Source organism: Campylobacter novaezeelandiae (genome assembly GCF_004323845.1).
Lineage (GTDB): Bacteria > Campylobacterota > Campylobacteria > Campylobacterales > Campylobacteraceae > Campylobacter_D > Campylobacter_D novaezeelandiae.
In genome coordinates this window covers 1-53,046 of sequence record NZ_QPGR01000012.1, presented here as the reverse complement: position 1 = coordinate 53,046, position 53,046 = coordinate 1, and the positions used below count along the sequence as shown (strand labels likewise).

47 protein-coding genes and 1 tRNA gene are annotated in these 53,046 nt (G+C 27.2%); 31 read left to right on the top strand and 17 right to left on the bottom strand.

Features of this window, described 5'->3' with window-relative positions:
* The coding region (locus DU473_RS06440; RefSeq protein WP_131186765.1) for a DUF2972 domain-containing protein at positions 1-1,197 on the top strand (1,197 nt) is incomplete at its 5' end.
* Between the two features lie 191 nt (positions 1,198-1,388).
* On the opposite strand, the gene DU473_RS06435 is transcribed toward DU473_RS06440, so the two are convergent.
* On the bottom strand, positions 1,389-3,962 hold the full coding sequence (locus DU473_RS06435) for an ATP-dependent Clp protease ATP-binding subunit (RefSeq protein ID WP_131163497.1): 2,574 nt from the start codon (positions 3,960-3,962) through the stop codon (positions 1,389-1,391).
* 203 nt (positions 3,963-4,165) lie between these two features.
* Here DU473_RS06435 and DU473_RS06430 point away from each other — a divergent pair, with 203 nt between their 5' ends.
* From DU473_RS06430 to DU473_RS06385, 10 genes are all read left to right on the top strand, one after another.
* The gene (locus DU473_RS06430) at positions 4,166-5,494 is read left to right on the top strand and encodes a S41 family peptidase (protein WP_243830444.1); all 1,329 of its coding nucleotides are present in this window, start codon (positions 4,166-4,168) and stop codon (positions 5,492-5,494) included.
* Entirely contained in the window at positions 5,491-6,198 is a 708-nt protein-coding gene (gene purC, locus DU473_RS06425; protein WP_131166191.1) for a phosphoribosylaminoimidazolesuccinocarboxamide synthase, read from the top strand. The genes DU473_RS06430 and purC overlap by 4 nt, the downstream gene beginning before the upstream one ends.
* Positions 6,199-6,202: 4 nt before the next feature.
* The gene (gene purS / locus DU473_RS06420; RefSeq protein WP_131186764.1) at positions 6,203-6,439 is read left to right on the top strand and encodes a phosphoribosylformylglycinamidine synthase subunit PurS; all 237 of its coding nucleotides are present in this window, start codon (positions 6,203-6,205) and stop codon (positions 6,437-6,439) included.
* Positions 6,436-7,083, top strand: a complete 648-nt coding sequence (gene purQ, locus DU473_RS06415; RefSeq protein ID WP_131186763.1) for a phosphoribosylformylglycinamidine synthase subunit PurQ — start codon at positions 6,436-6,438, stop codon at positions 7,081-7,083. The genes purS and purQ overlap by 4 nt, the downstream gene beginning before the upstream one ends.
* On the top strand, positions 7,080-8,273 hold the full coding sequence (locus DU473_RS06410) for an SH3 domain-containing protein (protein ID WP_424944985.1): 1,194 nt from the start codon (positions 7,080-7,082) through the stop codon (positions 8,271-8,273). Before purQ ends, DU473_RS06410 begins: the two co-directional genes overlap by 4 nt.
* Positions 8,251-8,943, top strand: coding sequence for a lysophospholipid acyltransferase family protein (locus tag DU473_RS06405; protein WP_131166192.1), 693 nt, complete (start codon positions 8,251-8,253; stop codon positions 8,941-8,943). The genes DU473_RS06410 and DU473_RS06405 overlap by 23 nt, the downstream gene beginning before the upstream one ends.
* A complete protein-coding gene (gene crcB / locus DU473_RS06400; RefSeq protein ID WP_131163491.1) occupies positions 8,937-9,305 on the top strand; it encodes a fluoride efflux transporter CrcB in 369 nt (122 codons plus the stop codon). Before DU473_RS06405 ends, crcB begins: the two co-directional genes overlap by 7 nt.
* A gap of 195 nt (positions 9,306-9,500) precedes the next feature.
* A complete protein-coding gene (htpG, locus tag DU473_RS06395) occupies positions 9,501-11,330 on the top strand; it encodes a molecular chaperone HtpG (protein WP_131163490.1) in 1,830 nt (609 codons plus the stop codon).
* Positions 11,327-11,635 carry a rhodanese-like domain-containing protein gene (locus DU473_RS06390; RefSeq protein WP_131163489.1) on the top strand — a complete coding sequence of 103 codons (309 nt, stop codon included), beginning with the start codon at positions 11,327-11,329 and terminating at the stop codon, positions 11,633-11,635. The genes htpG and DU473_RS06390 overlap by 4 nt, the downstream gene beginning before the upstream one ends.
* 1 nt (position 11,636) lies before the next feature.
* Positions 11,637-12,074: a hypothetical protein gene (locus DU473_RS06385; RefSeq protein WP_131163488.1), complete on the top strand. Its 438-nt coding sequence runs from the start codon at positions 11,637-11,639 to the stop codon at positions 12,072-12,074.
* On the opposite strand, the gene DU473_RS06380 is transcribed toward DU473_RS06385, so the two are convergent.
* From DU473_RS06380 to DU473_RS06345, 8 genes are all read right to left on the bottom strand, one after another.
* Positions 12,071-13,243 carry an amidohydrolase family protein gene (locus DU473_RS06380; protein ID WP_131163487.1) on the bottom strand — a complete coding sequence of 391 codons (1,173 nt, stop codon included), beginning with the start codon at positions 13,241-13,243 and terminating at the stop codon, positions 12,071-12,073. The genes DU473_RS06385 and DU473_RS06380 overlap by 4 nt on opposite strands.
* 12 nt (positions 13,244-13,255) lie before the next feature.
* Positions 13,256-14,152 carry an NAD(P)H-dependent glycerol-3-phosphate dehydrogenase gene (locus tag DU473_RS06375; protein ID WP_131186762.1) on the bottom strand — a complete coding sequence of 299 codons (897 nt, stop codon included), beginning with the start codon at positions 14,150-14,152 and terminating at the stop codon, positions 13,256-13,258.
* A complete protein-coding gene (gene gatB, locus DU473_RS06370) occupies positions 14,152-15,570 on the bottom strand; it encodes an Asp-tRNA(Asn)/Glu-tRNA(Gln) amidotransferase subunit GatB (RefSeq protein ID WP_131186761.1) in 1,419 nt (472 codons plus the stop codon). Before gatB ends, DU473_RS06375 begins: the two co-directional genes overlap by 1 nt.
* A gap of 261 nt (positions 15,571-15,831) precedes the next feature.
* Positions 15,832-16,512: a F0F1 ATP synthase subunit A gene (locus tag DU473_RS06365; RefSeq protein WP_131186760.1), complete on the bottom strand. Its 681-nt coding sequence runs from the start codon at positions 16,510-16,512 to the stop codon at positions 15,832-15,834.
* A 64-nt stretch (positions 16,513-16,576) separates the two neighbouring features.
* On the bottom strand, positions 16,577-17,917 hold the full coding sequence (radA, locus tag DU473_RS06360; protein WP_131166200.1) for a DNA repair protein RadA: 1,341 nt from the start codon (positions 17,915-17,917) through the stop codon (positions 16,577-16,579).
* A gap of 42 nt (positions 17,918-17,959) precedes the next feature.
* Entirely contained in the window at positions 17,960-19,870 is a 1,911-nt protein-coding gene (locus DU473_RS06355) for a motility associated factor glycosyltransferase family protein (RefSeq protein ID WP_131186759.1), read from the bottom strand.
* 10 nt (positions 19,871-19,880) lie between these two features.
* Positions 19,881-20,747, bottom strand: coding sequence for a signal recognition particle-docking protein FtsY (gene ftsY / locus DU473_RS06350; RefSeq protein WP_131166202.1), 867 nt, complete (start codon positions 20,745-20,747; stop codon positions 19,881-19,883).
* A complete protein-coding gene (locus tag DU473_RS06345) occupies positions 20,747-21,313 on the bottom strand; it encodes a TlpA family protein disulfide reductase (RefSeq protein ID WP_131163480.1) in 567 nt (188 codons plus the stop codon). Before DU473_RS06345 ends, ftsY begins: the two co-directional genes overlap by 1 nt.
* Before the next feature lie 71 nt (positions 21,314-21,384).
* Between DU473_RS06345 and DU473_RS06340 the strand changes: the two genes are divergently transcribed.
* From DU473_RS06340 to DU473_RS06325, 4 genes are read left to right on the top strand one after another with little or no spacing between them, the layout of a single operon-like run.
* Positions 21,385-21,999 (top strand): 5-formyltetrahydrofolate cyclo-ligase, encoded by a 615-nt coding sequence (locus DU473_RS06340; RefSeq protein ID WP_131163479.1) that lies wholly within the window; start codon positions 21,385-21,387, stop codon positions 21,997-21,999.
* Positions 21,935-23,485: a ribonuclease Y gene (gene rny, locus DU473_RS06335; protein WP_131186758.1), complete on the top strand. Its 1,551-nt coding sequence runs from the start codon at positions 21,935-21,937 to the stop codon at positions 23,483-23,485. Before DU473_RS06340 ends, rny begins: the two co-directional genes overlap by 65 nt.
* Before the next feature lie 5 nt (positions 23,486-23,490).
* On the top strand, positions 23,491-24,048 hold the full coding sequence (locus tag DU473_RS06330; RefSeq protein ID WP_131163477.1) for a DedA family protein: 558 nt from the start codon (positions 23,491-23,493) through the stop codon (positions 24,046-24,048).
* On the top strand, positions 24,048-25,298 hold the full coding sequence (locus DU473_RS06325) for a ComEC/Rec2 family competence protein (RefSeq protein WP_131186757.1): 1,251 nt from the start codon (positions 24,048-24,050) through the stop codon (positions 25,296-25,298). The genes DU473_RS06330 and DU473_RS06325 overlap by 1 nt, the downstream gene beginning before the upstream one ends.
* Here DU473_RS06325 and DU473_RS06320 read toward each other — a convergent pair.
* From DU473_RS06320 to DU473_RS06310, 3 genes are read right to left on the bottom strand one after another with little or no spacing between them, the layout of a single operon-like run.
* On the bottom strand, positions 25,248-26,051 hold the full coding sequence (locus DU473_RS06320) for a YhjD/YihY/BrkB family envelope integrity protein (protein WP_131163475.1): 804 nt from the start codon (positions 26,049-26,051) through the stop codon (positions 25,248-25,250). The genes DU473_RS06325 and DU473_RS06320 overlap by 51 nt on opposite strands.
* 2 nt (positions 26,052-26,053) lie before the next feature.
* Positions 26,054-27,430 (bottom strand): FAD-linked oxidase C-terminal domain-containing protein, encoded by a 1,377-nt coding sequence (locus DU473_RS06315; RefSeq protein ID WP_131186756.1) that lies wholly within the window; start codon positions 27,428-27,430, stop codon positions 26,054-26,056.
* A 4-nt stretch (positions 27,431-27,434) separates the two neighbouring features.
* Entirely contained in the window at positions 27,435-28,160 is a 726-nt protein-coding gene (locus DU473_RS06310; RefSeq protein WP_424944999.1) for a plasminogen-binding N-terminal domain-containing protein, read from the bottom strand.
* A gap of 106 nt (positions 28,161-28,266) precedes the next feature.
* On the opposite strand from DU473_RS06310, the gene pgp5 reads away from it, so the two are divergent.
* The gene (gene pgp5, locus DU473_RS06305) at positions 28,267-29,436 is read left to right on the top strand and encodes a peptidoglycan metallopeptidase Pgp5 (RefSeq protein ID WP_131186755.1); all 1,170 of its coding nucleotides are present in this window, start codon (positions 28,267-28,269) and stop codon (positions 29,434-29,436) included.
* Between the two features lie 10 nt (positions 29,437-29,446).
* Here pgp5 and dnaJ read toward each other — a convergent pair whose 3' ends face one another.
* Positions 29,447-30,562 carry a molecular chaperone DnaJ gene (gene dnaJ, locus DU473_RS06300; RefSeq protein WP_131166207.1) on the bottom strand — a complete coding sequence of 372 codons (1,116 nt, stop codon included), beginning with the start codon at positions 30,560-30,562 and terminating at the stop codon, positions 29,447-29,449.
* 104 nt (positions 30,563-30,666) lie between these two features.
* Between dnaJ and DU473_RS06295 the strand changes: the two genes are divergently transcribed.
* From DU473_RS06295 to recR, 3 genes are read left to right on the top strand one after another with little or no spacing between them, the layout of a single operon-like run.
* Complete coding sequence (locus DU473_RS06295; protein ID WP_131163471.1) at positions 30,667-31,341, top strand: response regulator transcription factor; 675 nt, start codon at positions 30,667-30,669, stop codon at positions 31,339-31,341.
* The gene (locus tag DU473_RS06290) at positions 31,338-32,585 is read left to right on the top strand and encodes an ArsS family sensor histidine kinase (RefSeq protein ID WP_131166208.1); all 1,248 of its coding nucleotides are present in this window, start codon (positions 31,338-31,340) and stop codon (positions 32,583-32,585) included. Before DU473_RS06295 ends, DU473_RS06290 begins: the two co-directional genes overlap by 4 nt.
* Complete coding sequence (gene recR, locus DU473_RS06285; protein ID WP_131163499.1) at positions 32,575-33,156, top strand: recombination mediator RecR; 582 nt, start codon at positions 32,575-32,577, stop codon at positions 33,154-33,156. The genes DU473_RS06290 and recR overlap by 11 nt, the downstream gene beginning before the upstream one ends.
* Here recR and uvrC read toward each other — a convergent pair.
* Positions 33,153-34,940 carry an excinuclease ABC subunit UvrC gene (gene uvrC / locus DU473_RS06280; protein ID WP_131166209.1) on the bottom strand — a complete coding sequence of 596 codons (1,788 nt, stop codon included), beginning with the start codon at positions 34,938-34,940 and terminating at the stop codon, positions 33,153-33,155. The two genes, recR and uvrC, sit on opposite strands and share 4 nt — an antisense overlap.
* Positions 34,930-35,385: a hypothetical protein gene (locus DU473_RS06275; protein ID WP_131163468.1), complete on the bottom strand. Its 456-nt coding sequence runs from the start codon at positions 35,383-35,385 to the stop codon at positions 34,930-34,932. The genes uvrC and DU473_RS06275 overlap by 11 nt, the downstream gene beginning before the upstream one ends.
* 136 nt (positions 35,386-35,521) lie before the next feature.
* On the opposite strand from DU473_RS06275, the gene guaA reads away from it, so the two are divergent.
* The 8 genes from guaA (at position 35,522) to DU473_RS06230 (ending at position 46,139) form a co-directional block, all read left to right on the top strand.
* Entirely contained in the window at positions 35,522-37,057 is a 1,536-nt protein-coding gene (guaA, locus tag DU473_RS06265; protein ID WP_131166210.1) for a glutamine-hydrolyzing GMP synthase, read from the top strand.
* Between the two features lie 571 nt (positions 37,058-37,628).
* The gene (locus DU473_RS06260) at positions 37,629-39,041 is read left to right on the top strand and encodes a hypothetical protein (RefSeq protein ID WP_131166211.1); all 1,413 of its coding nucleotides are present in this window, start codon (positions 37,629-37,631) and stop codon (positions 39,039-39,041) included.
* A gap of 228 nt (positions 39,042-39,269) precedes the next feature.
* Complete coding sequence (purD, locus tag DU473_RS06255; RefSeq protein WP_131163464.1) at positions 39,270-40,523, top strand: phosphoribosylamine--glycine ligase; 1,254 nt, start codon at positions 39,270-39,272, stop codon at positions 40,521-40,523.
* The gene (locus tag DU473_RS06250) at positions 40,520-40,972 is read left to right on the top strand and encodes an RDD family protein (protein ID WP_131163463.1); all 453 of its coding nucleotides are present in this window, start codon (positions 40,520-40,522) and stop codon (positions 40,970-40,972) included. The genes purD and DU473_RS06250 overlap by 4 nt, the downstream gene beginning before the upstream one ends.
* Positions 40,962-43,007 carry an LPS-assembly protein LptD gene (locus tag DU473_RS06245; protein WP_131186754.1) on the top strand — a complete coding sequence of 682 codons (2,046 nt, stop codon included), beginning with the start codon at positions 40,962-40,964 and terminating at the stop codon, positions 43,005-43,007. Before DU473_RS06250 ends, DU473_RS06245 begins: the two co-directional genes overlap by 11 nt.
* 69 nt (positions 43,008-43,076) lie before the next feature.
* Positions 43,077-45,176: a polyribonucleotide nucleotidyltransferase gene (locus DU473_RS06240; protein WP_131186753.1), complete on the top strand. Its 2,100-nt coding sequence runs from the start codon at positions 43,077-43,079 to the stop codon at positions 45,174-45,176.
* Positions 45,169-45,669 carry a DNA-deoxyinosine glycosylase gene (locus DU473_RS06235; RefSeq protein ID WP_131186752.1) on the top strand — a complete coding sequence of 167 codons (501 nt, stop codon included), beginning with the start codon at positions 45,169-45,171 and terminating at the stop codon, positions 45,667-45,669. The genes DU473_RS06240 and DU473_RS06235 overlap by 8 nt, the downstream gene beginning before the upstream one ends.
* Before the next feature lie 17 nt (positions 45,670-45,686).
* Complete coding sequence (locus DU473_RS06230) at positions 45,687-46,139, top strand: low molecular weight protein-tyrosine-phosphatase (RefSeq protein WP_131186751.1); 453 nt, start codon at positions 45,687-45,689, stop codon at positions 46,137-46,139.
* Here the strand turns inward: DU473_RS06230 and DU473_RS06225 are convergent.
* Positions 46,136-48,226 carry an RNA degradosome polyphosphate kinase gene (locus DU473_RS06225; RefSeq protein WP_131166215.1) on the bottom strand — a complete coding sequence of 697 codons (2,091 nt, stop codon included), beginning with the start codon at positions 48,224-48,226 and terminating at the stop codon, positions 46,136-46,138. The two genes, DU473_RS06230 and DU473_RS06225, sit on opposite strands and share 4 nt — an antisense overlap.
* Before the next feature lie 201 nt (positions 48,227-48,427).
* Between DU473_RS06225 and nrfH the strand changes: the two genes are divergently transcribed.
* From nrfH to DU473_RS06205, 4 genes are all read left to right on the top strand, one after another.
* Positions 48,428-48,928 carry a cytochrome c nitrite reductase small subunit gene (gene nrfH, locus DU473_RS06220; protein ID WP_131166216.1) on the top strand — a complete coding sequence of 167 codons (501 nt, stop codon included), beginning with the start codon at positions 48,428-48,430 and terminating at the stop codon, positions 48,926-48,928.
* Between the two features lie 19 nt (positions 48,929-48,947).
* Positions 48,948-50,756 carry an ammonia-forming cytochrome c nitrite reductase subunit c552 gene (locus DU473_RS06215; protein ID WP_131163456.1) on the top strand — a complete coding sequence of 603 codons (1,809 nt, stop codon included), beginning with the start codon at positions 48,948-48,950 and terminating at the stop codon, positions 50,754-50,756.
* A 101-nt stretch (positions 50,757-50,857) separates the two neighbouring features.
* A complete protein-coding gene (locus tag DU473_RS06210; protein WP_131163455.1) occupies positions 50,858-51,412 on the top strand; it encodes a hypothetical protein in 555 nt (184 codons plus the stop codon).
* 45 nt (positions 51,413-51,457) lie between these two features.
* A tRNA-Ser gene (locus DU473_RS06205) sits at positions 51,458-51,547 on the top strand.
* Between the two features lie 1,094 nt (positions 51,548-52,641).
* Here the strand turns inward: DU473_RS06205 and DU473_RS06200 are convergent.
* Positions 52,642-52,848 (bottom strand): hypothetical protein, encoded by a 207-nt coding sequence (locus tag DU473_RS06200; RefSeq protein WP_131186750.1) that lies wholly within the window; start codon positions 52,846-52,848, stop codon positions 52,642-52,644.
* Between the last annotated feature and the right edge of the window lie 198 nt (positions 52,849-53,046).

The window sequence follows — 53,046 nt, the reverse complement described above, 5'->3', positions numbered from 1 at the left end:
CCCTATCCTTCTTTACTTGATCCAAATAAATTAAAGGATATAAATGAAGAATTAAATTATCATAGTATTGATGCTAATCTTGCATGGGAGTTAAACTTACCTTTACCTGATAATTATGAGTTTGTATTTTGGGGAGGACATGGAGTTGGAAATTCTGGTTTTCATAATTTTATGAGAAAAAATGGACTTATTGCTATTCCTTGTACTGAAAACTATGACGGTAAAATTAACTATTTTTCCTTCTTTAATAAAATTTTAGAAAACAAAAACCAAAAAATATATATTGTATTGATTAACTACATGCAAACCAATAGAAAGAAATTATGTACTTTAATATTCCCTGGAAAAAAAATTTCTATTAATCTTGTTAGAGATCCTATAGGCGTAATAAGAAATGGCATCTCTTTAACCCTTAAAGGAAAAGGTTTTTTAGATTCTATTCCATTTGGCATGAATCCTGAAATTATTTTTAAAAATAGAGTTGTTTATAGTGGAGGTGGCAATTTTCCTAATTTAAATTCTATTGATAATATAATTAATTCCCCATTTAAGCCTTTTCATGATTTTATTTTAAAAAAAGAATTAATTAATATTAAAGAAACTCTAATAATTGATATGAAAGAAATTGCTAAAGATAATGCTTTTGAAACTATGAAAAAATTATCCAAAATTTTAGATTTCAATTCGCCAAAAAAAGAAGATGTAAAATTTTATAAAACAACGTTTAATGATTTTAGATATTTAATTCCTATTCATATCAATATGACAAATCATCTAAAATCTAAAAATAATATCGAAATCATATTTATTACAAGTTGCTACGATTCATTATATAAAAATTGCATAAAAATTAATAATATTTTTTCAATTTCAAATTTTTATTCTCTTTTTATAACTAAAAATTCATATACTTTTTTTAAAAAATATATCAATAAAGAAAATATTATTTTAATTAAAAATTATATCGAAAAGCTAATAACTTGTTTTGAAAGAGTAAAAGAAATCGAAATCAAAAAGAAAATTCAAGAAAAAGAGATTCTTAATCACTTTAAACAAAATAAAGAAATGGCATTAAAATTTAAAAAAATTTTAGACGAAGAACATTTGCCTTACATCAAGGAACAACGTCCAGATATAGTTAAGTCTTGGAAATACTATCAAGAATTTGAGAGAATGTGCGAAGAAACTATATTATAAATATTTTACTTCTTGTTTTATTTTTTCATATTTAAATAAGTTATTAACTATGATTAAAATTTTCAAAAAAGTCTAAAATAATAGAAAGAATTTATAAACTTAATATTTTAAAGACAAATAAAAATGCAATTAAAAAATTAATATGGTGTTAATGACCATGCCAAACTGAAAAAGTATAAAAGCAAATGCTTTTATACTTTTTTAATCTTGATTTCATCATTACTTGCATCAATTAAAATACTATCATTTTCATTCAATTCATCAGATAATATCATATCACTTAACTTATCTTCTATCATATCATAAATAGCTCTTTTTAAAGGTCTTGCTCCAAATTCAACATCAAAACCTTCTTTTGCAATTAAAAGCGCACCTTCTTCACTTAGTTCTGCTTTAATACCTTTATTGGCTAAACTTTTTTGCAAATCTTTAAAAAGAAGTTTTACTATCTCATAAGCCTCATCTTTACCTAAAGGATTAAAAGTAATAATATCATCTAAACGATTTAAAAATTCAGGTTTAAAGAAATTTTTTAATTCATTTTTAATTGCATTTTCTCTTTCCTCACCATTTAAGTTCATAATAGCCAAAGAGGCGATATTTGAAGTTAAAATGATAATAGTATTTTTAAAATCAACCACAACCCCTTTGCTATCAGTTGCTCTTGCATCATCTAAAATTCCTAAAAGTATATTAAAAACATCTTTATGAGCTTTTTCAACTTCATCAAACAAAATTACACTATAAGGTTTTCTGCGCACCGCTTCAGTAAGCTCTCCACCCTCTTCGTGTCCTATATATCCAGGAGGTGCTCCTAAAAGTCTTGAAACACTATGTTTTTCCATAAACTCGCTCATATCAAAGCGAATCATGGCTTTTTCATCATCAAACAAAAACTTTGCTAAAGCTTTTGCTGATTCTGTTTTTCCAACTCCTGTTGGACCTAAAAATAAAAAACTTCCTATAGGTTTATTGTCTGCATTAAGTCCTGCTTTATTACGTTTTATTGCTCTTGCTAAAGCATTTAAAGCTTGATCTTGCCCTATAACACTTTCTTTTAAATGCTTTTCTACTTCTAAGAATTTAAGCTTTTCAGAAGTTAGCATTTTTTGCACACTAATGCCTGTCCATTTACTCAAAATTCCAGCTACTAAATCTTCATCTACTTGATTTTTGAGCAAAACTCCATTTTCACTCATCATTTTCCATTTTTCTTCAAGCGCTAAAAGCTCTTTTTCCAAACTTGGAATTTTTCCATATTCAAGTTCAGCAGCCTTTTGAAAATCTCCTTTATTTTTAGCCAAACTAGCCTCATTTTTAAATATATCAATTTCTTTTTTCTTAGAGCTTATCTCATCAAAAACAGCCTTTTCATTCTCAAATTTCGAATTTAAAGCATTTTGTTTTTCTTTTAAATTAGCAAGCTCTTTTGCAATTTCATCAAGTCTTTTTTGATTTTTTTCATTTTTTTCCATTTTTAAGGCTTCATTTTCAACTTCTAAGGTTTCTATATCCTTTCTTACCTTTCTCAAAGAACTTGGCTCACTTTCTATTTGCATTTTAAGCTCAGCCGCAGCTTCATCAATTAAATCAATAGCCTTATCAGGTAAAAATCTATCTGCAATATAACGCTTAGAAAGTTTTACTGCAGCTACTAAAGCACTATCATTTATATTGACATTATGATGAATTTCAAGCTTTTCTTTAATACCTCTCAGCATAGCTAAAGCTTCATTAACGCTAGGTTCAGGAACATTTATAGGTTGAAAACGACGCTGCAAGGCTGCATCTTTTTCAAAATATTTACGATACTCCTTTAAAGTCGTTGCTCCTATAGTATGAAGTTCTCCTCTTGCAAGAGCTGGTTTTAAAATATTTGCGGCATCCATACTTCCCTCGCTTGCCCCTGCTCCAACAATGGTATGAATTTCATCAATAAAAAGTATAATGTTTTCACTTTTTATTACTTCATTTACTACCGCTTTTAATCTATCTTCAAATTCGCCACGATATTTTGCTCCTGCAATCAATGCACTCATATCAAGAGCAATTAGTTTTTTATTTTGTAAAGAAGTTGGAACATCTTTTTTGACAATTCTTTGTGCTAAAGCTTCTACAATTGCAGTTTTTCCAACTCCAGGTTCACCTAATAAAATAGGATTATTTTTAGTTTTACGAATTAAAATTTGCATCAAACGCTCAATTTCTTCTTCTCTACCTATAACTGGATCGAGCTTAGATTCAATAGCTTTTTGAGTTAGATCTATGCCAAATTTATTTAAAGCATCTAAGGTTTCATCACTGGTTTTACTATCTATCCTACGTCCTGATCTTAAATTTTGTAATTCTTTTTGAAATTCTTTAATATCTATAAATTTCGATAATATTGCTTTAATAGGTTCTTTTTCACTCTCACTTATTAGCCAAGTATCTATAGATAAATAACTATCTCCATTAGCACTCATCAAACCTTTAGCATTCTCTAAAGAATTAATCATTTCATTTGAAAATTTAATATTTTCCTTTGTCACATTAGAACTTGTTGCAAGATTTGAAATTTTACTTTTTATTTCAAGTTCTAAAGCTTCTTTGGAAATATTAAATTTATTAATAATTTGATTAAATAAATTGCCATGATCAACACTCAAAGCCCATAAAAGGTGCAAAGGAACAATTTCGCTATTTTTAGAATATATCGCTAAAGATGCTGCACTTTCAAGATTTGAAAGCATAGAATCAGTTAAATAATCATGTATATTTGCCATAATCTATCCTTAATATTTCATTATTTTTGGATTATTATATAACTTTAGTCATATTATGTCAAGTTTATTTATATATTTTTATTAATTTAATTTATATTAATCATATAAATTAAAGAATAAAATAAATTATAAGTTTTTTAATTATGTTTATTTATTTACAATTTTTTAAGTTAAGTTTATTAAAATTAAAATTATAAATAAATTTGGAGTCTAACTTGAAAACTAAAAGAATTTTTGCCCTCGCAAGCGGTTTTATAGGATCTTTAATATTTTGCTTCTTTATGACCAATATTTTAGAAGCCAAAACAAGTAATACAAATGAACAAATACAACAACGTTTTCAATCTTTAGAAAAATTAACAAAAACTTTGGCAATTATCGAACAATATTATATTGATGATGTAAATATCACTGATTTAGTAGATAAATCAATTTCAGGGCTTTTAAATAATCTTGATGCACATTCTTCTTTTCTAAATGAAAAAGACTTTAATGATATGAAAATTCAAACTAATGGCGAATTTGGAGGACTTGGAATTACAGTAGGCATGAAAGATGGAGCTTTAACTGTTGTTTCTCCACTAGAGGGAACTCCGGCCGATAAAGCAGGTATTAAATCAGGAGATATTATTTTAAAAATAAATAATGAAGCTACTTTAGGAATTTCGCTCAATGATGCTGTTGATAAAATGAGAGGAAAACCAAAAACTCAAATTACTTTAACGATTTTTAGAAAAGGAACAAGTGAGCCTTTTAATGTTACTTTAACAAGAGATATTATAAAAGTTGAAAGTGTTTATACTAAAGTGATAGAAAATGAAAATATTTTATATATAAGGGTGACAAATTTTGATAAAAATGTTGTAGAACAAACTGCTAAAGAACTAAAAAAATATCCAAAAATTAATGGAATTATTTTAGACTTAAGAAATAACCCTGGTGGATTATTAAATCAAGCAGTAGGACTTGTTAACCTTTTTGTTGATCAAGGGGTAATAGTTTCTCAAAAAGGTCGCATAAAAGAAGAAAATCAAGAATATAAAGCAGATGCTAAAAATAAAATTTCTAATGCCTCTTTAGTGGTACTTGTAAACGGAGGAAGTGCAAGTGCAAGCGAAATAGTAAGCGGGGCTTTACAAGATTTAAAAAGAGCTATTATTGTTGGAGAAAATACTTTTGGAAAAGGAAGCGTTCAGCAAATCATTCCAATCAACCAAAATGAAGCTTTAAGATTGACTATAGCAAAATACTACTTGCCAAGCGGCAGAACCATTCAAGCCATAGGAGTTAAGCCAGATATTGAAATCTTTCCAGGAAAAGTAAATACCGATAAAAATAATTTTATCATCAAAGAAAGTGAATTAAAACAACACCTTGAAAATGAGCTTGAAAAACTTGATAAACAAAAAACTCAAAAGAATCAAAAGAAAGATAATAAAAATTTAATTACACTAAAACAAATCAATGAAGATTCTCAATTAAAAGCAGCGATTGACACAATCAAAATTCTAAATCTTAAGGTAAAACAATGAAAAAAGAATTATTTTATGAAGGAAAAGGAAAAAAAATTTTTAAAACACAAGATGATGACTTATTTATTGCAGAATTTAAAGATGACTTGACTGCATTTAATGCAGAAAAAAAAGGAAAAGAAGAGGGAAAAGGTAAGTTAAACTGTAAAATTAGCACTATAATTTTTGAAATATTGAAAAAAAATGGCATTAAAACTCATCTTGTAAAAACTATTAGCGACAATGAGCAGCTTATAGAAAGATGTCAAATTATTCCTATAGAAGTTTTAGTTCGAAATATTGCAGCAGGCTCTTTAAGCAAAAGACTTGGGATAAAAGAAGGAGAAAATCTACCTTTTGCTTTGGTAGAATTTTGCTTAAAAGATGATAAACTTGGAGATCCTTTTATTAATGATGAACATTGTCTGCTTCTAAATTTAGTTAAAGATCAAAATCAAATTCAAACCATAAAAGAACTTGCAAGAAAAATTAATACAATTTTATTAGATTTTTTTGATCAAAGAAATTTAAAATTAGTAGATTTTAAAATAGAATTTGGCCTCTCTAAAAACCAAGAAATTATTTTAGCCGATGAAATCAGCCCTGATAGCTGTAGACTCTGGGATAAAAATACCAATGAAAAACTTGATAAAGATAGATTTAGACAAGATTTAGGAAATGTTAAAATAGCTTATGAGGAAATACTTAAAAGGATTATGGGATAATTGCATGAAAGTTATTGTAAATATTTTTTTAAAAGAAGGTGTTTTAGATCCTCAAGGAAAAGCGATACAAAAAGCTTTACATTCTTTAAATTTTAATAATATAGACGATGTAAAAACAGCAAAACAAATTATTCTTGAACTCAATGAAAGCGATAAAATAAAAGCAAATGAAACTGTAAAAAAAATGTGCGAAGAACTTTTAGTTAACGATGTTATAGAAAATTATGAGATTGTTATATGAAAGTAGCTATTATAAGATTTCCTGGTACTAACTGTGACCTAGATACTCAATATGCTTTTAAAAAACTAGCTTCAAAAACGCAAATCATTTGGCACGAAGAAAAAGAGCTTGATGCAGATTTAGTCGTACTACCTGGCGGCTTTTCTTATGGAGATTATCTAAGATGTGGCGCAATTGCAAAATTTGCTCCCATTATACCAGCCATATTAGAACACGCAAAAAAAGGTGGTTATATCTTAGGAATTTGCAATGGTTTTCAAATTCTTTTAGAGTTAAAACTTTTAAAAGGAGCTTTAAAAGCAAATAATAGTCTTAATTTTATTTCAAAAAATCAAAAACTAAAAGTCGCTTCAAACCAAAATGCTTTATTAAATCATTTTAACAAAGATGAAATTATCACTTTACCTATTGCACATGGAGAAGGGAATTACTTTGCCTCTAATAAAGATTTAAAAGAGCTTGAAGATAAAGATTTAATTCTTTTAAAATATATAGATAATCCCAATGGATCATTATATGATATAGCAGGAATATGTGATGAAAATAAAAAAATTTTTGGTCTTATGCCTCATCCTGAAAGATTTTGTGAAAATATACTAGGAAGTGATATAGGGCTTAAAATGCTAAAAGGATTTATAATTTGACTTTCTTCTTAAAATATTTTTTTTTCGTTTCTTTTATAGTCATAAAACTCCTAGCACAAGATAATATAAATAATAACTTACAAATAGGATTTAAAAATCTTCCAAAAGAAGAACAAAAAATTTACGAAAATATCGCTCCTAGTGATGAAAGTGAAGACTATCAAAAAAATATCGAAGATCCTTTTATTCCGCAAAGTTCGCTTGTTTTAATAACTAGTAATTATGCAAATAAAATTTTTGTTGGAGAAGTTTTCCCTATAACAGTTTATGCCAAAACTACGGAAAATACTAATTTTGATTTTCATATTGAACTTATAAAAAACAATGATCTTTTATTTTTAAATCCTGATGCAAAATGGATAAAAAAAGACAATATTTATGAAACAACGCTATGGTTTGAAGCAAAAACTTCTAATGCAAATTTAGAACAAATTATTGTTAAACTAAGTCGCAATGATGTCTTTTTTCAAAAAGCCAATATTGCCCTAAATCCTATAAAATTTGAAAATACACCAAGTAGCAATAACTTTTCTCATCTAGTTGCCAGCTCACTTGAAATTAAAAAAGTCAAAACCAATCATTTTGACAATCAAAATGTTATTATGATCATGGAAATAAATGCTACCAATGCCAATCTTAAAAGTTTTTATTTAAAAGGGATAGAAAAACAAGGTGTTGAAAATTTAAGAGGAGACTTTAACTCTTCTAATGGATATTATTACGCAGTATTTCCTGCAAGTAAAAATATTTTTTCTTTTTCTTATTTTAACAAAGATGAAAAAAAGCTACAAAACTATAATTTAAAAATAAAAATTAGCGAAGATAGTATTAGTACACAAAGTGATTTAAATCCCACTAATAAAGATTTTAATACTTATAAACAATATGGGCTTTGGCTTATTACTCTTTTATTGGCAATCTTTTTTATTTTTAAAAAGAATTATATTATTTTAACCATTGCTTTAATTTGTTTTATTTCTGGATTTTTAGTAGACACTTCAACTCAAACAGGAATTTTAAAAGCCAAGGCTAAGGCTAAAATTTTACCTACTGAGTTATCAACATATTTTTATACTGCTAACACCAATGAAAAAGTTGAAATTTTAGGAGAAAGAAAACCCTATGTCAAAGTTTTATTTAAGGATGGAAAAATAGGATGGGTAAAAAATGAAGATCTTACAAAAAATTAGAGCTTTATATTTTTGGATTTTTTTTATCTTTAGTGTTAGTTTGGTTTTACTCTGTTTTTGTTTTATTTCATCTCAAAAAAAACTTTGGAAAATCCGTAAATTTTGGGCAAAAACTCAAAAATATATTATTCCTTATAAAATCGAATTAAAAGGCACATTTAACCAACAGGCTTCTATGATACTTATGAATCATCAAAGCACTTTAGATATTATTGCTTTAGAGGAACTTTATCCTAAAAATTTAGCTTGGATTGCAAAAAAAGAACTGGCTCAAATTCCTATATTTAAAATTGCAATGAAAAAGCCTAAATTTCTTTGTATAGATAGAAAAAATCCAAGAGATTTAATAAAAATACTAAAAGAAGCAGAGCAGAGATTAAGCGAAGATAGAGTATTAGCGATCTTTCCTGAGGGCACAAGATCAAGAACTCAAAAATTACTTAAATTTCAAAGTGGAGCTAAAATTTTAAGTGATAAATTAAATCTTAAAGTTCAACCTATTTTACTAGTAGATTCGGCCAAAATTTTAGATACTAAAAGCTTTAGTGCAAAAAGCGGGACACTCAAAATCATTTGTATGGATTTAGTTGATACAAGTGATGAAAAATGGCTTGAAAATACACGCAAGAAAATGCAAGAACTTCTTGATAAAGAAAGAAAAATATGTTAAATACAATTTTAATTGTAGGATTTGGTGGATTTTTAGGTGCTGTTTTTAGAATGGTTTTTGTAGATTTGATAAATAAATTTTTGCCTCATTCTATCAATCTTGGAACACTTTTTGTCAATATTTTAGGATCATTTTTTTTGGGAGTTTTGTATTCTTACTTGCAAAATAAGCATTTTTCACCCTTTTTAAATCATTTTATTAACGTTGGATTTTTAGGTGCTTTTACCACTTTTTCTAGTTTCTCATATCAAAGTTTATTACTTTTACAAAATGGATCTTATTTTTATTTTGTGCTTAATTTATTTTTTAGTATAAGCTTTTGCCTACTAGCTGTATGGATTGGTCTTTTAGTTTTTAAATAATATTTAAATTTATTAGAATGCAAAATTATTTAAAATAGTAAATTAAGTAAATAAAGATTAAAAAATAATAAAACAAATATCCTTATTTTAAATTAAATCAATCAGATTTTTAAAATTTTTCAAAATTTAAAATTTACTCTTAATTTTGATTTTTTTGCTAAAATAGCCCTTAAAAATTAATTAAGGAGAAAAGATATGCAATTTCAAACTGAAGTTAATCAGCTTTTACAACTTATGATACATTCTTTATACTCTAATAAAGAAATTTTTTTAAGAGAGTTGATTTCAAATGCAAGCGATGCTCTTGATAAACTAAATTTTTTAAGTGTTAGTGATGATGCATATAAAAACCTTCAATTTAAACCAAAAATAGAAATCAAACTTGATAAAGATAAAAAAACTTTGAGTATTAGCGACAATGGTATTGGTATGAATAAAGATGATTTAATCAATCATTTAGGAACCATAGCAAAAAGTGGAACAAAAAGCTTTTTAGAAAATTTAAGCGGAGATGCAAAAAAAGATTCTCAGCTCATTGGACAATTTGGTGTTGGATTCTACTCAGCTTTTATGGTGGCAGAAAAAATCGAAGTTTTAAGTAAAAAAGCCTTAGATGATAAAGCTTATCTTTGGATTTCTGATGCAAAAGGCTATGAAATAGAAGAAGCAAACAAACAAGAACAAGGCACCATCATAACGCTTTATTTAAAAGATGATGAATTTTTAAATTCATATAAAATTGAAAGTATAATTGAAAAATATTCTAATCATATTCAATTTCCAATCTTTATGGAAAAAGAAGAATATATTCCTGCTAAAGAAGGCGAAAATGAAGGAAAAACAGAACTAAAAATTTCTCAAATTAATAAAGCTAATGCTTTATGGAGACTATCAAAGGCTTCCTTAAAACAAGAAGATTATGAAAAATTTTATGAACAAAATTTCCACGACAATGAAAAGCCTTTGCTTTATCTTCATACAAAAAGTGAAGGAAAATTTGAATATAATTCTTTATTTTTTATTCCAAAAAATGCACCTTTTGATCTTTTTCGTGTTGATTATCAAAGTGGTTTAAAGCTTTATGTAAAAAGAGTATTTATCAGCGATAATGACAAAGAACTTTTGCCAACTTATTTAAGATTTATAAGAGGTATTATTGATGTTGAGGATCTTCCTTTAAATGTAAGCCGTGAAATTCTACAAGAAAACCAAATTTTAAAAGCAGTTAAAGAAGCTAGTGTTAAAAAAATTCTTAGCGAGTTATCCAAACTAAAAGAAAAAGATAAAGAAAAATATATAAATTTTTTCAAGACTTTTGGAAAAGTTTTAAAAGAAGGCTTATATGGTTTTGGCGATAATAAACAAAATTTATTAAAACTTATGATGTATAAAAGCACTAAAAGCGAAAATTTAAGAACCCTTGATGAATATAAAGAAAATATTAAAGCAGAACAAAAAGAAATTTATTATATTACAGGGAATAACGAAAGCTTACTTAAAAATTCTCCATTATTAGAAGAATATAGAAAAAAAGATATTGAAGTTTTATTAATGGATGATGAAATCGACTCCTTAGTTATGCCGATGCTTGATGAGTATGAGGGTCTTAAATTTATAGCAATTAATCAAGTAGAAAATAAAGAAGAAATTAGTGATGAAGATAAACAAAATTTTGCTTCTTTACTTGCCAAATTTAAAGAACTTCTAAAAGAAGAAGTAGATGATGTGCGTCTTACTTCAAGACTTAGCGATAGTCCAAGTTGTATAGTTTATGATAAAAATAAACCTGATTTTGCTATGCAACAAATTCTTAAACAAATGGGACAAGAACAAAATATTAAACCTATTTTAGAATTAAATCCAAAACATCAAATATTTGATAAATTAAAAGATAATGAAACCTTTACTCCAGATATTGCTACTTTGATCTTAAATATGGCAAAATTAAGCGAAGGAATGGGAGTAAATAAACCTGATGAATTCAATAAAGCCCTTAATAAAATTATTATAAAGGCTTTATCTTGATTACAAATATAGCTATCACAAAAGCCAAATTAAATGAATATCAAATTTTTGATGTCAGAACTCCTTTAGAATGGGAAGAAGGAGTTCTAGAAAATGCCGAACTTGTCTATCTTTATGATAATCAAGGATTTATTAACCCAAATTTTTCACAAGAAGTTAAAGAAAAACTTAACGGTAAACCTTTAGCTTTTGTTTGTCGCAGTGGGAACAGAAGTCAAATAGCGGCTCAGATTGTTCAAGATGAACTTGGGCTTTCTAGCACAAATCTTGAAGGTGGTATGATGGCATACTATAAGGAAAAATAAAATGGCCTTTTATTTGCTTATTGCCGCCTTATCTTTTTTAATGCTTTATTTTGCTGTTAAAAAATATACTTTAAAAATTGATGAAAAAACCTTATTAGAACCTATTAAAACTGATATTTATCCCAAATTTTGTGATTATATTGATGAAAAGATTAGAGAGCTAAAATATAAAGTGCAAAATAATGAATTAGAACTTTTAGATATGGATAAAAAAGATAACTTTTTAGAACATCTTGGGGATTTAAGCAGAGAACTTACCTTTATACAGACTATGAATTTAAGCAAAAAAAACGACGAGTTATGGCAGAATGAACTTTTTAATTTTTTAAAAAAATTAGAGCAAATTATTGAAGATTTTTTAAAAGATTCTCAAATGCTTAATGATCAATTAAGAATCGATTTAATGCAGAATTTCAAAATGCTAAAAGGGGAAGATTAAAAAGCCATCTCCCCTTTGATAAAATGATACTTTATTTTTCCATATAATTTATCTTGTGCATACAAAGAGTTAGAAGGAATTTCAAAAGAAGCATTTTCATCAAAAAGAATAAAATTAGCTTCCTTTCCAACTGCAATTTCTCCAGTATTTAAACCTAAAAATTCTGCAGGATGTAAACTTGTTAATTTGCAAAGTTCCTTCCACGATAACAAATCATTTTTAATAAAAAAGGTATAACAAAGACTAACAAATTCTTCTATACTATCTATCCCAAAAACAGCTTCATCAAAAGTTGTATCTTTTAAATGCTTTGTATAAGGACTATGAATAGAACTTAAAAAACTAATTTTTTGCTCCTTTAAAGCCTTTTTTAAAGAAATCAAATTTTCACTTGAACGCAAAGGAGGTATAAGTTTAGCTAAGGTATTAAAATCTCTACAGCTTGTATCATCTTTGATTAAATGATGAATGCTAAGAAGTGTTAAACTATCCTTACTTAACAAGGATAAAGATTTTTCAAGACTTAAAGTATCATAAAGAACTTTAACTTGATAAAATTTTTCAAGCTCTTTCACTTTAGCTACTTCACTTATTTCAGATATCTCGCTAATACCGCTTAATCCTAGCTCAAAATTAACTAAACCTTCATTCATTACCCCATTATCATAATTTTTTTCATAACACTGCATAAATATCGGTAAATTTTTCATTAAAGCGTATTGTATACTTATTTTTAAAATATTTGCATCCATCGCGCTATTAAGCTCTAAAGCACAAGCCCCTTTATCTATAAACATAGCAAGATTTCTTAATTTATTTTGAGAATCTAATACTTTAACACTAGGAAAAATATGTATTTTTCTTTGGGATAAATTTTGAAAATATAGCTCAAATCCTTGTTCATCGAAATTTGTACTATCGCGTAACACAATAGCACAAATTCCATTTTTTAAACATTGCTTTTCTAACGCATCTAAATGTTTTAAAGAAAACACATTATCTTTTAAAGTGATACAAAGATCAACAAAAGAAGGCAAAAGTGTTAGATTTTGCGCATCTATAATCTGATCATCATTTTTAATATTATCTTCAATTTCTACTATTTTACCTTTCTCAATCCTAATGTCCTTAAGAACTTCCCCATAAATCTTAGCATTTTTAATGATCATGATTTTTCCTTATTAAAAATTGTTTTGTTTAAGTAAGTTTTGCACAGACTCGTTTAATTTATTACCCTCTAAAATATTTACAAGTTCATTTACTATAGGAGTATAAATCTCCTTTTTTTGAGCTATTTTTTTAATAGCATACGATGTAGCTATACCTTCTGCCACTTCTTTGAGTTCAATTTGAATGTCTTTTAAACTTTTATTTTGCGCCAGCATAAATCCTACACGATAATTTCTTGAAAGACTACTTGAAGCAGTTAAAAATAAATCTCCTGCTCCACTAAGTCCTAAAAATGTTTCTTCTTTGGCTTCAAAAAATTTTCCAAAACGATGCATTTCAATAAGCCCTCTTGCAATTAAAGAGGCTCTGGCATTATTGCCAAGCTTTAAACCATCACAAATTCCGCTTGCAATAGCTAAAACATTTTTATAAGCACCACAAATTTCAGCACCCTTAACATCATTATCAATATAAGTTTTTATAAAATTTGGAAAAAACTGAGCAAATTCTTTGCAGATTATTTCATTATAACCATTAATCATCAAAGCACAAGGAAGTTTTTGCATAACTTCTGTAGCAAAAGAAGGACCACTTAAAACACAAAGTTGATCTTTACTAACAAATTCTAAGAAAATATCATCTAAAAATTTACAAGTAGAACTTTCTATACCCTTAGACGCAATTAAAATTTTTTGCCCTTCATTGATAAAATTATCTTTAAGCCAAGAAGAAATTCCTTGTGCGCTAAGAGCAAAAATAAGATATTTGCATTTTAAAGCTTCTTTAATGGATACAAAATTTGGTATATTTCTAAAAGTTAAAGAAGTTATATAACATTTATTATTTATGCTTAAAGCATGATATAAAGCACTCCCCCATTTACCTGCACCAATTACAGCAATACTCATTATCCAAGCTTTGATTTTAGAATTTCATTGACTTTTGCCGGATTAAAAGCACCTTTACCTTCTTTCATAACCTGTCCAACAAAAAAACCAAATAATTTATCTTTTCCATTTTTATATTCTTGAACCTTATCTTCATTGGCATTTAAAATTTGATCAATTACTTTTTCAATAACTCCATCATCACTAACTTGTTTAAGTCCTAGTTTTTCTATGCTCTCATCAATTTGCATTTTAGGATTTTCAAAAATGAAAGATAAAACTTCTTTAGCCGCTTTTGCACTAATAACACCTTCTTCAATTTTTGCAATAAGCTCACCAAGTTTTTTTGCATTTACTGGAGAATTTTCTATAGTGCAATCGCCCCTTAAAAGACCCATAAGTTCAGTATTTAACCAAGTTACACAAAGCTTTGGATTTAATTTATAAGAAAGAAGCTCTTCAAAAAAGCGACTTAACTCTAAAGAAGAAATCAAAATTTCAGCATCACTTTCTTTAATCCCAAATTCATTGATATAGCGTATCTTTTTTTCATCAGGTAATTCTGGAATTTTAACATTTAAAAATTCATCTGTTAATACAACCGGCAATAAATCAGGATCTGGAAAATAACGATATTCAGCAGCCACTTCTTTATTTCTCATGCTCTTTGTTATCAAATTTGTTGTATCAAACAACCTTGTTTCTTGTACTACTTCTTTTTCATATACTCCATCTTCCCAAGCTATACTTTGACGCTTAATCTCATACTCTATAGCTTTTTGTATGAAACGAAAAGAATTAAGATTTTTAATTTCAACTCTAGTATAAAGTTTAGTATCTCCTTTTGGACGTATGCTTACATTAGCATCGCAACGAAAACTTCCCTCTTGCATATTGGCATCAGAAATATCCAAAAATCTTATAATAGAATGAAGTTTTTTAAGATAAGCTACAGCTTCGTCACTACTTCTTAACTCTGGTTCGCTTACAATTTCTAAAAGGGGCGTTCCAGCACGATTTAAATCTATTTTGGAAAAAGAGCTCTCATGAATGTTTTTTCCAGCATCCTCTTCTAAATGCGCTCTAGTAATACCTATGCGTTTATTTTTCCCATTAATATTAATAAAAATTTCTCCATTTTCAACTATAGGAATATCAAATTGAGAAATTTGGTATCCCTTAGGGAGATCAGGATAAAAATAATTTTTTCTATTAAAAACACTTTTTTTATTAATCGTAGCATTAACAGCTTTTCCAAAAGAAATAGCTTTTTTCACCGCTTCCTCATTTAAAGTAGGCAAAGCACCGGGCAAAGCTAAACAAGTTGGGCAAACATTAATATTTGGTTTTTCCCCAAAAGAAGTGGCACAAGAGCAAAAAATTTTAGTCTTAGTATTTAATTGAGCATGAACTTCAAGTCCTATAACTACTTCAAACATTTATTTTCCTTAAAAATTTTGTATTCGATTGTATCATCTTTTATTTCAAAAAGACTTTAAAGAACAGTATACAAAATCAAATTTGACTATTTTTAATTTTTTGTTTTAATTCATAATTTTTTATTAAAAGAGTAAATATAAGATACAATAAAATTCCAAATAGAATGAAATTCCAAATAAAATAATTGTTTGAAAATAAAAAAAGTGTTCCAAAAAAGATAAAACCTAAAGAAACACCTTTTAAAAAATCAAAGAGATAAATCAATGACCTTCCTCGATTATAGTAGCTCCTGCTAAATAAACATAAGTTAAAATCATAAAAATAAAAGTCTGCAAAAATGCCATAAAAGTTAAAAGCACATAAGCTGGAAGAGGGGCAATATAAGGAACTAAAGCTAAAATAACCGCTAAAAATAAATCATCACCCTTTACATTACCAAATAAACGAAATGATAAAGAAATTACACGAGAAAGATGTGAAATAATTTCTATAGGAAACATCAAAGGAGCTAAAATTTTTATAGGCCCCATAAAATGAGAAAAATATTTTATAAAGCCTTGAGTCTTTATGCCTTCAAAGTGATAATATACAAAAACAATCAAGGCCAAAGAAAGAGTTAAATTTAAACTTGCTGTTGGCGCTTCAAAACCAGGAATTATTCCTATAATATTGCTTAAAAAAATAATCACACCTAAAGTAGCAACCAAAGGAAGATATTTTCTTGCAGCCTTTTCATTTCCTAAAGTGTCTTTACCCATAGTTAAAACACCTTCTAGATAAGCCTCAATTAAATTCTGCATTCCTCTTGGAACAAGTTGCATAGAAGAAGTTGCTAATTTAGTAATAATCATAGCAATAACAATTACTATACCTAAATGAAAAAAATAAGCAAAAGTATGACTTGAATCAAAAAAAGAGCTAAATAAAAATAAATCTTTCATATTTTCCTCAAACAATATTTTAAAAGGATTATTATATCTAAATCTTACTTATATTTTAATGAAATTACATCCATTCTAAAACTTGAGAAAGTTCTTTAGCAACAAAATATCTTAAGCCTATATCCTCTAAAGGTTTAGAAGGGATAATAGCATTTTTAAACTTTTGCATTTTAGCTTCTTTTAATCTAATATCAAGATGAAACACATCTCTAATTTCTCCATTTAAGCTAAGCTCTCCTATAAAAACACTATCTTTACTTAAAGGACGATTTTTAAAGCTTGAAATAATGGCAGCAACCACAGCTAAATCCGCAGCTGTTTCGCCAATCTTTACACCACCGCTTACATTAACAAAGACATCATAATGCCCTAGTGGTATTTCTAGTTTTCTTTCTAATAAAGCTAAAAGCATATCTAAACGATTTCTTTCATAACCTGTTGCACTTCTTTTTGGATAAGCACTCTCGCAAACAAGAGCTTGAATTTCTAAAACCAATGCTCTGCTTCCCTCCATTACTACACCTAAAGCACTTCCTGAAGTGGCCCTACCTCTAGTAAAAAAACGATTGGCCAAATTTTTGGCACTAATTAAACCCTTAGGACCCATTTCAAAAATTCCCACTTCGCTAATATTGCCAAAGCGATTTTTAAAACCTCTTAATAATCTTATTTCTTTTGTAGCATCACCTTCAAAATAAAGCACCACATCAACCATATGTTCAAGCACTCTAGGACCGGCAATTGCTCCATCTTTTGTAATATGGCCTATAATAAAAATGCTTATATTATAAGCTTTACTTAAACGCATTAATTCAAAAGTAATCTCTCTTACTTGAGTAATACTCCCTGCTGCTGAAGAAACCTTGTCAGAATACAAAGTTTGAATAGAATCTATAACCAAAACAGAATAATCTTTTTTATGCAATTCTTCTATGATATTTTCCAAACACAATTCTGTAAGTAAAAATAAATTTGACCCATTGGCCTCAAGTCTATTGGCACGTAGTTTAATTTGTGTTTTACTTTCTTCTGCGCTTACATAAAGTACTTTTTTGCCACTATTTGCCAAATTAGAAGCAATTTTAAGTAAAAGAGTAGATTTTCCAACCCCAGGACTTCCACCAATTAAAACTAAAGACCCCTCAACCAAACCTCCGCCTAAAACAAGATCAAGCTCATCATCTTGAGTGCTAATTCTACTAAATTTTTCTATTTCTACTTCATCAATACATATAGCTTCACTTGCTTTAGAATTTGCATGCTCTAGCTCTTTTAAAATCTTAATTTGTTCAGCTTTAAGTTCTATAAAACTATCCCAAGAACCGCATTCTGGGCACTTTCCAAGCCATTTTCTTTGTTGATTTCCACAAGATTGACATTCAAATAAAATTTTACTTTTAGCCATTTTTAACCTAAAAAATTTTTAAATATTATAATATTTTTGAAGTTAAAAAAGACTTTTTAAATTTCTTGATAAAAGAATTTGTTTTAAAGGAGCAATATTTTCTCTTATCCCTTGTTTTACAAGTTTAATATTGGCAATTAAAACTTGCATTAAAAAAATATGATCTTTAATCCATGTTAAATTTTTATCAAGCCACTCTTGTTCGTTTTTAGGATTTAACACATAAATCCTTGCTAAATTAAATTCAAATTGCATTAAAAAAGATCGTATAAATTCGTAAAGTACTGATTTACTATAATAGTCTATTCTCAATTTAAGAGAATCTAATTTTTTAATAATTTCTTGAATAACTACTTTATTAATAATATTTTTATCAAATATTTTTTTACTGTCTTCTTCGGTATCTTTTAAGTATTCATTTAATTCTTTTAGAAACTTATCACAATCGATATAAAGCTCATAAAGATTTTCATCTATATTTAATAAAAGTTCATTTTGTTTATCTGTATCTAAAATTTTAGGCTGTGTAAATTTTTTATCATTATCATTTAATAAATTAAGACAACATTCTAAAAAAGGTTTTTCTATAGTTCCTTCTATGCTTGCTCCACCTTCTGTGGCATTATAAAATTTACAATTTTTGGTATTTTTATATATAAAATTTTCTATAGAAAGCCTAAAGGCATTCCACATACAATGGGTCTTAACTTCTCCTTTTCCTCCATAAGCTAAAGCACTTTCTTGTTTTATACTGCTTTCATAATTTGACCCATACATATAATCCTTAGAATGAGAAGTTCCATCTTGAGAATAAGCTAAATCTTGACCTATAAAAATGATACTTTTATGTTCTAAAGTATAAGCAAGCTTTAAGGCATTTAAGGCAACTGTAGAACCTGAAGGAAAATTGCCAAAATCTTCAAGCATGCATTTTTTAACAAATAAAGAAGGATAAGGAATCAAGATGTAATTTCTTTTAGAATCTTCAAGATATTTTATAGCTTTTGGATGAGCTAAAGCTAATAGCACAAAAATAATTCCTTCATCGATATTTTTATAAGAATTTTTAAAAAGATCTGCCGTTTTTTCTGTTCTTTCAGACATTAAAACGTAATCAGGTTTAATGTCATATTTTGCAAGAATTGAATAAGCACTATCAGCACAAAATATCGTAGCTTTATTTTGATATTTTTTTAGAACAAGAAGTTGCTTATCTAAAGAAGGGCCAGTAGAGACGATAATGGCTGTTTTTGATTTTTTCTTGCGTGTTTGATATAAAGAATCAAGCGAAGGATTTAAAATCATTTTAGGACTATTAAAGATAAATTGAGTAAAACCTTGCAAAGCATCTTCTATATCATTGCCTTGATAAAGTATTGTCGTTTTAATAATCTGAGAAATTTTGTTATTAAGTTTGATAATCTTATCTTGAAAAATTTCATAATAAACACTATGCAAATGCAAAAAATAGACCCTTAAAAAATTAAAAAAAGGCGGAGTAGTAAAGATATTTTCCAGATCCTTTGATAGAACATCACTTTGTAAAATAATTAATTTATTATTTCTTAACTCTTCTCTAAAATCAATTAAATGAAAAATTTCATAAAGCAAAGAAATATCATCCTCAAATACAATAAGATGCTTTAAATGAGTGTTTTTAAGTAAAATTTTATATAAAATACCATTTCCAAAACCATAAAAATAAAGAACAGGATAAAACAAATATTGTGTTTGAAAAAGTTTTAATTTTTCCTCTAATTCCTTTTTTGCATCTTGATAAATACTTAATTTATTGTGAATATTGATTAAATTTAAAGAAAATAAATCCCCCCCCCCATTTGGCAAAATTTTAAAATTATTCGAAATAGTGGTAGTTAATTTTTTATAAAGAGAAGTATTTTTTAAAGAAGATACATTTTGAAAAAAAAGATCTTTTTGCTCTGCGCTATACATTTAAAAGACTTTAATTATAAATAGGATCTAAAAGCGTATCAAGATATTTATCAATGTCAAATTCATATAAGTCTTGCATACTCTCTCCTACACCAATATACAATATAGGAAGCTCAAGCTCTCTTGCTATACTAAACAATCCTCCACCTTTAGCTGTGCCATCAAGTTTTGTTATAATGACTCCATCAAGTTTTACAAATTCATTAAATGCTTTTGCTTGTAAAATACCAGCATTACCCTGAGTTCCATCTAAAACTAAAATTTTTCTATGAGGAGCTCCGCTAAATGCTTTATCGCAAATACGTATAATCTTTTCAAGCTCTAATGCTAAATTTTTTTGATTTTGAAGTCTTCCGGCTGTATCAATAATCACTCGATCAAAATCTTTAGCTTTAGCTTTGGAGATAGTATCAAAAGCAACAGCTGAAGGATCATGTCCTTGTGAACTTGCTACAATTTCTATATCTAATTTTTGAGCCCAAAGCTTAAGCTGTTCTATAGCTCCAGCTCTAAATGTATCACAGGCACCTAAAATAATTTTTTGATTTTGTTGTTTATATAAATATGCTAATTTTGCAATGCTTGTTGTTTTGCCTGCTCCATTTACCCCTAAAATGAGCTCTACAAATGGTTTACTATGAGATAATTCTTTTTGATCATATAAAAAATATGTTTTCATTACTCGTCTTAAATCTTCTTTTCTTACCTCATTAGAAGGAGGTAAATAATAAATGATTTCTTCCACTATCTCATAACTTACATCCGCTTCTAATAAAATTTCTTCTAAAAGATCTTTAGTAATTTTCTTATGCCCTGATTTAATTTGAGCAATATTTTCAAGAGTCTTTTTTAATCCTTTTTTTAAAAAATCAAACATTAATCTATAGCCTTTTGTATATCAATTTCTAACATTTCTATAGGAATGAGACCTAAATATTGTCTTATAAGATTATTATTTTTATCAAATAAAAATAAAGTCGGCATTCCATTTATACCTCCTAAACTTTTAGCAAAAAGATAATTATTATCTCCTATGGCAACATCAAATTTTATTTTATTTTTTTGCATAAAAGCTTCTATATTTTGCCTATCTTGCTCTTCAATTAAAATACCTATAATTTGTAAATTTTGTTTATATTTTTCTTCAAACCTATTAAGATCTAAAATTTGAGCAATGCAAGGTTTACACCAAGTTGTAAAAAACATAAATAAACTAATTTTGTTATTGTTATTAAAAGTAATTTTATCATTTTGAGTTTTAATTGATAACGAATTCCCATTTAACATTGTTAAAGCAAAAGAATTTTTTGTATTTTCAATTTTGTTTGATGATATATTCTTTTGTGTTAGCCCTTGCTCATCTTTCTCTTTTGAATTTTTATCACAAGCTGTAAAAAATAAAGAAAAAATTACAAAAAGAAAGAAAATTTTTTTAAAAGTCATTAAATTTTTCCTTATTGAGTTAAGAATAAAAGATAAAATTATAACATAAATTAATACTCTAGGTAAATTATATGTTAAAAAATAATTTAAGAAAAAAATCAAAAAAAATTTTAAAAGAATATTTAAAATTTAAATTCAAAAAAGATTTTCAAGTTTTTAAAGAATGTCTAAAAATAATTAAAAAAAATAAAGCAAAAAGAATATTGCTCTTTATTCCCTTAAAATCTGAACCTAATTTATTTAAATTTAGAAGATTATTAAATAAAAATTGTGAACTTTTTGTTCCATTTATGCAAGATAAAAGTTTGAAAATAGTAAAATTGAGATTACCTTTAAAAAAGAAAAATTTTGGAGTATTTGAACCAAATAATTCTTTTTTAAAAGTAAAAAAAATTGATCTAGCTATTATCCCTGTTGTAGCTGTAGATAAAAATTTAAAAAGAATTGGATATGGAAAAGGTTTTTATGATAGATTTTTTTATGATCTAGGATATAAACCTTTAACTATTTTTGTTCAAAGTATTAATATGCTTGATAATAATAATATCACTGATTTTTATGATATTAAAGGAGATTTTTATATAAATCCTTATAAAAAATACTATAGGAAAGAAATTATAAATGATAACAATAATTGTAGTTTTTACAACCTTAATAGGACTTGGATTAGGATATTTAGTTGCTAAAAAAATAAATGAAGCCAAACACGAAATTTTTATAGAACAAGCAAAAGCAAAAGCAAAAGCTATTGAATATGAAGCTGAGCTTATATTAAAAGATGCCAAAAATTCTATACTAAATGCTGAATTAGAAATCAAAAAAAAATATGAAGATAAAGCTCATAAATTACAACAAGAATTACAATGTAAGTTTGAAGAAATTCACAAAAAAGAACAGCAAATTAAATTAGAAGCTGAAAAAATAAAAAAAGATGAAGAAGAATTAAATAAAAATCAAAAAATTATAGAAGAACTTCATCATGATAGCATAAGATTAAAAAACCAATATCAACATAAAATCGATGAAGTGATTAATATTTTAGAAAATTCATCTGGCCTTACAAAAGATGAAGCTAAAAAAATTATTTTAGAAAAAGTTGAAGAAAAATCACGCAACGAAATAGCTCATATAGTAAGAAAATATGAAGAAGAGGCTAAAAATGAAGCTAAAAGAAAAGCAAATTACATCATAGCCCAAGCCACTTCACGTTTTGCTGGAGAATTTGCTGCAGAAAGGCTTATTAATGTAGTCAATATTAAAAATGATGAACTTAAAGGGCGCATTATAGGCAAAGAAGGACGCAATGTTAAAAGCTTAGAAATGGTTTTAGGTGTTGATATTATTATAGATGATACCCCAGGTGCTATTATAATTAGTTGTTTTAATCTTTATCGTCGTGCCATTGCTACAAAAGTCATAGAGCTTTTGGTTGAGGATGGGAGAATTCAACCAGCTCGTATTGAAGAAATTCATGAAAAAGTTTGTAAAGAATTTGAAAATTCCATTTTAGAAGAAGGACAAATCATAGCTATGGATTTAGGTCTTGATAAACTTCACCCTGAAATCATAAAACTCATTGGTAAGTTAAAATATCGCGCTAGTTATGGTCAAAATGCCCTAGCACATTCTTTAGAAGTTGCACATCTTGCAGGAATTATTGCAGCTGAGTGTGGTGGAGACGAAAAACTAGCCAAACGTGCAGGAATTTTACACGATATAGGAAAAGCACTTACGCATGATTTTGAAGGATCTCATGTTGATTTGGGAGCTGAACTTTGTAAACGCTACAAAGAGCATCCTGTTGTAATTAATGCCATTTATGCACATCATGGTCACGAAGAAGCCACGAGTATAGAAGCGGCTGCAGTTTGTACTGCTGATACTTTAAGTGCTGCAAGACCTGGTGCAAGAAGAGAAGTTTTAGAGGCCTTTTTAAAAAGAGTAAGGGAACTTGAAGAAATAGCAAAAAACAAAGAAGGAATTAAAAATGCCTATGCTATCAATGCAGGAAGAGAAATTAGGGTTATAGCTAATGCAAAATTAATTAACGATGATCAAGCTGTACTTTTAGCTAAAGAAATTGCTAATGAAATTAAAGACAAACTCCAATATCCTGGCGAAATCAAAGTCAATGTTATACGCGAACTAAGAGCAATTGAATATGCGAGGTAAGATTTATGCAAGATATGATTGATACTTTACTTCGTTATGGTTATATTGTTTTATTCTTTTATTCTTTAGGTGGCGGAATGGTAGGAATTCTTGCCGCTGGAGTTTTGTGTTCTCAAGGAAAGTTAGATTTGTATTTATGTATAAGCATTGCCTTCGTTGCCAATGCAATTGGCTCTACTTTGCTTTTTGTTTTAGGAAAGTATTACAAAAAAGATATTTTACCTTATTTTAAAAAGCATAAACGAAAATTAGCTTTAGCTATCATTAAAGTGAAACAATACGGGATATTTTTACTTTTTATACAAAAGTATATCTATGGAATTAAAACTTTTATTCCTATAGCAGCAGGAATTGCAAAATATAGTTTTGTGAAATTTCTTATAATCAATACAATTTCAAGTTTTATTTGGGCATTATTGCTTGGATTTTTAGCTTATCTCTTTGGACAAAGCATCACCTTTATCTTTAATAATCTTAGTAATTACCCTTATCTAGCACCTTTATTTTTACTTTGTTTAGTTGCAGCAATTTGGTTTTATCTTCATAGTTTTTCTAAGAAATAATGTTTTTTTATAATTCTTTATTACAAAAAAATAAAGAATTATTTATTGTATTTTTTATTTTTATTAGTATTTTTATATTTAATATTTTATTAGAATATAAAAATTATTTAAATTTTAAAGAAAACAAACACCCATCAATTCAAGCTACAATTATTCAAATTTATCAAAAAAAGAATAAAAAAAATAAAAATTATTTTGTTCTAAAATTAAAAAATAAAAATTTTACATTTTATACCACAAGTTTTAAAGATTTAAATCTTAGCAAAAATGAAAATATAGAGCTTAGAATAATTACAACAAATCTTAATTTTAAAGATTATCTGTCAAAAAATTTTTATGCACCAAGCTATAATATAAAAAGTTTAGGATTTAGTAAAAATCCTAAAATTATTGATTATTTTTTAAATCAACATGAAAACGAAAAAATTAAAGAATTATATGGAGCTTTATTTTTTGCTCTGCCCATATCTTTAGAACTAAGAACGGATATTAATTATTACGGTATTGCCCATTTAATAGCAATTAGTGGTTATCATATAGGACTTATATTTTCTTTTTTATTCTTTTTATTGAGTCCTATTTATAGCTTTTTTCAAAAAAAATATTTTCCTTATAGAAATTTAAAATTCGATTTAAGTATAGTAATTTTTACTTTTTTAATCATTTATGCTTATTTAATAGGTTTTGTCCCCTCTTATATACGCTCTTTGATTATGCTTTTATGGGGATTTTATTTAATTAGTAAAAATATCAAACTTATTAGTTTTGTAAATTTATTTCTTAGTGTATGTATTTGTATAGCTTTATTTCCTAAACTTTTATTTAGTGTTGGATTTTTATTTTCTATTCTTGGAGTTTTTTATATTTTTTTATACCTGCATCATTTTTCAAAATATTTCAAACCTTTTATAAATATTTTATTGCTTAATGTATGGACATTTTTTGCTATGATTTTGCCAGTGATATACTTCTTTCCACTCCTTTCTTATCAGCAAATTTTGGCCATTTTTATTAGCATTATTTTTGCAATCTTTTATCCTTTGGTTTTATTTTTGCATTTTATCAACGAAGGAGGATTATTAGATGATTATTTAATCTTATTTTTTAATTTTAAACTTTATGCTATTAATTTTAAAATTCCATTTTTCATTTTTTTAGCTTATATTTTACTTTCTTTACTCAGTATGCGTTTTAAAATACTAGCGCTTTTTTGTATTTCTCTTAACTTTTTGCCCTTCATTTTCATTTAGGTTATAACAGATTTTTATCCCAAAAAGATAAATTATCCAAGAAATATAAATCCAGATAAAGAAAAATAAAATAGCAGAAAAAGATCCATAAACACTCTGATAGGTCTTGCTATAAATCACATAATAAACAAATAAATTTTTAATAACATACCAAATCATAGAGGTCAAAAAGGAAACTATGCTTAGAATTTTAGTTCTTACATTATGCAAAGAACTTGAAAAAGCAATAAAAAACAAAGTCCAAATAATAATAAAAGGCAAAAATTCAAAAAAATTAAATCCTATTTTCCACTTATCTAAAAATCCTTGTATATAACCTGATATATAAAAACTAAAACCTAGACCTAGAGGTATTAAAGTAAGTAAAGTCCAATAAGAACTTATACTTTGCCAAAGACCTTTTGGTTCATTTTTGGTAATACGATTAATTACAAAATCATATCCAGAAAAAAAAGCCAAAGAAGTAAAAATCATTGCCACAAAACCAAATATCCCTAAATTTACACTATTTTTTAAAAAAGTATCCAAATAAGAAAAAACTATATCTTGCTGAGCTGGGATTAAAAAAGCAAAAATAACTTGTTTAGCCTTTTCATAATAAGTATTAAAACTAGAAATTCGAGTAAAAACTGAAAAACAAATAAACAAAATAGGTATTAAAGATAAAATCGTATAAAAACTCAAAGCCGCTGAATAATTTAATACTTCTTTATCTCTAAGTGCAAATAAAATTTTGAAAATTCTACTGAACATTTTTAAATTCCCATTTTAAAAGGATTTAGTATATTATTTGGATCAAAAGCTTTTTTAATATTTCTCATCAAATTCATTTCAGCCTCACTAAAAGCAAGTTGCATAAAAGCTGCTTTAGAAATTCCTATACCATGCTCCCCGCTTAATGTTCCATCTAATTCAATAGCAAGTTTAAAAATTTCTTCTATAGCTTTATACCCTTGTTCAATTTGATATGAATCATTTTTTTCAAGCATAACATTAACATGCACATTACCATCTCCAATATGACCAAAACAAGGAATTTTAAAATTATATTTTAAAGAAATTTTTCTTATTCCTTCTAAAAGTTCAGCAAGCTTTGATCTAGGCACTGTTATATCTTCATTAAGCTTTAAACTTCCATATATAGTAACAGCTTGAGAACAATTTCTTCTTGCAAACCAAATATCAGAAGCTTCTTTTTCATTATTTGCTATCTTAAAGTCTTTTGCTCCCATCTGCAAAAAGAAATCTCTCATATAATTAATATTTTTAAGCAAATTTTCTTCTTCATTATCATCCATTTCTATGATCAAGGCTGTATTAGCAGTCAAATAACTAAGTTTAAATTTTTGTTTTAATGCTTCTATAGTTAAAAGATCTAAAAATTCTATACAAACAGGATTTAAACCTTTTGATAAAGCTTTACATACAGAATCAATAGCTTGTTTTATATCATCAAAAAGTGCAATAGCCGTTTTGTTAAATTTAGGCAAAGGAAGCAATTTTAAAGTAATCTCGCTTAATACCGCTAAAGTTCCCTCACTCGCAATTAAGGTTCCAACTAAATTATATCCTGCTACATCTTTGATCGTTCTTTTTCCTGCTCTTATAACTTCACCATTTGGCAAAACCGCTCTTAAGGCCATTACATAATCTTTTGTTGTTCCATATTTAACAGCTCTCATTCCACCTGCATTTTCGCTCACATTTCCACCCAAAGAACAAAAATGCATACTAGCAGGATCGGGCGGATAAAAAAGACCATGCTTTTGCGCTTCTTCTTGTAAATTAAAATTAATAACTCCAGGTTCCACAACAGCGACTAAATTTTCAAGATCAATTTCTAAAATTTTATTCATATGTTTTTCAAAAGATAAAACTATCCCCCCATTAACCGCTAAAGCTCCCCCGCTAAAACCAGTTCCAGCCCCCCTTGGAACTACAATAATATGATTTTCATTGCAAAATCTTAAAATTTGAACAATATCATTTTCATTTCTTGGAAAAAGCACTCCATCTGGAAAGTAATGTTTTTTTGTTGCATCATAACTATAAACTCTTTGATGCAAAACATCAAAACAAGCATTATCATTTCCTAAAAGTTCTTTAAAATATTGTTTAAATTCTTGCTTCATTGATTTATTTATAAATCCCTAATAAAGCTTTATAATACCCATAAAAATTTGTTATATCTTGATCAGAGGTTAAAAAACCTAAGAATTTATTTTTATAACTCCCCACTCTAGAATAAAAAGGTGTTTGAATTTTTGTAGCTTTTGAAATAGAATTTTCAGCTAAAATATTAAAATCTTGACAATCCACAAAAACAGCCTTTTGATCAAGAGCAAAAATTAAAATTCCCACAGCATTATTAGAACAAAATTTTCTAAAATCAGATCTTTTAGGACTGCTTACAGAGTCTCTAATCAATTGTGCTCCAAAAATATCTATATGAGTAAAATAAATTTGAGGAAAACTTTGCTCAATCTCATTATAAATACTTTCATTAGGCGCTATGATTAAAGCTCTATTATAAAGAAAATTTAAAATAACCTCATCATTTACCTCTGGCAAAATATTTGGCAAAGGAAGAGCCTTTTGTTCTAAAGAATCAAAAACTTTAAATTCTAATTTAGCTAAACCATTTTCTTTAGAAATCACACTTGCTCTAGCAACTATACTTTTAGAATCTGCAAAATTATGCATTACAATACCTGATGAGTAAAGCGAAATTTCTGAACTATCTTTAACATATCCATAGTTCCCATCAACTTTTATAAGATTTGTTTTTACAGGATTTAAATTAAAATCTGCATAAAGGTTCGCAAAAAATAACATCATTATAACAATTCTTAACAAAATCATACTCCTTTAACATATTTATAATCATTTTTCATTAAGTAATTGTAAGAAAAATAAAGTAAAATATAGCTTTTAATTTATAATTATTGTTTAATTTTTAAGGTTTTTAATGAAAAAAATTTTATTTTTATTTTTTACTATCATTCAAGCATTTGCTGCTGTAAGTATGGAGGAATTAACTTGGGAAAATGGCGATACTTTACTTAAATTCCTACAAAGAAATTCAATCCCTATGTCTTTATATTACAACCTAGATAAAGAAGATCAAGAACTAGCTTCAGAAATTGCTTATAAAACAAAATATCAAATTTTAAAAGATGATAATAACAATATAGAACAAATTTTAATTCCAATTAGTGACGACTTACAAATTCATATTTATAAAGATCTCAATAAACAATATGTTCTAAATTTTACCCCAATATTATATAACAAAGAAAATAGAATTTTACGTATAAATGTAAAAACATCAGCTTATCAAGATGTATATGAAGAAAGTAAAAGTGCAACTTTGGCAAGAGCCATGGTAAGAGCTTTCAGAGGAAGCATTAATTTTCGCAATATCCAAAAAGGCGATGAAATCATTTTATATTATGAACAAAAAAGAAGAATGGGAAAGCTTTTTGGTGATATTATAATCAAAATGGCTCGTATAGAAATCAATAAAAACTCTCAAGAAATATTTTATTTTAATGAAAATTATTATGACAAAAATGGCAAAGAAGTTGAATCTTTCTTACTAGATAAACCTGTTAATTATTTAAGAATTTCATCTAAATTTAGCACAGCAAGATATCATCCTGTATTAAAAAGATATCGTGCCCATCTAGGAATTGATTATGCAGCACCTACAGGAACTCCAGTTAAAAGTGCTGGCAATGGAACAATTATCTTTGTTGGAACACAAAATGGCTACGGTAATGTTGTTAAAGTACAACACGCATCAGGATATACGACCTTATATGCACATCTTAGTCGTTTTGCAAAAATTAAAAAAGGACAAAAGGTTAAACAAGGACAAGTTATTGCTTATGTAGGTTCTACGGGTATGAGTACAGGTCCTCATTTACACTTTGGAGTTTATTTAAACAACAAAGCTATTAATCCAAACTCTGTTATTAAAATTGCTAAAACTCAACTAAATAAAAAAGATTTAGACGAATTTAAAAAAGTAGTTAATGCTCATGAAAAGAAAATAAACTTATTTATCCAAGATAATAAAGAAAATCCACCAAAAGAAGAAGATTTTGAAAACTATATTGAACTTGATTCAATATAGTTTTTTGTAACTAACTTTTAAACCAAGAAGTAATTTTCTCAAAAAATCCTTTTTGTTCATGATGCATGCCATCTTTTATTCCAAAGCTTTCACCTAATTGTTCTAACAATTTTCTTTGTTCATCGTTAAGTGTTTTTGGAAAAGTTATTGCAATTTGAACAATCTGAGAACCAAATTCATTAGAATGAATATTTTTTACACCTTCATTCTGCAAAATAAATCTTTGTTTATCTTTGGCTCCTATTGGAAGTTTTAATATAGCTTCCCCTCTTATAGTAGGAACCTTGATACTTTCTCCTAAAATTGCCTGAGTAAAGAAAACTGGAAATTCTATATAGATATCTTCCCCATCACGAATAAAGGTATCATCTTCTTTTGCTATTATTTTTACAAACAAATCGCCTCTTGTTCCATTTTTGATAATATTACCTTTATTTGCAACTTTTAAAGTTATTCCTGTATCTACACCTTCTGGGATATTAATTTCTACCTTATCTTTTATCTCTTCATAACCCAAACCCTTGCAATCAGGACAGCGTTCACTTACCTTTTCCCCGCTTCCTTTACAATCAGGACAAGTTTGAGCAAAAGTAATAAAACCTTGTTGAATTCCAACTTGACCCTTTCCTTTACATTTAGGACAAGTTTGAGTTTTACCATCTTTAGCGCCACTTCCATCACACTTCTTGCAAAAACTCTTATAAGCAAAATCTATAGTTTTTTTACATCCAAAAACTGCTTCTTTAAAATTTAAATGAAGATTAATATTTAGTTGTGAATTGAATTTTTCATTATTTGCTCTTTTTTTATTAGAACGTGCAAAACCTCCACCAAAAAAGCTCGAGAAAATATCACTCAAGTCCTCAAAATCAGAAAATCCTCCATCAAAACCAGAGGAACTTCCTCCAAGTCCTGCTTTTCCATAACGATCATATATTGCTCTTTTTTCATCATTGCTTAAAACCTCGTAAGCTTCGTTGATTAATTTAAATTTATTTTCAGCTTCTTTATCTCCTTGGTTTCTATCAGGATGATATTTTAAAGCTAACTTTCTATAAGCTTTTTTAATCGTATCTTTATTAGCACTTTGTTCTATTTCTAAAATTTCATAATAATTAATTTCCATTGCATCTCCGCTTATTTATTAAATAATTTAGAAAATAAAAAAGTAATTTACCAAGTTTTTAATATAATTTAAATAAAATTACACTAAAAAATTAAGGAAAAGCAATGATTAATGTTTTAATGATAGAAGATGATCCTGACTTTGCACAATTGTTATCTGAATATTTAGCTCAGTTCAATATAAAAATTACAAATTTTGAAAACCCTCGTTTAGCTTTAGAAACTGGAATTCAAAATTATGATTGTTTAATTTTAGATTTGACTTTACCGCAAATTGATGGTTTAGAAATTTGTAAAGAAATAAGGCAAAAAAGTCATATTCCTATTATCATATCTTCAGCAAGAGGAGATTTAAGTGATAAAGTTGTGGGACTTCAAATTGGAGCTGATGATTATCTTCCAAAACCTTATGATCCAAAAGAAATGTATGCAAGAATTATAAGCCTTATTCGTCGTGCCAAAAGAATTGATAAACAAAATTCTACAGAGAACTTAAATTCTGTATTTAAAATTGATGAAAAAAAGCACGAAATTACTTATAATAATCAAGTTCTAACTTTAACACCAGCAGAATATGAAATCTTAGAATATCTAATACAACAAAATGGATATTCAATATCAAGAGAACAACTTGTTAATCGTTGCAAAAATTTAAAAGATAAAGATTCTAAAAGCTTAGATGTAATTATAGGAAGATTAAGAGTTAAGATAGGAGATAGTTCAAAATCTCCTAAACATATTTTTTCAGTTAGAGGAATAGGATATAAACTTATAGGATGATTAAAAATTACTCTATTAATACAAAATTAATTATTTTATTTGTTGTAACCTTTTTTTTAGTATGTGTTCTTTTTATTATCCTTTTAAAAATTGAAGGCAATATTTACAACAAAGAAGAAAGTTTTAAACAAGAAAATTTAATCAAAAGCTTGTTAAATAATTATAAAAATGAAGTTGATACTGACTTAAAAAAATATTTAATCAACAGCGGATTTAATATAGTAAAAAATAATCAACTCATAAAACTTATTAGAAAAGAAGGGAAAATAGCTTTTATGCAAGATGGAGATTATTGCGATCTTTATTCTTTATTTTATAATAACAATCTTTATTTGGATATGCAGTGTAAAAATTCATCTAATGCCCTATTTGAACAAAGTGCAAACAATAGAGTATATAATCTTTTATTAGCAGGATTTTTCTTTTTTTCTTTTCTAGTCATTTTTATGTATCTTTCTGTTTTAAAGTCTTTAGAACCATTAAAAAAACTTCGTATGCAAATTGCAGAAGTTAGCAATGGAAAAAAACCTAAATTTGAAAATTATCAAGATGATGAAGTAGGAAAAATAGCTTTTGAATTTGAAAAAGCTTTCAAAAAAAATCAAGAACTCATAGAGTCAAGACAACTTTTTTTAAGAACTATTATGCACGAGCTTAAAACCCCTATCGGAAAAGGCAGAATTATTACTGAAATGATTAAAGACTTCAAACAAAAAGATCGTTTAAATGATATTTTTATAAGACTTGATCTTTTAATTAATGAATTTGCAAAAATGGAAAGTTTATTTTCTAAAAACTACAATCTTAACATCACGCAAAATCAATTTAGCGTTATTTTAAATGAAGCTAAAGTCTATCTAATGCGTGATGACTTAGATAAAGTTATTAATATAAAATTATATTCTGATCCTTTTTTAAATGTCGATCTTGAAATTTTCTCTTTAATTTTAAAAAATATGCTAGATAATGCGCTTAAATACTCTGATGATGGAACTTGTAAGCTTGAATGCTATAAAGATTCTTTTGTTATTAAAAATCCTGGAAAAGAATTAAGTCAACCCATTGAATACTATTTTAAAGCTTTTTCAAGAGAAAAATATGAGAAAGTTGGAGGAATGGGACTTGGTCTTTACATAGTTTATGAAGTCTGCAGACTTCATAATTTTGAATTAATTTATAATTATGAAAAAGGAAAACACTGTTTTATGGTATTTTTTGGAGAAAAAAATAAAAATGGCAATTAAAGGCATAGAAAAATTCAATAATCTCGTAGAAAGCTTTGCGAGTCTTCCAACGATTGGAAAAAAAACTGCGATTCGCTTGGCTTATTATATTTGCACAAGCAATCATCTAGAAGGCATGAAGCTTGCACATAATATAGAAAATGCCTTACGCTTTATCAAACCTTGCACACAATGTGGTGCCTTAAGCGAAAATGAGCTTTGTGATATTTGCACAGATGAAAATCGCCAAAAAGATTTAATTTGCATTATACAAAGTCCTAAAGATGTTTTAATTCTCGAAGAAAGCAATAGTTATAATGGATTTTACTTTGTCTTAGAAAATTTAGAAGAAGAAAAAATTCAAAAACTTATTTCTATGATAAAAAAAAACAATACAAAAGAACTTATTTTTGCTTTTACTCATAGTATAAATTCAGATACTATGATTTTCTTTATAGAAGAAAAATTAAAAAATTTAAATTTAAAATTTAGTAAAATAGCACAAGGTATCCCAAGTGGGGTAAATTTAGAAAATGTAGACTTTATTTCATTGCATCAAGCAATAAATTTTAGAACTAATATTGAAAATTAAATATTTTTAATTTTCTGTGCAATTTTTTTATTACAAACAAAACTAAGCTCGTTAAAATCTGCTTTATAAATATTTTCAAAATTACCAAAATAATGAAGTAATTTTTGTATATTAGCCTCACTTAGACCCAAATTAAGAAGTTTTGAACTTTCTAAGTCTTGTTTTCTTTTAGTATTTTGATGAAATTTTATAGCAAAACGATGAGCTTCATCTCTTAATTTTTGCAAAAATTGTAATTTTTTATCATCAACACTTAAAGAAAATTCACCTTTAATAGAATGAATTTTATCTTTTGCTCCACCTTTTGCTCTATGAGCTTTAAAATCGATTTTTTCTTTTGAAATCGCTAAAATATCAATATTTGCTCCACTACTTTCAATGATAGCTTTTGCCAAATCAAGTAAAACCTTCCCGCCATCTATAACCCATAAATCAGGAGGTGGGTTTTTGTCAAAATCTTTAGCCCTTCTTGTTAAAACTTCTCTCATTTGATCATAATCATTTTTATAATGAAGATGAAATCTTTTATATTTTTGCTTATCCCACTCATCTTGCCTGTAACAAACCATAGCACCAATGGTAGCTGAACCTTGCAAATGAGAATTATCAAATATTTCTATGCAATTTGGGAAATTCTCAAGTTCAAAATATGTTTTTAGCTCTTTTAAAATTTCAAAAGAATTATTCTTTTTATATGAATTTATGTTAATTAAAGCATTTTGATATGCTAAATTACAAATTTTTCTTTTTTCACCTATTTTTGGGTTTTTAATAATAATTTTTTTTGAAAACCTTTTACAAAGCAATTCTTCAAGAAGTTTTAAATCTTCAAATTCTTCATAAACATAAATTTGATTTGAAACGATAGGAATATCATAATTAAAATTTTCTAAAATAAACTGTTTATAAATTGCATTTTTATCAAACACATCATTTTTTAAAACAATTATCTTATGATTTGAACCAATCACCTTGCCATTTTGAATCACAAAGCGTAAAAGAGAAAGTAAATTATTCTCATAAGCAATAGCAAAAACTTCAAAATCTTCCAATTTTGCAAGATCAATTTGCACCTTGGTTTCTAAATCCTTAATAGTAGCAATTTGATCTCTAATCTTAGCAGCCTCTTCATAATTTTCATTTTGAGCTAGATGCATCATTTGTTTTTCTAAATTTTTAATCAAAATGTTAGGATTTAATAGAGCATTAGTTGCTTCATTTAAAATTTTTTCATACTCATTTTTTGAAATCAAATTAGCACAAGGAGCTTTACAGCGATTAATTTGATGAAAAAGACAAGGACTTTTACAAGAATTTTTTTGCCTTAAAGGGTAATAATAATAAAGTGCATTTAAAAGCTCTTTTACCCCTTTAAAAAAAGGACCAAAATATTTAATTTTACTTTTTTTAATAAGCTTTCTTGTGCTTTGAAATCTAGGAAATTCTTCATTAAAATCTATATAAATATAAGGATAAGTCTTATCATCTCTTAATAAAATATTATATTTTGGATGAAGTTGCTTGATAAAAGAATTCTCCAAAATTAGAGCATCAGCTTCTGAATTTGTGGTAATAAATTCTAAATGAGTTGCCTCTTTAATCATTTTTTGAATTCTTAATGAATTTCTTGGATTTGGTGCAAAAAAAGGTGTAAAAATAAAATAAGATCTTACACGATTTTTTAAATTTTTAGCCTTGCCTACATACAAAAGTTTGCCATTTTCATCAAAATACTGATAAATTCCTGAACTTTGGGGTAAAGTTTTTAACTCATCATAAATCATTGATTTTTGCTCTTAATTCTTCAAATTGCACATATAATTTTTTATTTTTAAAAGGATTGTTAAATCTAGCTTTTGAAAGCTCAATATAAGATGTTTTTCTTTCTTCTTGTATGAAATTTTTTTTCTCTTTATAACGCTGGGAGAAAATTTTAATAGTATCGACTTTATCAAACGGGGTATTTAAAAATTTTTTTGTGAAAATTTTTATAAGAATTTTAATGTTATTTTTGGTATCATCATTGTTTAAATCTTGATATCCAACAGAATGAAAAGTAACAATATTTAAAATATTATTGTGAATAAAAATTTTTGAAATTAAACGCTGATGTTTTAAATTCATTAATTTTAAAAATTCTTTATAGAGGATAAAATTTTTTAAGGGTTTATAATGATGAAGGCTTATCATATCATTTATAACAGTATCAACACTTTTAATTTTCTTCATAAAATTATTTTAGCATTTTTTTTCTTAATATTTTTAAGTGCTTGTGGCTATAAAGATAATCCTTCATATATTAGTTATGATCAAAATAAATCCGTTAAAAGTATTAAAAAATATGAAAATTTAAACAGGTGGTAAAATGAAAAAAGATTATATTTTAGTATTAGATTTTGGCTCTCAATACACTCAATTAATAGCAAGAAGATTAAGAGAGCAAGGTGTTTATACAGAAATTCTACCTTTTAATGTAAGCTTAGCAGATATAAAAGCAAAAGAGCCTAAAGGTATTATTTTAAGTGGTGGCCCTGCTAGTGTTTATGCAACAGATGCTTATTTTTGTGACAAAGGTGTATTTGAATTAAATTTACCTATACTTGGAATTTGTTATGGAATGCAACTTATGGCTCATCATTTTAAAGCCAATGTCATGCCAGCAGGACACAAAGAGTATGGAAAAGCAAATATAGAAATCAAAAAAGATAGTGCATTATTTAAAAATTTACCCAAAAAACAAACCGTATGGATGAGTCATTCTGATAAAGTGGAAAATCTCCCAGAAGGTTTTGAAGTTTTAGCTACAAGTGAAAATAGTCCTTTTTGTGTTTTTGCTGATGAAAAACGCAAATTCTTTGCCTTGCAATTTCATCCTGAAGTTCAACACAGTGAATTTGGCAAAAGTATATTAAAAAACTTTGCTAAATATGCTTGTAATTGTGAAAGCATTTGGAATATGGGCTCTTTTGCAAAATCTCAAATTCTTAAAATTCAAGAAGAAGTAGGCAAAAATAAAGTTCTTTGTGCGGTAAGTGGAGGAGTTGATAGTAGTGTTGTAGCAGCTTTACTTGCAAATGCCATTAAAGAACAACTTATTGTTGTCTTTGTAGATAATGGTCTTTTAAGAGCCAAAGAAAAAGAACAAGTTGAATTTATGTTTAAAAATACCTTAAATATTCCTCTTATCAGTATAGATGCAAGTGAAATATTTTTAAGTCGTCTAAAAGGCGTTATTGATCCTGAACAAAAAAGAAAAATTATAGGCAATACCTTTATAGAAGTTTTTGAAAATGAAGCAAAAAAACATAGTGATGTTAAGTATCTTGCACAAGGAACACTTTATACAGATATCATAGAAAGTTCAGTTATCGGGGCAAGTAAAACTATAAAAAGTCATCATAATGTAGGAGGACTTCCAGAAAAAATGAACTTAAAACTCATAGAACCTTTAAAAGAAATTTTTAAAGATGAAGTCCGTGCTTTGGGTCTTGAATTAGGACTTAATAAAGATATTGTCTTTCGTCATCCTTTTCCAGGACCTGGGCTTGCCATACGCATTATGGGTGAAGTAAATAAAGAAAGTTTAGATTTATTGCGTAAAGCAGATGTTATCTTGATTGAAGAATTAAAAAGTACTGGTTGGTATGATAAAACTTGGCAAGCATTTTGCGTGCTTTTAAATGTTAAAAGTGTAGGTGTTATGGGTGATAATCGCACCTATGATAATGCAATTTGCATAAGAGTTGTTAATGCAAGCGATGGAATGACAGCTACTTTTTCTCATTTGCCTTATGAAATTTTAGAAAATATAAGCAGACGCATTATCAATGAAGTCCAAGGAATCAACCGTGTTGTTTATGATATTTCTAGTAAGCCACCTGCGACAATAGAATGGGAATAACTATTTTTACAAAAATACACTACAGCAGAAGGAATATTTTTGTAAACAATTTTTGATATTTTAAAAATATCAAAAATCCTGCGACGAAATCTAATACTTGCGGGAATTGGAAGTATATGTGAAAGTAGCAAAATAACTGTTATTTTTTAAACTTTTGTCTTTGGGATAAAAAAGATAATATATTGCGAGCACTACTTAATTTTAATATCTAAATTTTCAAATTTTTGACCTAATTTAATCGCCATTTTTGAATTCGTTATCTATTGCAAAAACTTGTATTTTGATGTTTATATTTAAGAATATCTTTTGTAAAAATACTTATTTCTATTATATTTTAGCCTGATTTAGATCTAAACTTTTAATCATTACAGAAAATGGCTTTTTAGAGCTTAGATATAAAACTCCTGTTTGTTTTGGATTTTTAATAAAAAAACATTTTACTTCCTTAAAAATAAAAATAATTAATTATAAATTGATTAAAAGAAATTAAAAATAAATTTTTATTTATTATATAAATTTTATAAAAATAAAGTTAGAATTAGAATTTTATGAAAGTTTTCAAGGAAGAAATATGCATGGAAAAATAGCAATTTATATGGATTCCACAGGACGTGGAACTGTCACAAATTCAGCCAAAATATTTTTTGAGTTTAATCGTCAAATTTGGAATGATAAAAGAAGTATGCCAAGTGTTGGAATGCTTGTTGAATTCCGTTCAGATGGCAAAACTATAACCGGAATTCGTCCTTCTAAATTTCAGGAATTTAAAGAAGGTGATTTTATCACAGAAAATGACTTTTGGAAAACAGACAATGATGATGAACTCGAAGATTTACAAAATACACGTAGAAGTGCGTATATAACAGAACTTTACCGTAGTACTGATTATGATACTATAGAAAAAATTCCTCTTTCTTTTACCATACCTCAAGCTATACAAAAATATTTTTCAGGAGAAATTCTCTCAGTTGAAGCTTTAAAATCCAATATCCAAGATCAAAAAGAAATCCCATGCATTTTAGATTATATCATTATAAAACGTTTTTTAAACAAATCTCTTGATACTTTAATTTTTATGGATAATTCTATAGATCAAACACAATTTAGCTCCTTAAAAAGCATAATAATGCATCTTGAAAATTCTTATACAGATATGAAAGATAAACATAAAATGTTTAATATTAATAAAATCTTTAATGAAACCTTTTTATCTCTTCAATGTCACTATCAAGCACTTCTTGCTACCATAGATACAAGAAAAAATCGATCAGCTGCCTTAGAGTCTCAAATTAAAAATCTTAATCTTGAACTTAATTCAAAGTCTAATGCCAATCCTGATAAAATCAAAGCAAAACAGGAGAGATTAGAAAGCCTTCAAAAAGAAAATGAGTATTATAAAACTTCCCTTAAGCGTCTTATTGCTATTAAAGAAGACTTTTATAAAAAGAATTTAAGTATTTTTGAAAATGCTTTTAAATTATCTAAAGAAAAACTCTTTTCTAAAATTATTACAGGGCTTAACCTTTGTGCTACTATTATGGACATGAAAATTTGGAAGCTTTCTTTAAAATCATCTGGGGTAAAAAATTCATATTTTACAAGAACCAATATAGAAAATTCTTTTTGCTCCTTATCTTTTGCTGAACATTATTTAAGTCGACTTAATAAATCAGCACTAAATCCTTTTGATCATAAACTTTTGCTTTATATTCAAAAAATTTCTAAAGAGCAAAGAAAAAAATTTTTAGTTGTTACTTCAGATCTTGATTTACTTTGCAAAATTAAAATTGAAATTTTTTCTTTAAATCCTTACTATCTTGTGAAATATGCCCCGAAAAAAGTTAATTATCAATCTTTAATGAGAGATAATACTTTTGATATAGTTTATATTGATGAAAAACACGTTTGGGACAACGTTGCAGATATTATACTAGAAGGAAAACATTTTGATAAAACAGGAAAAACGAAATTTAAACTCATTTAACTATAAATTTTTAAGTTAAATACCGCTATAATTTTAATGCCTAAGCAGTATAGCATTTAAAGATTCAACAAAAAATATTTAACTGCGAATGTATAATTTACCGTGTCTGTGGCTTCGCTTGAGTTTTTTAAATTAAAACGAGAAGTTGCAGCCTTTAAAAATTATCTAGCGGTTCTCTTGACTTCTTGGAGTCATTTAAAGTTAACTGTTTAGGTTTCAAGGAGATATATGAAAATACTTATTTTAGGTAGCGGTGCAAGAGAATATTCTATAGCCCTAGCTTTAAAACAAACTACAAAGAATCTAGATTTATATTTTTCCCCTGGAAATGGGGCTACTCAAAACCTTGGAACAAACTTAAATATTGAAGATATTAATGAAATTGCAAATTATGCAAAAACAAATAAAATAGATCTTTGTATAGTTGGAAGTGAAGATTTTTTAGCAAAAGGGGTTGTTGACATTTTCAAAGAAAATAACTTAACTATTTTTGGACCAACAAAAGCAGCGGCAATGCTTGAAAGTTCAAAAACTTTTATGAAAAATTTTTTAAACAAATATAATATCAAAACAGCAAAATTTTTAACTACTAATGATTTAAACGAAGCTAAAAATTTTATACAAAAACTAACCCCACCTATTGTTGTAAAAGCAGATGGTTTATGTGCTGGTAAAGGTGTAATTATTACTTTAACACACGAAGAGGCAATATATGAAAGCAAAAAAATGCTTGATGGCGAAAGCTTTGGTGATGCTGGAAAATCTATAGTTATTGAAGAATTCTTAGAAGGATATGAGCTTAGTATTTTTGCTATTTGCGATGGAGATAATTTCATCCTTTTGCCTGTAGCACAAGATCATAAAAAACTTTTAGATGAAGATAAGGGACCAAATACTGGTGGAATGGGTGCTTATGCACCAAGTCCTTTGGCCAGTGAAGAACTTTTAGAAAAAATTAAAAAAGATATCATTATACCTACTTTAGAAGGAATGAAAAAAGAAAACAAAGAATTTCATGGAGTACTTTTCATAGGCGCAATGATAGTAAAAAATGAACCTTATGTTTTAGAATTTAATGTTCGTTTTGGAGATCCTGAATGTGAAGTTTTGATGCCTTTGATCAAAAATCCACTCGAACTTATTTTAGCCTCAACACAAAAACATTTAAAAGATATAAAATTAGAATTAAAAAATGAATTTGCTGTTGGCGTAGTTTGCGCAAGTAAAAACTATCCTTATAAAAATTCAGAAAAAAGCGAAATTATTATTAAAAGCATTCCTGAAAATTCTCATATTTCATATGCTGGAGTTAGTTTAGAAAATAATCAACTTATGGCAAGCGGTGGACGAATTTTAGTATGTGTTGGATTGGGAAAAAATCTTAAAGAAGCTAAACAAAAAGCTTATGATTTATGCGATAATATCCATTTTGAAGGAAAACAATTTAGAAAAGATATTGGATTTTGGGTTTTTAAAAAATGAAAGAAGATTTATTCGATAAACTTGAACGTGAAAATTTAAAAATTGCTAGTTTTTATAAAAGAGTCTTAGCTTATTTAATAGATAATTTAATTTTATCTTGCATAGTTTTTGTTATATTTTATAACCAATTTTCGATGGCAAAGGATGCTTTTGAAGTAACACAAATCCTAGGAAATTTCTCTTTAGGCTTTATGCTTTTACATTTTTTTTACCACTCCTTATTTACCTACATGTATGGTGCAAGTTTAGGAAAAATGGTTTGTAAAATCATTATTTTAGATGAAGATTTGCTTGATAAGCCAACATTAAAACAAAGCTGTATTAGATCTGCTATAAGACAGATAAGTGATATAGCCTTTATGTTGGGTTTTGTATGGGCTTTGGGAAACAACTTACGTAAAACTTGGGAAGATTATGTAGCAAGGACAATTGTCGTCAATGCTGCGTAAGATTTTCTTGCTTTTAGGAACTGCTTTTGTTCTTAATGCAGTTGAAATTAATATCTATGCCTTAAATGTAAAAAAAGAAAAAGATATAATTACTGCAAATACAGATGTTGTGATTTTTTCTGATTTTTATTTTATCACTGCAAATAAAGCAATTTATAATGAAACAACTCAAGAAGTTGAACTTTTTGGCGATGTCAACGTTTTAAGAGGACAAAATGAACGTCTTCATTCAAACTATGCTAAAATTAAACTTAATACAGATGAAGCAAAATTTCAAAATTTCTTTTTTTCTAATAACAACCTTGAAGTATGGTTTCAAAGTAAAAATAGTTATTTAAGTAACAATAAATTTGAAAGTCAGATTTCTAGTGTTTCAAGTTGTAATGTTGAAAATCCAGATTGGGAAATTCGTTTTAGTGACGGATGGCTTAATAGAGAAAATAATTTTGTTCATCTTTATAATGCAAAATTATATGTTAAAGGTGTTCCTGTTTTTTATTTACCTTATTTTGGTTTTAGTGCAGATACACATAGACAAAGTGGGTTACTTATCCCTCAAATTGTTTTAAAGAAAAATGAAGGACTTTATTATCAGCAACCAATTTATATAGCCTATAAGGATAATTGGGATTTAGAATTAAATCCTCAAATTAGAGCAAAAAGAGGATTTGGTTTATATTCTAGTTTAAGATTTGTAGATTCTTTATACTCTATGGGAAATTTAAATTTCGGTCTTTTTAGAGAAAAAAAGCAATATTATTTTAAAGAAAATTTAAAAAATCAAACTCATGGTGGTATAGAATTAAAATATTTAAGAAATAACCTTATAAAAGGATTACTTGGAGATAATTTTCAAGAAAATTTATGGATAGATGCAACCTATCTTAATGATATAGATTATTTTAATCTTAGCCCCAGTGCTTACAATGATTTAACTTCACTCGTTACATCAAAAATTAACTATTTTTTAGCAGATGAAAATAATTTCTATGGAGCTTATGCAAAATACTATATTGATACTTCAAAAGTTAACAATAAAGATACCCTACAAGAATACCCTTCTTTTCAATATCATAGGTTCTTAAATTCTTTATGGAAAGAAAATATTCGTTATTCTTTTGATGCATCTTTTCATAATTATTACAGGCAAGTAGGATCTTATGCCAATCAGCTTAATTTAACTTTACCTTTTTCTTATCATGATGTTTTCTTTGATAATTTTTTGCATTTTACTTTCACTGAAAATTTTTATGCCTCTTTTGTTAATTATTCTCAAGATCCTCAAAAAAACAAAGAGCATCTTTTTAAAAATACTCATGAATTTAATCTATATACTGATTTATCAAAATCATATGACAATTTCTTTCACACTTTAAATTTTGGAATTAATTATTTACTGCCTGGAACAAAATCTGGTTTCATTACAGAAGATTATCTTAAGTCAGAAAATGAAGAAGAAAATTCGAAATTATATATTGTGCAATATTTTTATAATCAACTTGGAGATAAAAAATTTAAACATCGTTTTAATATAAACTATTTAAATCGTCAAGAAAAATTTGAAAAAATAGAAAATTTATTTACTTATTATTATAATGATTACATTAGCTTCAATAATGAAATCAAATATTCTTATTTACAAAATCGTTTTAGTAAAATTTTAAGTCAATTACAAACCAATATCGTTCCAAAATTTAATTGGAATTTTTCTCATGCTTATCAAAATGATGAATATGGAAAGTATAGCTTTATAAGCACACAGGCTAATTATAAATTTAATCAAAATTATTATGTTTTTGGTGGAATTTGGTTTGATACCCAAAGATCACATCCTAATATGTGGGAAATTGGATATACTTATCAAAGAAAATGTTGGAATTATTCTTTAGTATATAGAGAAAAAATAGATCCTCAACTTACAAGCGGAGGAATTAGTGCTAAAAATCAAAGCGGGGTCTATTTTGTCTTTAATTTCTATCCTATTGGAGGAGTTAAGTATGATTTTTCTTTACAAGAAAGCGAAAATAAAATTTAAAGGATTATCTTGTTTAATTCATTTTTAAAAAAAATAACAAATACTTTTTTTGGAGAAAAAGGAAATAAAATGCAATATAACATACAAATTAATAAAAATTTAGAAACTTTTTATATTGACAAAGTAGCTAGACAAGCTCTAGGTTCTGTCTTACTTCAAGTTGGAAAAAGCGTTGTTTTAGCAACTATTGCAAAAGAGGATAAAAAAGTTGAAGAAGATTTTCTACCCTTAACCGTTCAATATATAGAAAAAGCATATGCTGCAGGTAAAATTCCAGGCGGATATGTAAAAAGAGAAACTAAGCCAAGCGATATAGAAACCTTAAATGCAAGAATTATTGATAGAAGTTTAAGACCATTATTTCCAAAAGGTTATCTTTATCCTACACAAATTACTGTAATGATACTTTCAGCTGATTGTGAAACAGATTTACAGGTAATAAGTTTAAATGCTGCAAGTATTGCTCTTTATATAAGCGGAATTCCTATTAAAGCTCCAGTGTGCGGGGTGCGTATTGCAAAAATTAATGAAGAATTTATTCTTAATCCAAACAATCAAGAACTTCAAAAAAGCTCTTTAGATCTTTATGTATCTGGGGTAAAAGATGAACTTTTAATGATAGAAATGAGAGCCTTGCCAAGTAAGGATAATGATACTCAAAAAATGAATGAATTAAGCGAAGATGAGACAATCAAAGCTTTAGAGATGGCTCAACAAGCAATTTATGAAGCATCTTGTATTTATGAAAAAACTTTCGCTAAACATAAAAAAGAAATTGATATTGAACTAAAAGAACAAATAGAAAATAATGAACTTTTTGAATTTATAGAAAAAAATTATCTAAATGATATCAAAAATGCTATCAATCAAATGGCAAAAAGTGAACGAGCAAGCGAACTTGATAAAATTTCTCAAAAAATCCTAAATTTTCATTCTAACGAAGGATGGAGTCAAGAAGAAATTTTAAATACTCTATTTTTAATTAAAAGAAAAATTATAAGAGAACAAATTATTTATGAAAGAAAAAGAGCTGATGGAAGAGCTTTAAATGAAGTACGCCCTATCGATATAGAAACAAATATTTTACCAAATGCACACGGATCTTGCCTTTTTACAAGAGGCCAAACTCAAGCACTTGTAGTAGCTACTTTAGGCAATGACAATGATGCGCAAATGATAGACTTGCTCACAGAAAAAAATCCTATCAATGAACGCTTTATGGTTAATTATAATTTTCCAGGATTTAGCGTTGGTGAAGCAAGTCCTATAAAAGCACCTGGAAGACGAGAATTAGGCCATGGAAATTTAGCTAAAAGAGCTCTTTATCCAAGTATTGATGAAGATTATCCTTATGTAATTCGTTTAGTAAGTGAAATTTTAGAAAGCAATGGTTCAAGTTCTATGGCTTCAGTATGTGGAGGATCTTTGGCTTTAAGAGCTGCTGGAGTACAAAGCATTGACCTTATAGCAGGTGTTGCTATGGGACTTATTTTTGAAAAAGACAAATACGCTATATTAACCGATATTATGGGTTTAGAAGATCACGATGGGGATATGGACTTTAAAGTAGCTGGAAATAAAGATGGTATTACTGCTTTGCAAATGGATATAAAACTTGGTGGCATAAATAAAGAAATATTAAAAGAAGCTCTTATGCAAGCAAAAGAAGCAAGAATTCATATTCTTAATATCATGCAAAAAGCTAATGAAAATATTATAGTCAATGAAGAAATTTTGCCAAAATTAGAATTATTTAAAATCGATCCTTCAAAAATTGTTGATATTATAGGACAAGGTGGAAAAACAATTAAAGAAATTGTTGAAAAATTTGATGTTTGTATTGATATTGATAGAGAAAAAGGTGAAATAAAAATTGCAAGTAATAATAATGAATGTATAAAATTAGCCAAAGAATACATTTTAAATATCACTAAAGGAAAGAAAAAAGAAACCCTAAAAGATATTTCAGAATTTGAACTTCATCAGGAATTTACAGGTATTGTAAAAAAAGTTACCTCTTTTGGTGCTTTTATTGAACTTAAAAATGGCATAGATGGATTGCTTCATAGCTCTAAAATCAAAAGCACACTCAATATTGGAGATGAAATAAAAGTTAAGATTAATGAAATTAAAAATGGAAAAATTTCTGTAGATTTAGCAAATGAATGATATCATAATCCATCCTTTAGAACCTTTTTTTGATAGAAATTCAAAAATACTAATCTTAGGTTCTTTTCCATCAATAAAATCAAGAATTAGTGGATTTTACTATCAACATCCAAGAAATCATTTTTGGAGAATTTTAGAAAAATTATATCAAGCAAAATCACTAAATAATATTAATGCTCAAAAAAAATTTTTAAAAACACATCACATAGCTTTATGGGACGTTTTACAAAGTTGTAAAATTAAAAATTCAAATGATAAAACTATAAGTTTTCCAAAGATGAATGATTTAAATCAAATTCTAGATAAAGCTAAAATTGAAAAAATAGCCATAACAGGCAAAAAGGCTTTTGCTTTATTTAAAAAATATCAAGAAGCTTTTGTAAAAGAAGCTTACCCTGATATTCAAATTCTAAATCTTCCATCAAGCTCACCTGCAAATTTAAATTTTAGCTTCGAACAACTTGTTAAAAAATACCAAGCTATATTAGAATAAATCAAAAAAGGGAAAGAATGAAAAAAATTTGTTTTGTATGCTTAGGAAATATATGCCGATCCCCTATGGCTGAATTTATTATGAAAGATTTAATCAAAAAAGATAATACTATACATATAGAAGTTACAAGTGCTGGAACTTCTGGTTATCACGATGGAGAAGATATGCACGTAAAAACAAAAGAACAGCTTAAAAAAGCAAGTATTCAAGCAAATGGATTTATTAGTAAAAAACTAACGCAAACCATGTGTGACAATAATGATTATATTATAGTTATGGATAATTCTAATTTTAATAATGTTTTAAAAGATTTTAAAAATATAGAAAATAAAATTTTAAAACTTACTCAATTTGCAAAAGAATTAAACTACAACGAAGTTCCAGATCCTTGGTTTACGCATAATTTTGACGAAACTTATAAAATAATCTCTTTAGCTTGTAATAATCTTTTAAGCTTTTTAAAAACTTAATCATTTTTAAAAAGCTTGATAGCTAACGATTTTGCCTTGCTTTGATCCGTATCTTTTTTTAAAGTTTTATAAATTTTACTCACATATTCTTCTAAAATAGTATGAGAATTTATGCGTTTTTCATTTTTTTTAGGGGTTATTTTATAGTATTCTCCATGATTATTTAACTCATAAGATAAGGTATTATCATCAAGTTGTAAATGTAAAATTTTAGAAAGTTTAGCCTTACTTCTTTCATCAAAAATAGGAGACATTAATTCCAATCTTCTTTCTAAATTTCTAGGCATCCAATCAGCACTTGAAATAAAATAATTCGGTTCACTATGTTTAAAATAAAAAATCCTTGCATGTTCTAAGTATTTACCAATAATACTTTTAACTCTAATATTTTTACTATAAGACTCACCTGGTCTTAAACAACAAATTCCGCGCACAATAAGATCGATTTTAACTCCCTTAATAGAAGCTTCGTATAGGGCTTTAATAATATCAGGATCAACTAAAGAATTCATTTTAGCAATAATTACACCTTCTTGCTCTTTTAAACTTTCTACGCGGATCATTTCAAGAATTTTTTCTTTAATTTGATTAGGACTCATTGCTAAAGTTTTTAAAGTTCTATTTTTATTAAATCCTGAAAGAATATGAAAAAAACTAGTTGTATCTTTTGCAAATTCTTCCTTACTAGTAAAATAACTCACATCTGTATAAATCTTAGCACTACTTGCATTATAGTTTCCCGTGCTTAAATGCACATAGAATTTAAGTTTATCGTTATGCTTTCTAATTACTTGCGAAACTTTAGCATGCACTTTAAATCCAGTAATACCATAAATCACATGAGCACCCGCATCTTCTAAAGCTTTAGCCCAATGTAAATTATTTTCCTCATCAAATCTTGCTTTAAGTTCAACCATAACTGTTACTTGTTTTCCGTCACTTGCAGCATCAATTAAAGCTTGAACTATATTTGAGTTTTTTTCAACTCTATAAAGTGTCATTCTTATAGATATAACCTCTGGATCTTTGCTTGCCTCTTTTATAAATTTATACACAGGATCAAAACTTTCAAAAGGTTGCAATATCATTATATCTTCTTTATCTATAGCATTAAAAATCGAAGTGTTTTCATCAAAAGGAGGCAATACCTTTGGAGTATAAAGTGGATTTAAAAGATGAGTAAAGGTTTTATTTTCAATAATTTGCCAAAGTGCTGGTAAATTTAAAAGTATAGAATACTCATAAATATCTTTATTAAAAATTTTCATATGAGTATTTAAAAATTCCATAATTTGTTCATCAGCATTTTTTTGGATCTGAAGTCTTACAAAAGCACCTTTTCTACGAAGCTTTAAACCTTGTTCTAAAATCATCATAAAATCATCTGCTTCTTCTTCTTCTATAACTATATCAGCATTTCTTGTAACTCTAAAAGCTGCTGAAGATAAAAGCTTATAACCTGGAAAGATATCTTCTATATGAGGGGTTACTATACTTTCAATAGGAACATAAATATTTGAACTTACTTCATAAAATCTTGGTAATACCCTAGGAATTCTAATCATTCCAAATTTAATAAGCTCAGGATTACTTTTATCACAAATTTTAACTACTAAAGAAAAGGATAAATTATTTAAATGCGGAAAAGGATGTGTAGCATCTACTGCTATAGGAACAATTACAGAAAAAATATAAGAAAAAAAATACTCATCACATTTTGCTTTTAAATTTTTATCAAGTTTTTCATAGGGCTTAATGAATAGATTTTCTTTTTCAAGCTCTTTGGTGATTTTAATAAAATATTCTTCTAAAAGTTTTTGTTCTTGATGAAGATATTTACGAATTTCTTTTAATTGTTTTAAAGGAGTCATCTCATCACTACTGCTTGTATTAATTCCTACAGAAAAAAGTTGTTTTAATCCTGCAACTCTAATCATATAAAATTCATCTAAATTAGTACAATAAATTGCAATAAATTTTAATTTTTCAAGCAAAGGTAAATCTTTAGAACATTGATCTAAAACGCGGGAATTAAATTTAAGCCAAGAAAGTTCCCTGTTTAAAAACATACTAGGATTAATTTGCATTCAAAACTCCTTACAACCTAGCAATTTAAAAAATAACAATTTGTTAATAATATTATAAATTGGTAAAGATTTCACTAATTTAAATAATATACCCTTTTAAACTAATTAAGAGTAAATATATCCTTAAATTAATATTAAATATATATTAGTTAAAATTTTAATTTTCATTTTCTTTAAACAAATTTACTAAAGGAGATTTTTTTGAAACATAAAAAACCTTTTTTAAGCCTTTCTAGTATTTTTTTAATTCTTCTTATAGCTTTTTTCATTATTGGTTTTTACACTTTCTATAATGCAAAAGGAACTTCTTATCTAAGCAACGCTAGCGAATCTTGTAATAATTGTCATATTATGAATGAAGTTTATAATGACTATCTTGCAGGGCCTCATTCTAAGAAAATTGCTGGTGAACCTAGAGCGACTTGTTCTGATTGTCATTTACCACATAATTTTATCAACAAATGGATCGCAAAAGCTCAAAGTGGTCTAGGACATGCTTATGCATTTACTTTTAAGCTTGATGAATTGCCAACCAATCTTAGTGCTAATGAGAAGAGCAAAAAAATGGTTCAAGATAATTGCATCCGTTGTCATGCAGATTATGCGGCAAGTGCAATAAATGCAACAACAAATCATCATTCAAATAATGCTTTAAATTGTGCTTCTTGCCATAGTGGCGTAGGACACAAACTTGGATTTTAACTATTAGGAGGAAATTATTATGAATAAAAAAATTTTATACCCTGGTATAATTGCTTTAGTCATTTTAATTGCTGGAGTTCTCTGGCTCAATAATGATATAAGCAAAAAACAACAAGAAAGTTTGGGCGGAATTGATAGTAAAAATTTCGTTGAACTAAGTGATGATAATCCAACATTTGATGTATGGGGGAAGAATTTTCCAGATCATTTAGACATGTATTTAAAAGTTGAACAAGAAAAACCAATTCCAACAGAATATGGTGGAAATTTAGCTTATTCTAAACTTATACGCTATCCACAACTAACTGTACTTTGGGCTGGCTATCCTTTTGCTCTTGACGCAAATGAAGAAAGAGGACATTTTTGGGTTCAAGTTGATCAAATGGATACAGCAAGAAATAATAAAGATTTTTTAAATGCACATGGATATAAAGCTTTTCAAGGTCAGCCAACTGCTTGTATGAATTGCCATAGTGGATGGACACCTTGGCTTATAAAAAATGTCGCAAAAAATGATTGGGTGGCTTTTAACACTACTAAATACTGGACTATGATTAAAAATATTCCTGATAATATGAGTACACCAACAAACATACCAGAACATCAAAGTATACATGGCGGAAAAAGAATGGGTGTAACTTGTGCTGATTGTCATAATCCAAATGACATGAGCTTAAGACTCACTAGACCTGCAGCTATCAATGCTTTAGTTGCAAGAGGATATGAAAAAGATCCTATACAAGGAATTAAAGCAACTAGAGAGGAAATGAGAACTCTTGTTTGCTCTCAATGCCATGTAGAATACTACTTTAAACCAACAGGAACAAAAGTAAAAGTAATTGGTGAAAGCATAGCAAATGATAATACCAAAAAATGGTGGGATGGAACTCAAAAAACTTATGATGAATTTGACTCTTGGAGAGATGGTAATCAGGCCATTGAAATTGAAGCTGATGGTTTAGAGTTAGTTTTCCCTTGGGCTGAATGGAAAAAAGGACAACCATTTAGAATTGAAATGTTTGATGATTATTATGAAAAAGTTCGTTCTATTTTTGCAAAAGATTGGGATCATAAAATAACTGGTGCGCCTATGCTTAAAATTCAACATCCAGAAAGTGAATTATACAGTGGTGGAGTTCATGCTGCCAATGGAGTAAGCTGTGCTGATTGTCATATGCCTTATATTAGAAAAGGCGCTAAAAAGCTTACTCAACATAATATTACCTCTCCTTTACAAGATATAAATTCAGCTTGTAAAACTTGTCATACTCAAAGCGAAAGCTATCTAAAGGCACAAATTAAAGATATTCAAAATTCAGTAGCTTATGATCTAAGAACTGCAGAATATGCTATCGTAAGTCTTATTCAAGATATCAAAACTTTAAGAGATACTTTATCTAACATGCCAGAATATAAAAATAATAATCAAAAAATCAACAATGAATTAAAAGAAGTTTTAGAACTTCATAGAAAAGCTCAAATGAGAGCAGATTTTATCGGTGCTGAAAATTCAACAGGATTTCATAACCCTAGAGAAGCATCAAGAATGCTATTGCAGGCTGTAGATATGGCAAGACTTGGGCAAGCCAAACTTGTAGAAATTGCAACTGCTAATAAAATAAACAATTTTAAAATTTCTAATTTAGGTTTTGAGGATATTCAAAAATTAAATCCTGGAGAAATTTATTATAAAACAGATCTTAATGGACATAAAGCTGAAGAAAGATATTATAAACATTCCAATATTAACGGAAATCCTCCATCAGATCTTTTAGAGAATGATAAAAATATTAAACCTTATAATTATCAAGTTATTGATAAAAAATAAAAAATTAGAAGATAGATTTAACCTTTCTATCTTCTAAATTTCACTTTCGCTTTAGGTTCCCACTTTATAATAAATTATAAAAAATAAAAAAAAGGGGAACAATGAACAAAAATCAGCTATTTAGACAAATCCATATTTATATTAGTTTATTTTTCTTACCTATGGCATTCATTTTTTCTATTTCTGGCATAGCATATATTTTTGGCTTTAAGCAAGATATTGGAATAAAAGAAGAAAATTATATAATCAAACAAAATATAAAAGATGAAGAGCAAGGAAATTTTTTACTTAATTTTTTAAAAGAAAATAACTTAAGCATTCCTTCAAATACAAAATTATTCAAAGATAAGAAAAATAATAGTATTAATATAGGTGGAATACATTATCAAGCAAGTATTGCTAAAATAAACGATAATGAATATAAAATCACAACCAAAACAAGAAGTTTATTAGGTGATTTAATAATGCTTCATAAAAATAAAGGAATGTGGTATTTTTCTGTGCTTTCAATTGCTTTTGGATGTGCATTATTTTTTCTTTATTTTTCAGGCTTATTTATTACTTTATTTGCAAGTAAAAAAAATAGAAAAAAGCAAATTTATGTGCTATTGCTGGGTATTTTGATCACTTTTTTATTAGCCTATTTAAGTCTTTAATTAAGGCTAATTTTAAGCAAATTTATATATAATACCCATTTTAAAGGACAGATGGGTGAGTGGCTGAAACCACACCCCTGCTAAGGGTGCAGATCTTAACGGGTCTCGAGGGTTCAAATCCCTCTCTGTCCGCCACTAAGTCTTTTAATTTAAAAATTTATAATTCTTAAATATTTTCTATAAATCTCAAGATTATAATATTTTGTTAAATTTTATAGTCAGCTAAAATTCATCTATAGAATATTTTTGATAAAAATCTTTTCATTAAAATACTAAAATTGCATAAATTTATAAATTAAAATAATTTCAAATTTATTTTTTACATTTTTAAACTTTTGAACTTAATTTTTAATCAATAACTAAAAGACGTTTTATTTCAAGTATATGAAATGACATTAAGTGAAATATTTGAAGTTTGATAGCGGAAAGAAAACAGAAGTAAAGAAATTAATTATAATTATATAATTTAATTTAATTAATAATATGGCAAAAAACTTATGTCGAGGATTTTAAAAAACAATTAAAGAAATAAATGTTTTTAGAACTATGCCACTTTTTAAATTTATAAGAATAAGACTATATATCAGCTAAATGATAGTCTTATAATATTTACTAGATCAAAAAAAAGATTTTACCCATAAAACTTAACGATATCTAACAAATGAGATCAACTTATATATAAAAATTATAATATACCTGTTTGCGAACTTAAACAAAACAAAGCTTTAAAATCAATGTGTAGCATCACAAAAGAACAAAAACTCTTTTAGAATACAAGCGTTTTAATTAAGGTTAAACAACCGAATAAGATATAAATAGCAATCAAATATTGTTTTACTAGAAATCAAAACTTATAAAATAGGATACAAAATAACAAACTTAGAATTTATCTTGAATATAAATAATGATAAACGTATAACACGAAAAAGCTGAACAAGAAAAATTTTTTACAAGACTAAAAAAATACTAAGCATTATATAATCAATTTATAATAAATGCTTTGGCGAAATGTAGCAACTCATTACAACTATAACGAACGAAGCTAATAATAAAATTTCAACCATCAAAGAACGAATGATAATCAATCCACCCCTTTTAATATCAAAAACTTCAAAGACATATAAAGCTTAAAGAAATAAAAATAAAGCCCAAGAACTTTTTTATTTAAATAAGCAAAGAGTAATTAAAGTAAAAGAAGCATAAAACTATAAGAATCTTTTTACAACGAATTAAACAAATATGTCTAAAAGCTTATCTTTTTTGCTAGTATCTACTTGATTATCCACATTTATATTAATATCTTTACTTACTTCGATATTTTTTTCCTTGTTTTCTTGTTTAAGTTTTACTTCTTCAAGTTTTAATAATGGTTTTACTGTATAACGTAAGTTTGTATCAATAACTTGATTACAACATTGAGAATATACTAATCCCATAATTAGCCTTTAGCGATACAAATACCCAATTTAAAACGAACTTGATATTGGTATTGATGTATTGCTAACAATTGTGAAAATATTCCCACAAGTCATACTTCTACCTTCCATATATTCTTGTTGCAAATTACTAAGACTTGCTATGATAACTATGATTTAAAGCTAAAGCAACGCTATACAATGAAGCAATAATCACTA

Bases quoted from the DNA above. Each gene is read 5' to 3' on its own strand.
- DU473_RS06435 (WP_131163497.1), bottom strand. From the start codon at position 3,962: ATGGCAAATATACATGATTATTTAACTGATTCTATGCTTTCAAATCTT.
- purC (WP_131166191.1), top strand. From the start codon at position 5,491: ATGAAAAAAGAATTATTTTATGAAGGAAAAGGAAAAAAAATTTTTAAA.
- purS (WP_131186764.1), top strand. From the start codon at position 6,203: ATGAAAGTTATTGTAAATATTTTTTTAAAAGAAGGTGTTTTAGATCCT.
- purQ (WP_131186763.1), top strand. From the start codon at position 6,436: ATGAAAGTAGCTATTATAAGATTTCCTGGTACTAACTGTGACCTAGAT.
- DU473_RS06405 (WP_131166192.1), top strand. From the start codon at position 8,251: ATGAAGATCTTACAAAAAATTAGAGCTTTATATTTTTGGATTTTTTTT.
- crcB (WP_131163491.1), top strand. From the start codon at position 8,937: ATGTTAAATACAATTTTAATTGTAGGATTTGGTGGATTTTTAGGTGCT.
- htpG (WP_131163490.1), top strand. From the start codon at position 9,501: ATGCAATTTCAAACTGAAGTTAATCAGCTTTTACAACTTATGATACAT.
- DU473_RS06385 (WP_131163488.1), top strand. From the start codon at position 11,637: ATGGCCTTTTATTTGCTTATTGCCGCCTTATCTTTTTTAATGCTTTAT.
- DU473_RS06380 (WP_131163487.1), bottom strand. From the start codon at position 13,243: ATGATCATTAAAAATGCTAAGATTTATGGGGAAGTTCTTAAGGACATT.
- DU473_RS06375 (WP_131186762.1), bottom strand. From the start codon at position 14,152: ATGAGTATTGCTGTAATTGGTGCAGGTAAATGGGGGAGTGCTTTATAT.
- gatB (WP_131186761.1), bottom strand. From the start codon at position 15,570: ATGTTTGAAGTAGTTATAGGACTTGAAGTTCATGCTCAATTAAATACT.
- DU473_RS06365 (WP_131186760.1), bottom strand. From the start codon at position 16,512: ATGAAAGATTTATTTTTATTTAGCTCTTTTTTTGATTCAAGTCATACT.
- radA (WP_131166200.1), bottom strand. From the start codon at position 17,917: ATGGCTAAAAGTAAAATTTTATTTGAATGTCAATCTTGTGGAAATCAA.
- DU473_RS06355 (WP_131186759.1), bottom strand. From the start codon at position 19,870: ATGTATAGCGCAGAGCAAAAAGATCTTTTTTTTCAAAATGTATCTTCT.
- ftsY (WP_131166202.1), bottom strand. From the start codon at position 20,747: ATGTTTGATTTTTTAAAAAAAGGATTAAAAAAGACTCTTGAAAATATT.
- DU473_RS06345 (WP_131163480.1), bottom strand. From the start codon at position 21,313: ATGACTTTTAAAAAAATTTTCTTTCTTTTTGTAATTTTTTCTTTATTT.
- DU473_RS06340 (WP_131163479.1), top strand. From the start codon at position 21,385: ATGTTAAAAAATAATTTAAGAAAAAAATCAAAAAAAATTTTAAAAGAA.
- rny (WP_131186758.1), top strand. From the start codon at position 21,935: ATGATAACAATAATTGTAGTTTTTACAACCTTAATAGGACTTGGATTA.
- DU473_RS06330 (WP_131163477.1), top strand. From the start codon at position 23,491: ATGCAAGATATGATTGATACTTTACTTCGTTATGGTTATATTGTTTTA.
- DU473_RS06325 (WP_131186757.1), top strand. From the start codon at position 24,048: ATGTTTTTTTATAATTCTTTATTACAAAAAAATAAAGAATTATTTATT.
- DU473_RS06320 (WP_131163475.1), bottom strand. From the start codon at position 26,051: ATGTTCAGTAGAATTTTCAAAATTTTATTTGCACTTAGAGATAAAGAA.
- DU473_RS06315 (WP_131186756.1), bottom strand. From the start codon at position 27,430: ATGAAGCAAGAATTTAAACAATATTTTAAAGAACTTTTAGGAAATGAT.
- DU473_RS06310 (WP_424944999.1), bottom strand. From the start codon at position 28,160: ATGATTTTGTTAAGAATTGTTATAATGATGTTATTTTTTGCGAACCTT.
- pgp5 (WP_131186755.1), top strand. From the start codon at position 28,267: ATGAAAAAAATTTTATTTTTATTTTTTACTATCATTCAAGCATTTGCT.
- dnaJ (WP_131166207.1), bottom strand. From the start codon at position 30,562: ATGGAAATTAATTATTATGAAATTTTAGAAATAGAACAAAGTGCTAAT.
- DU473_RS06295 (WP_131163471.1), top strand. From the start codon at position 30,667: ATGATTAATGTTTTAATGATAGAAGATGATCCTGACTTTGCACAATTG.
- DU473_RS06290 (WP_131166208.1), top strand. From the start codon at position 31,338: ATGATTAAAAATTACTCTATTAATACAAAATTAATTATTTTATTTGTT.
- recR (WP_131163499.1), top strand. From the start codon at position 32,575: ATGGCAATTAAAGGCATAGAAAAATTCAATAATCTCGTAGAAAGCTTT.
- uvrC (WP_131166209.1), bottom strand. From the start codon at position 34,940: ATGATTTATGATGAGTTAAAAACTTTACCCCAAAGTTCAGGAATTTAT.
- DU473_RS06275 (WP_131163468.1), bottom strand. From the start codon at position 35,385: ATGAAGAAAATTAAAAGTGTTGATACTGTTATAAATGATATGATAAGC.
- guaA (WP_131166210.1), top strand. From the start codon at position 35,522: ATGAAAAAAGATTATATTTTAGTATTAGATTTTGGCTCTCAATACACT.
- DU473_RS06260 (WP_131166211.1), top strand. From the start codon at position 37,629: ATGCATGGAAAAATAGCAATTTATATGGATTCCACAGGACGTGGAACT.
- purD (WP_131163464.1), top strand. From the start codon at position 39,270: ATGAAAATACTTATTTTAGGTAGCGGTGCAAGAGAATATTCTATAGCC.
- DU473_RS06250 (WP_131163463.1), top strand. From the start codon at position 40,520: ATGAAAGAAGATTTATTCGATAAACTTGAACGTGAAAATTTAAAAATT.
- DU473_RS06245 (WP_131186754.1), top strand. From the start codon at position 40,962: ATGCTGCGTAAGATTTTCTTGCTTTTAGGAACTGCTTTTGTTCTTAAT.
- DU473_RS06240 (WP_131186753.1), top strand. From the start codon at position 43,077: ATGCAATATAACATACAAATTAATAAAAATTTAGAAACTTTTTATATT.
- DU473_RS06235 (WP_131186752.1), top strand. From the start codon at position 45,169: ATGAATGATATCATAATCCATCCTTTAGAACCTTTTTTTGATAGAAAT.
- DU473_RS06230 (WP_131186751.1), top strand. From the start codon at position 45,687: ATGAAAAAAATTTGTTTTGTATGCTTAGGAAATATATGCCGATCCCCT.
- DU473_RS06225 (WP_131166215.1), bottom strand. From the start codon at position 48,226: ATGCAAATTAATCCTAGTATGTTTTTAAACAGGGAACTTTCTTGGCTT.
- DU473_RS06215 (WP_131163456.1), top strand. From the start codon at position 48,948: ATGAATAAAAAAATTTTATACCCTGGTATAATTGCTTTAGTCATTTTA.
- DU473_RS06210 (WP_131163455.1), top strand. From the start codon at position 50,858: ATGAACAAAAATCAGCTATTTAGACAAATCCATATTTATATTAGTTTA.
- DU473_RS06200 (WP_131186750.1), bottom strand. From the start codon at position 52,848: ATGGGATTAGTATATTCTCAATGTTGTAATCAAGTTATTGATACAAAC.